The organism is Tritonibacter multivorans, from assembly GCF_001458415.1.
Taxonomy (GTDB): Bacteria; Pseudomonadota; Alphaproteobacteria; order Rhodobacterales; family Rhodobacteraceae; genus Epibacterium; species Epibacterium multivorans.
Genome location: NZ_CYSD01000031.1, coordinates 1 through 57671 on the forward strand (window position 1 = coordinate 1; position 57671 = coordinate 57671).

A 57671-nucleotide genomic window follows, 5' to 3' on the forward strand; every position below is an offset into this window, starting at 1 on the left:
ATCTTATTGTCATGGGCGTCGGATTTCGCCCAGATCACAAACACATCGGCAATCGGGCTGTTGGTGATCCAGTTCTTGGCCCCGGAAACCAAATACCCCCCGTCCACTTTCTTGGCGCGGGTGATCATCGACCCGGGGTCTGATCCGTGATCGGGTTCGGTCAGGCCAAAGCAGCCCACCCATGCGCCGCTTGCCAGTTTGGGTAGGTATTTTTGCCGTTGGTCTTCGGAGCCATAGGCAAAGATCGGGTGCATCACCAGCGAGCTTTGCACCGACATGGCAGACCGGTAGCCGCTGTCGACACGTTCGACCTCGCGGGCAACAAGCCCGTAAGACACATAGTTGGCGCCGACGCAGCCATACGCTTCGGGGAGGGTCGGCCCCAGAAGGCCCAGCTCGCCCATTTCGCTCATGATGTCGCGGTGAAACACCTCGTGGCGGTTGGCCTCGATCGCGCGGGGTTTCAGCTTGTCCTGGCAGTAGGCATGCGCGGTGTCGCGGATCATGCGCTCTTCCTCAGAGAGAAGGTCTTCAATCAGAAAGGGATCTTCCCAAACAAGCGCCGCAGGTTTCGCGCGCGCGTCTTCGGGGGTGGCAGGGCTGAAGCTGAGGTGTTCACTTGCGTGCATTTTCCGGGTCTCCCTATTTTGGAACCAGCGCTTCGAAACGGTCCGGTTCCTGAAGTCATGGTTCAATGTGAGTGCATCAATCCATTTCACCAGTTCTAGGGGGCACAGTTCACCAGTTGGCGCGATACGGCAAGATGCCTTTGCGTTGGCAGGAAAAATGAGCGGCGGGCGAATTTTCTGCGACGGAACCTTAAGAAAGCTGCGTTTAACTTTAAGCGCCCAATTCTTGCCGTGAAAAACAAGTAGCACGGCAGGTGCGGGCTGAGCGGCCATTGCGCCGTCTTCTGCAGAACGGATCAAACCTCGGGTCGCCCGACGGCAAACTCAAAAGGGTGCTTGCATGTTGAAATCGAAACTTGCCCCAAAGGACAAGGTTTTGCGCAACGCGTATGGCATGGTTAAGTCACTCTCTGTCTGGGGTGTTAAATGAACACGCAGTGTATCGGACTGTCGGAAGACCCCGGTATTTCACCCACCCTGCCGTCAAGGTTCCGGCGTCTTTCGGACGGCGTTCTGGAGCAACGTCCGCGCTCTGACATTGGGGCGGCGGGGCGGCATCTGCTGCGCAATGAAGCAATGACTTTGGCGCGTTTGGCGGGGTGGCTTGCGCCAAAGCTTGTTGAATTTGTGGACGGCCAGAACATGGTGTTGCGGCGCCAGTTTGTTGCGGGCCCGACGCTGAGCGATGTTGACCGGTCCCTCTGGTCGCCTTTGCTGGCAGATTTCGCAGGAAACCTGGCGGGGGTGCATGAACGTGGGCTGGTCCATGGCGACCTGCGGCCAGAGAACCTCATTGTGACAGGGGATGGCCTGATTGCGATCGATTGGGAACATGCTTTGACCATCGGGGCTGACATTGCATCGCGTTCCGCGCGGGCGGCGACGCCGGGCTATTCGCATCCTCGGCTGATCTGGGGGCGCGGGCAGGTGGATGAGGATTTGGATAGGTTTTCGATTTATCAAATGCTGGGTGGGGAAAATCCGCTCTTGGAGGATGCAGAGCCCGTTATGTTCTGAGCATGTAAAAGAAATTGAAATAAGCTGTCTTTTACGTTCAACGGAAACCAGTCATATTTGGCGCAAAATAAGAATCGATGGCACGATTCACGAGAGGCAAAGCAGAAGATGAGTGACGCAGCGGCAGATCTGATCAAACTTAGCGTAGACGGTTCGCTGGAGCTGGAAGTGATCGACTTCTCGCTGCGCGAGGGGCTGTCCGAAGTGCCCGTCTATAACCTGACCGTTCTGGATCAGACGCAGACGTTGGATGCTTTGGTCGGGCAGCCTTGCACCTTGGCGTTTCCCGAAGACCTTTTCGAGGTCGCGCCGCGTGATTTTGCAGGTCTTGTAATGGCGGCAGAGCGCGTGCTGGACGCGACCGGGTCGCCTATGCTGCGCCTCAAGGTGCAACCGGTTCTCGCGGTGCTGGGGCTGAGCGTGCATAGCGCAATGTATCAAAACAAAGATGCTGTCGATATCGTCAAAGAGGTTCTGGCGCGCAACGGCCTTTCCCGGCTCAAGATTTCTGGGTCCAAAGGCAAAGCCAAACGCGAGACAGTGATCCAATATAATGAAAACGACCTCGAATTCTGTCGCAGAATTCTGGCCGAAGAGGGGCTGGCGTTTTACTTCCATGACGGCAGCGCTGCTGACACGCTGGTCATTCATGATGTGCAAAACCCTTTTCCCAAAGGGGCGGGGGGTATTGAGCTGACGGACGCGGAAATGTCGGACGTCGAACGCATGGAGGCCTCGCAGCTTAGCCTGCGCCGCGCGCTGCGCCCCGATAAGGTCGAGCTGACGCATTATGATGCGGAAAAGGCCGATATGGCCACGGCCGGACCTGCCGTATCAAGCGCTGCCAAGACAACAGAAACCCCAAGCGTGGTAGAGTATCGCCATGTCACCATTGGCGATCTGAAAACCAATGAGCTGAAGGTATTGGCTGCCGCAGAACAGGCGCCGGAACTGGGGCTTAGCGGCACGTGCGAGCATCCCGGTATGTTCATTGGCCAAGAACTTGACATTGCCAGCGCCAATCAACCGGATCTGGCCGGGCGTTATGTGGTGATCGGGCTGACCTATACCCCCAAGCGCGGCAATGCCGTGTCCTGCCAGTTCGAAGCGGTCTCTGCTGACAATCTTCCCGCCCCCGAGCGTCTACCAAAGCCGCTGATCGCAGGCGTCCACAATGCCATTGTTGTGGGGGGCAGCAGCGCGAAAGCTGGTGAGGTGGCCTGTGACGCGGAAGGGCGCGTTCAGGTGCGGTTTTTCTGGGACAAAACCAGCAGCGCCAGTGGCTACTTACGGGTTGCAGAACCCTATGCCGGCAATGGCTATGGCAGCCAGTTCCTGCCGCGTGTGGGACACGAGGTTCTGGTGTCTTTCCTGCACGGCGATCCAGATGCGCCCGTAATCACTGGCCAGATTTACACTGACAAACACAAACCGCCCTTTGCCGAGAAGAATTCTACCAAGTCGGGCATTCGCACCAAGCTGGAGGGCGATCCCAATGAGCTGGAGTTCGACGATAAAAAAGGCGCAGAGCTGATTGGCCTGCGCGCTGCAAAGGACTTTGAACTGCTGGTGACCGAAAACGTCACCCGGGACGTCAAAAAGCTCGACACCACCAAGATTGGCGAAACAAGCAAGCTGGACATTGGTAAGAACTGGGAAATCGCTGTCACTGAAGCGCAGACCAACAGTGCCAAAAGCCGAACCTCGACCATCACCGAAGGCGAAACGGTTGAGGCCAAGGAAATCACCTTGGAAGGGTCGTCCAAGATCACGCTCAAGGTTGGGTCCTCGAAAATCGAGCTGAGCTCGAGCGGGATCAAAATTGACGCGCCAAAAGTGGAAATCTCCGGCTCCAGCAAGGTGGATGTAAAAAGCGATGCGACACTGTCGCTGTCTGGCCTCTCCAGCAAGCTGGAAGCAAAGACAACGCTTGATCTGAAAGGTTTGAATATCGCGGCCAAAGGCAGCGCCATGGTCAAGGTCGAAGGACCAATGGCCGAAGTCTCGGCCTCGGGCGTGCTGACGCTCAAAGGCTCAATGGCAATGATCAACTAAGGGGCAGCAGCACAGTGCGGAAAATGCCGTTTGAAACCAGCGCTCCGATCCTAGAGCGTTTCGCCCCAACCGAAGAGGCACAGGAGGTCATTTCAGCTGAAATGACCCCGGCAGAGACGGTGGCGGCTTTGTTGAAAGAAGAATTGTTGTCAGATCTGGCGAACTTTTTTGCGCATGGCATGCCACCGCGTGAAGGGGTCTGCTGGGCCGTGGCGGTGCACCGTGATGTGGCCAAAGCGCTGGGGCGCAAGATTGTGCCCGATGTGGCCGCCATTTTGGCGTTGGCTGAAAACTGGGTGCGTGATCCCCAAGAGGGGCGCCGTGTCCAATTGATGCAGGCCGGTGAAACCCGCAACAGCTCTGATCCTGTCAGTTGGCTGTGTAATGCAGTGGCCTGGAACGGGTCGGGCAGTATGGGGCCGGTGGATGGCCCTGTGGTGCTTCCGCCCAAAGGGCTGCATGCCTCGGCTTTGCTGGGGGCTGTGGCGCTTTTGGTGGGCGATACAAAAGACGGTTTTCAGGTGGTTCTGAACAGTGCCTATCAACGCGGGTTGGAGGTGGCCGAAGGCGGCTGGCCGCTTGCCGACCTTGCACAGAGCGACGGGGTGTAAGGCCATGCCAGGGATGCCAGCAGCCCGCGTGGGCGACACCCATGTCTGCCCGATGGTCACGGGCGTTGTTCCCCATGTCGGCGGACCGATTTCAACCCCGTCAGCCCCCACTGTTCTGATCGGCAAAATGCCTGCTGCAGGCCTTGGCAGCGTGGCGGTCTGCGTGGGGCCACCGGACACTGTGGTCAAAGGAAGCAGTACCGTTCTGGTTGGAAAGAAGCCACAGGCAAGGCTGGGCGATACCTGTGCCCATGGGGGCACAATTGTGATGGGCTGCGTAACCGTTTTGGTCGGCGGGTAGTCTTTTTAATCTGCTGTTAGTCAGTGTCTTTTTAAAAAATGAATATTGTTTGCGTCTTTCGCATCGCGGCGGTGAAACTCTCACAATTTCGCCGCAATGGGGTTTTACGCAGCAAGTCAAAGTTGTTCTGACAGGTCGGGCAAGGGCCCTGTTTGGAGCATTGGATGCGGCCCAGTAGGGCCTTAGGTTGGGAAAAGGTTGTCTTTGAAATGACACCGGGCGGATGGCGCGTATTTCGCGAAATTTATCTGAGGATCATTCTGTCGGTCCTCACTGTGACTGCGGCGATGTTGATGCTGCAAAACTCGTTGAACCAGCTCAAGCTCCGCTCTCTGGCGGCAGAAGCGACGTCATCGCGTTTGCAGATATCCGCAGCGACCATCGAATCCGCCATTGTGCGGGCTGAGGCGCTTGGCCTTGCGATGGACGAAATGGCTGGCCTGCAGGATCTGTTGGACCGAGAACGCGCAAGAGATGCCAGCCTGGCGCAAATCGCAATTGTGTCCCCTATTGGCGTGCCAATTCTGGCGTCTGGCGATGCGCTTGCCGATATGGAGCCGATTTTGCGGCGTGTCCTCTCTGGCCGCGAGAAAACCGCATTGGTTGATGCAGGTGAGGCGCTGTTTACCGGTCGCGTGGTGTTTGATTCCAGCAATGCGGTGATGGGCGCTGTGATCCTGACCACCCCAACAGAGCTTTACCTCGGCCGCGCTTACAGCGCTTTTGGTGAAATGAACCGCAGCTATCTGATCATTTTTGGATTGGTCGCAGCCGTTCTCATTCCCTTTATCCTGTTCCAGTTCAGGGGCGTCAGTACTGCCTTTCGGGCGCTGGATCCGGCTTGCATTGGCGCTGCCCCCCCTGCGGGGGCCGGTGCGGCTGATGCAGATGTCAGCGCAGCAATTGCCGAAGGCGATAGGCAGGTTGCCGCAGCCGTAGCTGAACTGGCGCAGATGCTGCGCGACAGCAGCCCAGAAAATCCTGCGACGGAACCACAGGTCAACGGCGTGAAAACAAATAACGATCCGCAGACAAGCGGGCATGTGGGGAGAGACATCGCATGAGTGATGCGAGCACGTCGACAGCAGACAAACCGGAAACCAAAGGCGGGATCTCTTTGATCTCGGGCTTTTCGCGCCGCCTGTTCCTAAGCACCACGCTGGCCATGATCGTGGCCGCGGTGCTGAGCCTGATGGCAACCGTGGTGCTGTTCAACACATCGCTGCGCCCCTATCTTCTGGAGAAGGCGCGTGCGGTTGCGGAATCGGTGCAGCATGACATTGCCTATGCGATGGAAATTGGCATTCCGTTCGACAAAATTCGCGGCTTGGATGCGCATATTGCAACCCTTGTTGCAGAACATCCCGAGGTCGCAGATCTGCGTGTGGTGATCGGCAATGGCACAGACGATCCAGCATCCCAGCCCGCTGCAGAGCAGGCTGCGCAGGGATTGGGCATCGTTGGTGCCATTCACGATGTGGCCACCATTCTGTTGCAGGTGGAAAGCGACGCAGAAGTTGTCGCGGTTGACGTCCTGCACGAGGGGCAGGTGCTCGCCAAAGTCGAAGCGCGCCTGGATGAAAGCTACCTGAATGGCAAAATGACTTCGGTGTTCTTCGACACGCTGGTCATCTTGATCGCAGTATCTCTGGTGGCCCTCGAAGTGGTTGTGGTACTGTCGACCTCGCAATTGACCGAGCCGTTCCGCCGTGTTGAGCGCGCCGTGAATGGCCGCGCGGCGGGGGATCTGCGCCAATACACCGTGGGTGCAGAAAAGGGTCGCCTGAACGCGTTTATTACCCGGATTAACGCCCAGAACGCGGCTCTACGTGACCGTCTTGCGGCGGCAATGCAGGGTCTGCGCGAGGGGGACTTGCTGTCCAGTCTTAGGCATTTTGGCGATCGCACCGGCCTGTTTGCGCAGGATAAGGGCCAGAAAGCCTCCATCATCGATGCGCGGATCCCGCTCTTTGTGTTCTGCTTTGCCGAAGAACTGCAGAAATCCTTCTTGCCCCTGTTCGTCGCAGAGTTTCACCGCGAAAGTGACCTTTTTTCGCGCGATATTATGATGGGGCTGCCGATTTCGGCCTTTATGTTCGTGATTGCCGCCTTCACGCCTTTTGCGGGCAAGTTGGTCGACAAATTCGGGAATAAAACCCTGTTTCTGGCGGGGCTTGTGCCGGCTGTTGGCGGCTATCTCGTTTGCTATCTGGCGCAAAGCGGCAATGAAATCTTGGCAGGCCGCGCGCTGACCGCGGTGGGGTATGCGATCATCACAATCAGCTGCCAAAGCTATATCGCGACAGTGGTTCCGGCAGAAAAGCGCGCCCGTGGCATGGCGATCTTTGTGGGCGTGCTGATGGCCGCAACCATGTGTGGCACGGCAATTGGCGCAATTCTGGCTGATTGGCTGGGCTATAAGCCTGTGTTCCTGGTCGCAACGATCTTTGCATTGATTGCGGGCCTTCTGGGCTGGCAAATGCTGAGCACCGATCTGCCGAAACCGGAAAAGAAAAAGGCCGCACCCGGTGCAAGTCGTAGTCCGGTGGCCACGTTGATGCGCAACAGCCAGTTCGTTCTGATCGTCCTGTTCTGCGCCATTCCGGCCAAGGTTATTCTGACCGGGTTCCTGTATCTCTTTGTGCCGATCTATCTGGCGAGCCTGGATGCAACCCAGACCGAAATTGGCCGCGTCATGATGCTCTATTCGCTGATTATCATCCCGACGAGCCCGCTGGCTTCTGGTTTTGCGGACCGTCTGGGCAAGAACCTGTGGATGGTGATCTTTGCGACCATTGCGTCCGGCATCGTATTGGTGGGTCTGTACCAAAGCACAAGTGCTGCGATGGTTCTGGCGGTGGTCGCGGCACTGGGGGTTGTGCATGGCTTCCTGAAAGCCCCGCTGATTGTGGCGGCGATGGAGGCGGCGGAACGCAGCGCGGATATCACGCGCACCGGCGCGCTGAGCTTGCTACGCACTTCTGAACGGATCGGTTCCGTGATCGGGCCGGTGATTGTCGCGACCATGTTGGTCTACCTCGACTATGGCGAGGTGGCAGCGATCCTTGGGGCGTCCGTTGCGGTCTTGGGTGTGATCATGGCGCTTCTTTCGATCAAGGGAGGCGCGTCTGCTCATGTCACGTCTTAATCTGAAAACAGCACTTGTCGCGGCGCTAACCGCGCTGAGCCCGGCGGCCCATGCAGCAGATCACAAAGTGCACATGGTTGTCTGGCGTGGCTGCGAAGAGGCCTGCCGGGCATTCACCCGCTATTTTGAGGATCGGGATCTGCCGGTGGAGGTTCAGGTCACCGATGTGGCCCGGAACAAAGAGCTGCTGGCCGATCTGCAAACGCAGCTGAAATCAGAGCGCCCGGATCTGGTGGTCACCTGGGGAACCAGCGTGTCGCGCGGCATCCTTGGAACACAGGCGAATTACGGCACGGGATCTGCGTTGGGTGATATTCCGGCAATCTTCATGATTGTTGCGGATCCCGTCGGCTCTGATCTGGTTGCAAGCTATGCTTCGACAGAGCGGCCAATGATCTCCGGCGTGCGAAACCGGGTGCCAGAAGATGTCCAACTGCGCCTGTTGTTTGAATATCACCACCCCGCGCGTTTGGGGGTCTTGAATGACCCCGGAGAGCTCAACTCGTCCCTGAATACCCAGAAACTGCGCGCCATTGCCGATGATCTGGAATTTGAGCTGATCGAGGAACTGTACGAGGCTGATGCCGAAGGCGCGGTCGATCCTGCGCAGATCCCCGCCGCCATGGTCCGGCTGAAAGATCGTGGGGCTGAAGCCATTTATGTTGGCTCAAGTTCATTCAATCTCGAACATCAGGATGCCTTTGTGGCAGCGGCGACAGAACTGGGTCTGCCAGTGTTCTCGGCCTACACAAAAATGGTCCGCAAGGGGGGTGCTTTGATGGCCGTCGGTACCAGCTACGCCAATGTGGGGCGCCTGGCCGCGACGCAGGCCGAAGAGGTTCTGCTGAAGGGACAAAAACCTGGCGATCTGCCGGTTAAGTCGCTCAACCGCTATTCCGTGATTGTGAATATGACCCAAGCCCAGCAGCTGGAGTTGTATCCGCCGCTGTCGCTTCTGTCTGTCGCCGAGGTTGTCAAATGAGGGGGGAAATGCAGGCGGAAACTTTTTTTGTTTTTTTCTGTATTTTCCGCGACGGAAAGATCCCAGCCGTTCGTGGTACTCACATTGAACACGACGACGTGATCCAAGGGTTAAGGCATTCTTAAGTAATGAAAAAACAATCTTTTTCGCGCTTGATAACGCAACGTCACATCGTAGTGTCCATCCCAATGGCTGGCTTCAATGCTCCGGCAAAAAAGGAAACTGAATGACCAGCTTGACCGCTCCAATCTCCGGTGATCAGCCATTTGGTGTTTTCCTCAAAGGGGAGCGTCAGATCTATCGCGGGTTGCGCAATGCGTTCAATGCGGCGCAGACCTCGTGGCGGAAAATGACGGAAACGCCCGACGCGATTGAGGATTCTGAAAACATCGCGGCAAATACCGCGGCTTGGGCCGCGCTGTCTGAGCAATGCGCCACCTGCCTGACCGAGACGTCAAAGGATCTTGAAATCCTGTCTTGGTATCTGGCCGCACAGCTGCATGGTGCGAAGCCGGTCGAAAACTTTCGCGACGCAATGGCCGCCATGGTTGAATTGGTCGAGCAGAGCCTTGACCAGATGCAGCCGATTTTGCCAGAGGCAAAATTGCGCGGTGACACTGAAAAGGCCCGCGCGGCGGAGATTGCGGAACTGCGCTTGCGTCCCTTTGTGCAGCTGTTTGGCGAGGTTGAAGGCTCTGGTCTGATCCACGGTCCGCTGACGCATATGGCGCTGATTGGTGAAGTCACGCTCGGCAAATATGTTCTGGCGGACAAGGATGGCTCGCTGGACAGTCTGCAAGCGGAAGCTGCGGCACGGATCGGTTCAGAAGGCCCTGCGCTGACGGCCAAAATTGAGGCTTTTCAGGAGCTTTCCGATCTGACTTCGCGTCTGGACAAGGCCGTGAAATCCTATGCCAGAACGCACGGCCAAACCCCGCCGTCGATTGGCTATGGCAGCCGTCTGGTCACTGATCTGCTGCACGCGATCGAAAAACTTGTCGACGGGCTTGGTTTTCCGTGGCCGGGTCGTGAGGCGGATGCTGAAACCGTTGAAGCAGCCTCTGCGGATGACAGTGGCACTCCTGTGACCCCATCCGTTGCGCATTCTGCCGCAACTGCGCCGGTCTCAGGTGGCTTTAATCTCGGCACCAATGTCACCAACCGTCAGGATGCGCTGCGCGCGATTGCCCAGCTGGCCACATATTTCCGGACAACGGAACCACATTCACCGATCTGCCTGTTGCTGGACCGCGCCGTGCGCTGGGGCAACCTGAGTGCCGGCGAACTCTACCGAGAAATTCTGAGCGAAGGCAGCACTGGCATGGCGCAGATGGCGTTGATGACGGGGCTCGAAAGCCAAGGGTTTGCCGATAAATATGGCCGACCCGGTGCAGGCGCAGCCGGTGGTGTGGAGCATCCCGCTTTGGACAACTATGCCGCAGCTGTTCCGGTGCCCGCCGCCGCGCAATCTGTTCCCGCTCAGACCCCGAATGCAGTGCCAGCGTCGTCCCCGGCGCCCGCACCCGCCCCGAGTGCAGCACCCGCAAGCGCCCCTGTTGCGCCTGCACCTGCGCCCTCCAAACCAGCAAGCCCTGTGCCTGCTGTGGAAACCACTGAATCCCCTTCGCAAACCCCCGGTGAAGAGCCGGCCGTGGAGAGTTTCCAGTGGTAATGACCCTATCGAACACAACCCAACCAAAGAGGTATTAACATGGCCGGCGTATTTATGCGTATCGATGGAATCGACAGCTTCAACGGCATGGCGAGCATCCAGGAAATTGCAGGCAAAAAGGGCTTTTTCCCGGTTGCCGATTACAAGCTGGGTTACTCCCGCTCGATCTATATCGCGGTCGGTTCGTCCGGCGATGCGGAAACCGGTGTTCCCACACTGAGCGACGTCGATGTGACCCGCGAACCCGATGCGGCCTCTGCAATTCTGGAAACCCTGTTCTTTGCTCCGGGCGACAAAGGTAAAACCTTTGAAATCCTGGAAACCAAAACCAAGAACGACGGCGCAGGCATGATCCCGACCCGCGTGATCACCCTGGAAGAAGCGCGTCTGTCTTCCTACAACTGTGAGCCGGGCAAATCCAAAATGTCGCTCTCTTACACCACCATTTCTGTCACCCACTACTACGAGACCACCGCTGGTGCCGTCGAAAAAGGTGACGTGGTGAAATTCGACCTGCGCACCGGCCAGCTGGTTTCCGGTAACCAGGCCGCCAAAAAATAAGCCTGATCAGGAGGTACCCTCATGGCATTGAACGCACAGCAGAAGCGCGTCAGCAAGAACCGGGTCAGCATTACGTTTGACGTCGAGGACGGCGGCGCAGTTCAGAAGAAAGAACTGCCGTTTGTGACGGCAATGATTGGCGGTTACTCCGGTGACCGCCAAGATAAAGAGCCGATCGAGGATCGGACTTTTTATCAAGTCGACAAAGACAACTTCAATGATGTGATGACCCGCGTCGGGCCGTCGCTGACCTATACGGTGGAGAACAAGGTTCAAAACGACGGGTCCGAGTTCGAGGTCAATCTCGATTTCAAGACCATGAAAGATTTTGAACCTGATGCCATCGTCGACAAGGTGGAACCCCTGCGCAAGCTGGCCGAGACCCGCGAAAAGCTAATGACCCTGGTGGCAAAGGCAGACCGTTCACGTGATCTCGAAAAAGTTCTGAAGGAAATCCTTCAAGACGCAGACATGATCAAAGCGCTTGGCGAAGAGCTGGGTGTCGAAGCAGATAAAGGGGACGCATAATGTCGGAAGCAGAAGCACAAGGCGCAGGCGCCGCCGCTGGTGAGGCCACAGAAGTCAGCCTTCTGGACCGCGCGCTGCAGGCAACGGTTCAAACGCCCGAAGACACCACCAAGGAACTGCTGTCGGTTCTGACCTCTCAGGCGATGGAAGGCTCCATCACTTGGGACCAGAATGTCGGCGCGACCATCCGCAATGCGGTGGCCGAGATCGACAAGCTGATGTCCAAGCAGATGTCCGAAATCATGCAGAACGAAAAGTTCCGCACGCTGGAAGGGTCGTGGCGCGGTGTTCAGAAGCTGGTGCGCGAAACCGAAGTGGGCACCCAGCAGAAGATCCGCCTGGTGGACTACAGCAAAGAAGAGCTGCTGGAACAGTTCGAAGATGCGCCCGCCGTGGACCGTTCGCCGCTGTTTGACGCGCTTTATCAGGACGAATTTGGCACCGCAGGCGGTGAACCCTATGGCGTGCTGCTGGGCGATTACTACTTTGGCTATGGCGACGAAGATGTTGCCCTGCTGACCTATATGGCGGAAACTGCAGCCGCCTGTCACGCCCCCTTCATCGCCGCCGCTGGCGCGGAGATGTTTGAATACAATACCTATGAATCCTTTGCCGAAGGGCGCCCGGTTGCTGCTGGCTTTGACAGCCCGGCCTATGCGTCCTGGAACGGGTTCCGTGACAGCGACGAAAGCCGCTATGTCACCCTGACCCTGCCGTCCACTCTGGCGCGTCTGCCTTATGGCGCAAACGGTGGCAAGGCAAAGACCTTTGACTACCACGAGCTGGCCACGGATGCCGAAGGCAACCAGCGTCCCGCCGACAACAGCGAACTGGTCTGGTCCAATGCGGCCTATCAGCTGGTTCAGAAGATGAACGACGCCTTCACTGCCTTTGGCTGGTGTACTGCGATCCGTGGCATTGAGAACGGCGGCAAGGTCGAGCAGCTGCCGAACCTGACCTTCAAAACCGACGCGGGCGATATCAAGCAGGCCTGCCCGGTTGAGGTCAACCTGACGGATGAGCGCGAAAAAGAACTGTCTGACTTGGGCTTCCTGCCGCTGGTGCACTACAAGAACACCAGCCATGCGGTGTTCATCGGCGGCCAGACCGCGCAGCGCCCGAAGGTCTATGTGGATCCGGATGCGACCGAAAACGCGGCTATCTCTGCCCGTCTGCCCTATATCATGGCCGCGAGCCGGATCGCGCATTACCTCAAGGTTATGGGCCGCGATATGCTGGGCTCCAACCTCGAAGCAGGCGACATCAAAGCGCAGCTTCAGGCCTGGATCGACCTTTACACCAACGGCGGCGCAATGGGCAACGCAGAGCGGTCCAAGACCCCGCTGGCGGAAAGCACCATTGACGTGATCGAGCAACCGGGCCGCCCGGGCGCTTACTCCGCTGTGGCGCATCTGCGTCCGTGGCTGCAGCTCGAAGAGCTGACAACCTCGGTGCGTATGGTCACCAAGATCCCGGGCTAAGGAACGTCTCTTGACGTCTTTGGACCCTGGCTTGAACCCAGAAGAAGACCTGTCTCCCGCGGTGCCCGGCGCACCGGGGGAGGCCCCGTTGAAGGGCACATCGGCTGAGGCCCTTCTCCTCGCGCGTCTGCGCGAGCGTTTTGGCACGTGTGAAGACCTGACCACGCATCTACGCCGCTTGGTTCTGGACATCGACGACGTGTTGAATGATCAGCTGAACGACGTGATAGAAGCGCCCAGCTTTCGTGAGCTGGAAGCGCGGTGGCGCGGCTTGGCCTCTGTGGTCTGGACCAAAGGTGTCGCCGCCGGCGCGGGCCCCAGCGCGGGACAGATCAAGATCAAGCTCTTGGACCTGAGCTGGGAAGAGCTGTCGCGCGATCTGCATTACACGGCTGATATCCGTCGCTCGGTTCTGTTTACCAAACTTGGCCGTCAAGAACTCGATACGCTGGGGGGCGAACCCTTTGGTGTGGCGATGATCGACCATGATCTGTCGATGAGCCTGGATACGGAATTTGACGATCTTTATACCGCGCAGCTGATCTGTTCTCTGGGCGAGGCTTGCATGTGCCCCATCCTCATGGGGGCAGGGCAAGACTTTTTCGGCGAAGGCGATGCCGCCTGGTTCACTGATGTGCGCCGTATTGGCAATATTCTGAACGGCGAAGACTACCGCGGCTGGCAGGCGCTGCGGGCTTTGCCAAACGCGCGGTTTCTGGGGCTGGTGGTCAATCGCACCCAGCTGCGTGGACCCTATCAGGATCTTGACCTTGGGTTTCGGTTCCACCAATGGCCCAGCCAGAGCGATGGGGTCTGGGGCTGTGCGGCCTATGATCTGTTGCGCAGCATCCTTGCAGAATACCGCCGCTGTGCGTGGTTTGGCTTTCTGAAACTGGTGAGCAATGAGCCCGGCGTCGGAGCTGTGTTGGAACCCACACAAAACCCGCTGCCCAAGGGATGCGCGCGCAAGTCACGGACAACGGTGCGCATGACCCGCCCGCTGGCCTTGGCCTATTCCGAACTGGGTTTTATCGCTTTGGCGGAAAGCACCAAAAACAATCTGCTGTATTTCGTCGGCAACCGCACAGTGGTGGACTGCAAAGGTTCTGCCAATCAGGCGGTTGTTACGCAGCTGCAGTCGGTGATGAACGCCTGCCGGATCGTCCACTTTGTGAAAGTGCAGATCCGATCGCTGATCGGCCAAGTGAAATCTGCCTCTGAATGCGAGGCGATCCTGAATAACTGGTTTGACCCCTATGTTTCGCCCTCGTCCTCTTCGACGGAATTGCAGGCGCGCTATCCACTGCAGGGGGCGCGCATTCGCGTGACAGAAAGCCCCAATGACGCGGCGCGCTTCCTCTGCGAGGTCGTGGTGCGGCCGCAATATCAAATTGATGAGGTCATGGGCGATATTCAGCTGCAGACCGACTTTGGGGCGCGCAGCCTCGGCGAGGTGGCCTAGATGAGTTTTGCTTCAGCCTTTCTGTCGCCCTTGGATGATGATCTGGAAACACGTGTCGAAGACAATGTACAGGCGCTGTTGCAGGCGGTTGTCCCTGAACCCGCCACGAGCCCGGCGCTGCCCAATGTGCGCCAGTCCAATCTTTGCTTTGGTGTGCCAATGACTTGGGCTCTGGCCGAAGGGCGCGAAAGTCGTCAAACGCGCACCGCATTGAAAACACGCCTGTCTGCCTTCGAGCCGCGCCTGACCGCGATCTCGGACATTGAGCTGAGCGAAGATGAAGACCAAAACACCGTGACCTTTCAGGTTGCCGGCCGCATTGAAGGCGGTGAACCGGTCGAAATAGAAACGCGCATGTCCCGTCTGGACCAGCACGTGGAGGAGGGGCGCTAATGGACCGCATTGTTCAGTATTTCGAGACCGAGCTCGACTATATGCGCCGCGCGTTCGAAGGGTTCGAGCAAAGCCACCCCCAGAAGGCCAAGGCGCTGGGAATTTCGGCCGGTCGCAGCAGTGATCCGGATGTGCAGCGTTTGTCGGATTCTCTGGCGCTTCATGCGGCGCGTCTGTCCAAGCGTATGGACGACACCCTGCCGGAAACCGCGCTGGATCTGATGCGCATTCTGGCCCCGACATTCCTTCTTGGTGCCCCAAGTTACGCTGCAGTGAAGCTTGCAGGTGATGCCGGTCAGTTTGCCGATGCGATGACTTTGAAGGCAGGCACCGACCTGCCGATCTACATGGGCGATGACAGCCCACATTGCCGCTTTTCTGCCGCGCGCGATGTCAGATTGAACCCCATCTCGGTCACCAATGTTCGGTTGGAACGCGCGCCTTTGGCGTTTGATGTGCCGTCTGCGGTGCGCGGCTGCGAGGCGGCGTTGTGCGTGACCTTAGCGCCCTTGGATGCGGGACAGAGCTTTGCGGATCTTGGCCTCGAGGCGCTGGAACTTTATGTTGCGGCCCAAGGGGGGCGCAAACAGCGCCTCATCGAGGTTCTGAGCAGCGAAGTCCTTGGATTTGCCTATGCCGCGACCGAGGGGCGCGCGGCTTTTGACAGCTGGCCACTGGAGCAGAGCCGCTTTGACCTTGTTATGCATGGCGATGCGCGCACGTTCTTGCCGCGTCCCGGCACCCAAGCGCCAGCCCTGTCGCGGCTGCGCGATTTTCTGGCCTATCCCGACAAAGCGGCGTTCTTCCGGCTGGACGGGACAGACGCTGGTTTCGCGAAGGTCACGGGCCCGGTTGAACTGCGGTTCTTCCTGACGGGGGAGGGCGGCAAGCTTCTGGGCGAAGTGGCAAACGGCGATATTGAGACCAATGTGGTGCCGGTGGTGAACCTTTTTGTCGATCAGTCGCGGCCGGTGCGATACGACTATGCCCGAGCGCAAGTTCCGGTGCTGCCGATGTCCAGCGCGCATATGACCGTAGAAACCCTGCAGATCCGCGACCTGCGGCATCTATCGCCCGAAGGCGAACATGTTCTGCCAGAAATCACCTCACCGCAGCGCCGCCGTGGCGATGGCCTGCCCGCCTGGCAGGAACGGTTCGAGGTCGGCAGTTTTGAACCTGCCCGCCGCGAGGTGAGCTTTGCCACCACAGCCGACACGCCGCAAACGCTGGATTTTGTTGCCAGCCTTTACTGTTCCAATGGCTCAGCCGCCTGTGCGCCCCGTCCAGGATCAACGGTGTTCTTTGACGAAGATGCATTGGCGGAATGTCCTTTTGGCCTGCTTGGCGAACCAACTGTGCCTGTGTCGCCTGATATGTCGCCTGCGCGGCTTTGGGATGTGATGTCGATGATCAACGGCAATTTTGCCACCGTGTTTGATGCTGAAAACCCGGCGGAAGCCCTGAAAGAAATGCTGCATCTCTGTGCGCCGACAGGCTATGCGGACGCCGCCAATGCGATCTGGGACGTGAAAGTGACCCAATCGATCGCACCGGTCCATGTTGGCCGGAATGTCCTGCTGGCCGCTGGCAGCCAGATCGAAGTGGTCTTGGACAGCGAAGCGCTGCCGTTTGCCCGCAATGTCTTTGCCACCGCCTTGCATTTCGTATTCGCCGCCATGATCAGCTATGACCGTTTTTTCCAACTGAAACTGCGCGAACGCGGGCGGGCTGAACCGTTCAAGGTCTTCGACCGGCAGCACGGGAGCCAGACATGCGGCTGAGTGCGAAGAAAGACCCCCAACTGGTCGATCTGCCGCTGGTGCAGGCGATGCGCTTGCGCAATCCCGAGATCCTGCGCGCCCTGAACGAGGGGGCATTTGACCCCTTTCCCGATGGCACCACAGCGCCAGAGGACAGCAGTCTGGCCAAGAACAGTGGCCTGTCGGATGTGGCACTGGTGGGGGGCGCATTAAACAGTTTTGACAGTGCTCTGCCGGATCATATCCAAGATGCTTTGCAGCAAGGATTGCACGCTGATGACGACGGGATGCAGGCATTTTTTGCCTTATTTGATCGACGGCTGATGCAGCTGCGTGTCCGCGCAGAACAGGCTGCTGTGCTGGTTGCCACGCAGGACCATGCCGGACAGCAAGCGGCCAGCGTGCTGGATCGTCTGGCCCGTCTGGTGAAACAGGACGGAAGTGATCCACGTTTCATTCAGGTGCTTGCTCCGCTGTTGTCGCGGGCGCGCACGTTGGAAGGTCTGCGAGAAATGGTGTCTTGGTGGTGCGGGCGTCCCGTCGAAGTCACCGCCGACTTTAGCCACAAGCTGCCAATTGATCCCGACTGCCGCACCCGTCTGTCCGCGCAGCCGCACCCAAGCGCGGCGCTGGGACGCGGCGCACTTTTAGGCGCGTCGGGGCATACGCCAATGGGGCGGGTGTCGGTTGAAATCACCTGTATGGACCGCGCGGACCTGGATGCGCTGACGCAGGACAGCGCGCTTTTGCTGGAATTGCAGGCGGTGATTGCGCAATACATGCGCGATCCCGTTCCTGTCACCTTGTTTGCCGATGTGGCCCGCGCCCATCTGGACGCGCCGCGCCTGTCGGCCAGCGCCGGGGCTGCGCGCCTTGGCACCTATTCGATTTTGCAACCCGAGCGCCGCACTGACGCGCGCTCGGCCATCAAACTTGCCGGAATTCTTTCATAAGGGATCACCACATTGGCCAGCCTGACCAAACTTGTCGCACGACTGTCGCCTGAACTTCGCAACGCGCTGGAAAGCGGCGTGGGCGAGGCGATCAAACGCAAAGCCGCCGCGGTTGAGACCGCCCATTGGCTGTTCCACATCATCTTTGGGTCGGACAGTGATCTTCAGGCCTTTCTTGAAGGGCAGGGCGTACAGATGAGCGATCTGCAGGCCGAGCTGGAGCGCGCCATGCCCATGGGCGCGGGCGAGGGCGGCAAGCAGCCAACTATTTCTGGGTCGGTGACCAAACTGATCGAGCAGGCCTGGCTTTTGGCCTCTGTTGAACTGAACCTTGGCCAGATTACGCCCGAAGTGTTCCTGCTGGCCACGCAACAACCCAATGCGCTTGGTGTTCGCGCCGAAGCACTGGCAGCGCTGAAACCTATGTCCACCGATGCGCTGCAGGCCTTCTGCACCGAGCGTGGCAAATCTGTCCCCGCGGCGGCCAGCGGTGGCGCGGCAGCGGCCGCGCCTGTGGATGGCACAGCGCTTGAGAAATATACTGTGAACCTGACCGAACTGGCCCGCAAAGGCGAGCTGGACACGGTTCTGGGCCGCACCAACGAGGTCGCCAAGGCCATCGATGTGCTGCTGCGCAAGCGCCAGAACAACCCGATCCTGCTGGGCGCGCCGGGCGTGGGTAAAACCGCTGTGGTCGAAGGGCTGGCGCAGAAGATCGCCGCTGGCGAAGTGCCGGATCAGCTGAAAGGCGCGGATCTGGTCAGCCTCGATATGGGTCTGCTGCAGGCGGGCGCGAGCGTGAAGGGCGAATTCGAAGAGCGCCTGAAAAACGTGATCAAAGAGGTTCAGGCCTCCGACACGCCGATCATTGTTTTCATCGATGAGGCTCACACCATGATTGGCGCAGGCGGCACCGAAGGGCAGAACGATGCGGCCAATCTGCTGAAGCCCGCGCTCGCACGCGGCGAGTTCCGCACCGTGGCGGCGACCACCTTTGCCGAATACAAAAAATATTTTGAAAAAGACCCGGCACTGTCGCGTCGCTTCCAGCCGATCACCATTGATGAGCCGGGCCGCGATGCCGCTGTCAACATCCTGCGCGCGGTGTCCGAAGGGTTGAGCAAGCACCATGATGTGTTTGTCCGCGAAGAGGCGATCAAGGCGGCCGTTGATCTGTCGATCCGCTTCATGCCCTCGCGCCGCCTGCCGGACAAGGCGATCAGCCTGATGGACACCGCCTGCGCCCGCGTGGCCCTGTCGCAGCACGCCCGCCCCGCCCAGATCGAAGGGCTGGAGGAAGAGCTGCGGTTTGTGGAGGCCGAGCTGGAGAAATCCACCTCGGACGCGCGTATGTTTGGCGATCCGGAATTCGATGCCTCGACCCTGAATGAGGACATCGACAATCTGAAAACCACGCTCGCGGACCGGATTTCCATGTGGGAAGACCAGAAGGAAAAGGTTTCACTGCGCCTTGAGGCCGCGCGCACCGCGCTAGAAGCGGGCGAACAGGCCGAAGTTGCCGCGGAGGAAGACGAAGACATCATCGTGCACCCCTGGGTGACCGGCGCGACCGTGGCCGAGGTTGTGGCCGACTGGACCGGCGTGCCGATCGCCAATCTGGGCGCCAGCGAGGCAGAGCGTCTGCTCGCGCTGGAAGACACCTTGAAGCAGCGGGTCATTGGTCAGGATGCGGCGATTGAATCCATCGCCAAATCACTGAAAATCTCGCGCGCCGGTCTGACCGATACGCGCAAGCCCATTGGCGTGTTCATGATGTGTGGCCCCTCTGGTGTGGGCAAGACAGAAACCGCGCTGGCCATTGCCGATCAGTTCTTTGGCGGCGAAGATGCGGTGACCACGATCAATATGACCGAGTTCAAAGAGGCGCATAAAGTGTCCATGCTGCTGGGGGCGGCTGCGGGTTATGTGGGCTATGGCAAAGGCGGGGTTCTGACCGAAGCCGTGCGCCGCCGCCCCTATAGCGTGCTGCTTCTTGATGAGATGGAGAAGGCGCACCGCGAAATTCAGGACGTGTTTTTCCAGATTTTCGACAAGGGCCACATCAGTGACAGCGAAGGCAACGACGTAGATTTCCGAAATACAATCATCATCATGACTTCGAACGCCGGGGGCGAAGAGATCCGTGATTTTGTTGATGCCGCTGGCCGTGACCCAAGTCCGGAAGAGCTGAATGACCACCTGCGTCCGCTGCTGCTGGATCATTTCAGCCCGGCTTTCATCGGCCGTACCGAGCTGATCGCCTATCGACCGCTGACGCCTGAAGTGGGGGCAAAACTGACCGAGATCCACCTCAACCGCATTAAAAAGCGCATCAAAGCCCAATATGGCGCAAGCTTTAACTGGGAAGCGAGCTTTGTCGACTATGTTGTAAGTGCGAATTCCGACCCGTTGTCGGGCGGGCGTGCTCTGGAAGCAATCATAAATAAAAACTTCCTGCCGCGGCTCGCCGAAGAGTGTATCAACAGGGTAATTGAGGATAAACCGCTTGAAGCTATTACCGTGTCACACGATGGCGCGGACGTGGTTTTGAAAATGGAATAAGACGTCAGAAAAAAGACGCTGGAGACGAGCAATGCGCATCAGAAGATGCCTAGGATATATCGCTGCATTTGCGATTGGATGGACAGGAACAGCCCAGGCGCAAAGCGCGCCTGTGTTGCGTCTGGCGACACAATCTTTGCCGCCCTACCAAATGCTGGACGGTGGCGATATGACCGGCGTCGCGGTCGAGCGCGTGAAATGTGCGCTCGACAAGATGAACATTCCTTACGAATTCCATATGACCAGCTGGTCACGGGCGCAATTGGGCACGGAAACGGGCCGGTTTGATGGGTTCTTCGTGGGCTCGTCCAACAAAAACCGGGCGCGATATGCGGTGCCGTCTTCGCCGGTGGTGTCAGAAGATCTGGCATGGTACCTGCCGCTGAATTCCGACATCGACCCCAATGAACCAGCAGATGCGCTCAGCGCGCGCTACAGTGCAAAATTTGCCACCTCCAAATGGCGGTACCTGCACCGCAATGGCTACAATGTGGTCATGCGCCCACGCGATGCGGCGTCGCTGTTGAACATGTTGGTCACTGGCGACATTGATGCGGCGCTGGAGTATGAGTTGATCTTTGCTCACTTCATGGAGGAACGCGGCCTGACCGAGGCGCAGTTCCGGAAAATTCCCTTTCGCAGACAGGACATGCGGGTGCATTTTTCAAAAACTTACGTGAACGCAAACCCGCTCTTTCTGGGGCGGTTTGATGATATGATGAAGCTGTGCCGGACGTTGGTGAAATGAGCCTGAGCCTGCAACTGATCCAGATCCCCGACACCGAAACGGTCACCAAGCGGGAATATTACCCCGAGGGCGATCTGTTTGAGATTGGCCGCGATTTCGATGCGGATATTTGCCTGCCAGACATGAGCGGGAAAATGTCGCGTCGTCACCTTCGCCTGACCCGTCAGGGTGTGGTTTACAGCGTGATCGATATCTCCTCCAATGGCGCAGAGCTGAACAATACGTCCATGCCGCGCAACGAGCCGCAGGTTCTGCGCGATGGCGATGTGCTGAGCTTCGCGGGCTACAAGATCCTTCTTGGGATTTTCAAAGACCTCGCCCCAGAACCGCAGCCCGCCATGAACAGTGAACGCCCGAAACCACAAGCGGTTTTCTCGGCCATTCGACGCGCCAATGGCGAAGCGGAGATGGAGCCGATGTTGGCCAATGAAGACGTCGAAGAAATGTCTGCCGAACCCGAACGTGGGTTTTCAGAAACCGTGGTGGATTTGGACGAAGACCTGATGTTCGACCCCTTTGCCGATGGCCCAGAGCTGCGTGAAAACAACGAAGCCCAACGCCAGTTCAAAAAAACCACAAGCGGGTATTTTGAGGACTACGAAGAACACGAAGCCGAAACAATCGAAGCCACCCCGACCAGCGGGCGCACGGCATTGCCGCGTCCCTATCGGGGCACAAGCGAGCTCGATGCCCGCCTGCGGGGGTTCACCTATCAAGAGCATGCATTGAAAGCGGTTGAAAAAGCGCTGGATCGCTTCCTGGATGAGGTGGACCCGAACCTTCTTGAAGACGACTACAAAGAATTCATCCCGCGCCTCTTGCAGCGTAAGAAGCGCTATTGGGGCATTCACCGTCGTCAGTTCTCGAAGAAGAAAACAAGCGGCGAATACCGGCGCATGTTCCTGGCGCTCTTTGCAGAGGAAATGCGCAAACAATGACCGTTTTGTCCCGATCCCTGATCCCGGCCGTAGCTGTTTTGGCGGCCTGCGCGGCGGAACCCGAAGCCCCCATGCCCGTCAACAAGACGCTGAGCGTGCAGGCAGGCCCCAATGTGAACCAATACAACAATGCGGCAAACCCCGTGGTGCTGCGGCTTTATCAACTCAGCAGCCGCACTGAATTTGAGGACGCGGATTTCTGGCAGATCTTCAACAATTCCTCACCGGATCTGGCGGGTGTGGTGTTGGACCAACGCAGCCTTTCGCCGCTCTATCCCGGTGAAACGCGACTGGTGGCGTTCGATCTGGAACCGGATGTGTTCTACCTCGGTGCATTTGCCGAATTCGCAGATTATGAAACCCAGCGCTATGCTCATGCGGTGCCCATCGATGCCGAAACCCTGGACGAAGGCGTGACCGTTTCTGTCACCTCATCAGGTGTGGCCGTGCAATACCGCGCGTCAAACCAACCCGAAGACGAGGCACGCGCAACCGGCGCGCCTGATGTTGGTGTTGTCAAATCTCTTTGGGGCAAGCTTTTCGGAGGTGGCGAATGACCACAGGTTCTGTCGTCTGGAGCGAAGGCATGTTCATCGCGCCGCAGCATTTCCAGCATGCGGATACAGCCGCGCGTCGCTATGTGGACGAGATTGCGCAGCTTGACCTGACGGCCGGTGACTTTGGCGTCAGCGAGCTCGAGCTCAATGCAGACGCACTCAAAATCGGCAAAGTGGCCGTGCGCGCCGCGGCGGGTGTTTTTCCCGACAGGTTGTTCTTCCGCCTGGCGCAGGAACTGGTGTTGGACATTCCGGATGGGCTGGTTGACGAAACAGTGCATCTTGCCGTGCCATTGGCCGTCGCGGGCACAGCCTTGTTTGGCCAGGAAGGGGGCGTTTCGCGGATGTTGAAACGCCAGTCAGAGCTGCGTGATGTGAACGATCCGGACAATACCCCCGTCGCGGCAGAGCTCGCGGATGTCGGGGCCTGCCTGCTGCTGGGCAAGATGGATTTTTCCGGTTATGCCACCATTCCGATCGCGCGGATTTTGGAAAAAACCTCGGAAGGACAAGTGGTTCTGGACCGTTCCTTTGTGCCGCATGCGCTGCGGATTGCGGCCGCGCCGGTGATGATGGAACGTCTCGCCGAAGTTGTGTCGCTGGCGCGCGTGCGGGCGGCAAATGCTGCGGGACGCGTGGCCAGTCAGGCGGGCACCCGCAGTGACGCCAGCCTGATGACCGAACGGATGGAATTGCAGATCCTGAACAAATGGCTGTTGGTGCTGCAAAATGACCAACGCAGCGGTGCCATCAACCCGCGCCGTCTGTTTCTGAACCTGGCGTCCTTGTCGGTGGAATTGGATGTCATTCTTGGCAAAGCCACCTCCGAGACGCTGGTCTATGACGCCAACCGCATGGGCGCGTGTTTTGAGGCGCTCTGGTCCGATTTGCGCCGCAAGCTGACGCTTGAAAAACCGGCCAGCGTGGAAGCGCTCAGCTGGAACACGGAGCTGTTTGAAAAACGCCGTGTTCTGCGCCTCGTGATCCCGCAGCGTCTGCTGCAAGAAGGTCGACGCCCGGTTCTGGCGCTCAGCGCGCCGGATGCAGGCACCCCGCTGTCCGAGCTTGCGCCGCTGGCCTGTAAGCTCGCGGGGTTGTCGGCAATGCCCGATCTTGTGTCGCGCGGCTTGCCGGGGGTGGAACTGACCCCGTTGCAGGTGGCGCCTGCAGAATTGCGCGCGCGTGCCGATGCCGCGTTTTTTGCAATCAACACCAATAGCGAACACTGGCAGAGCTATATTGGCAAACGCGAGGCACTGGCCCTGCATGTGGACGACCGCATCCGGCGGGTTGAGGCCACGCTCTATATGATCGACTGAGGCCCTTGGCGAGATGACGCAGCACGCATCAAAAATCACGCAGCTTCCGACGCTGACGCTGACACCACAAGGTGTGGCGGGCGAGGCGCATACGCTGCGGCGATTGGCGACTGTTTCCAGCAGTGATCTGCAGGTTCTTGACCGGGCGCTGGCGAACTACAAGGGCTCGCGCAATCAGCTGGTCAATGCCTCGGCGGATCTGCTGGCGGTCTGCGGCACACTGGCACGGGTCGAACCAACAGGGGACATGAACCCCACCCGGATGGAGCTGTCCCGCGCCATTATCGACCTGAAATATAAGGTCGCGCAGCTGGACTACCCCCCGGCGGTGGCAGAAAACCTGTGCCTGCTGTTTGCCATTGCCTTGGATGAATTCATCCTTGTCAGCGATTGGGGCGAAGACTGTGGTTGGGAAAATCGCACCCTTGTCGCGGACCTGTTTGGATTTCGCGATGGCGGCGACCGGTTTTATCAGATCGCGGACCGCGCTTTGATGCAGCCCCGCGCGTTGCGGGAATTTCTGGAGATTGTCTATATCTTCCTGAAGCTTGGCTATCGCGGGAAATACACCAGAGGCAGTGAACACGAACGTGACCGACTTGTGGCACGGCTCGAGACAGCGATGAAGCTGCTGCCGGTCGACCAAGAGGTCAAGCCGATGGGGCGGGCCATCAAACAGACGCGGGCGCCTGCCCGACAGATCAGCCTGCGCCGCAAACTGGGTGCTGCGGGCCTTTGCCTTGTGATGATCACGGTCGTGGTCTGGGGGTTGCGCTGGCAGCAGGAAGCCGCGTTTTATTCCGAATTCCAAAAACAACGCGCAACGGCGCAAAATGAGGCCGCGACCGATTTCGTCTTCTCCAGCGAAACCGGCTCCGTCGCAGAAATACCCCGCGAATGACCAAAACTGCTTACATCAAACTCGGCCTTGCACTTCTGGCTGTGGCTCTGCTCGCGCAGCTGGGCTGGCTTTTCTATGTCTGGCTGGCAGGGGGCGCTTTTGGGCTAGGGAAGCTCATTTGGCTGGGGCTGGTTCTGCTGGTTTCCATCGCGGCAACTGTGCTGACAGTGCTGTATCGCAAGGCGATCTGGCAGCGTGATCCGCAGGCGGACCGACTGCGCGCGCTTAACTTGGCGGCGCGGCAACAGTTCAAACAGATCCGTGCGCGCGCGCGCAGTATTGACCGCAACCTGAATAACACGCCCTGGCATCTCTTCCTAGCCATGCAAAAGCAGGACAGCGCCACTGTAATGGCCGAATTGGGCTATGTGGCTTTTGGCGATCCTGTGGTGGACAAGGGCTTGGTGTTCACAACTTGGACCTCGCCCACCGCGGTTGCTTACCGGGTCGAGATCGAGGGCGGGACCGATCTGTCTTTTGATCTCCTGGACGCGGTTCTCCGCCAGTTGTTCCGCCTGCGCCCCAATCTGGCACTGAATGCCGCCTTCGTCGAGTACGAGCTGGCCAGCCTGATGCAGACCACCGCCACAGAAACCGCAAACCTCGCCACGATGAACCGCATCCTCAATGTGGCTGCGGAGCGGTTTGGCTTGGATCTGCCAGTGCATGTCGCCCTGAGCGGTCTGAACCAATTGCCTGATCTGGCGCGCGCCGCGCTGTTGACGGGGCACTTGGGCGATGGGGTGATTTTTGGCGGCTTTCTGTCCGACGACGAACCCGACATTGCGGTTCGGGTCGATAAGCTGTTTGACGAACTGGTCCAAAGCCTGAGCGCAGCACAGTTCAATGCGCTTCAGAAGCAGATGCTGCCGGAGTTCTCAACGGCTTTGGTCAATGCGCCATTCCAGTTGTCGATGCTGCAAACCCAACTCAAGACCCGAATGGCAGCCTTGGCCCGTGCCCTGCCACCGCGGCAGAAGGTCCTGAACCTGCAGAGCATTGTTTTCATTGGCGCGCGGGACACTATGGATGCCGTTGATCCATTGACCCAGGTGACCGGTCCGCGGTTCTTCACGGCGACGCCGCAGTCTGCAAGCGCGCCCTCTACCGGCGACAGTGTCACCACAGAAAACGCAGGGCTTTTGGCCGCGGCCTATCACCGCGAAGGGTTTTTGGTGCCGCCAAACAAGCGTCAAACCCTGCGACAGTCCATGAATGCTGGGGTGTGGACCTTGGGGCTCTGCGCGCTTGTAGGGGGCTTCGGATTTGCGGTCTGGCAGAACTACCGGGCCTATTCGGCAGTGAATGCGCAGATGGAGGCCGTCTTTGATGGGTATTTCGCGTCGCTCAGCGGTGTGACAACGGATTCCGATTTCCTTGTCGAACGCGTTCTGAAGCTGCAACCGGTTCGCGATGGTCTGATGGCCTATGCGCCCCTTGATGCGCAGCGGTTCCGCCGGTTCTTGCCCAACCCCTCGCATGAGGATCTTTATCGCGGCCTTTATGAAGAAGAGCTGACGCAAGGCCTGCAGGAAGCGCTGATCAGTTTCCTAGAAAAAGATATCTTTGCCTATAATTCCGTGGCGGACGGGGTGGAGCTGGTCCAGCTTGCCTCGGTCGAGGCGCAGCTGTTTACGGACCAACGCCGTTTTTCGGAAGAGCTGACAGATTATTTTGCCGATGGGCTTGCTGAAGAAGGCGAAGTGTCCGGTGCGTTCCAAACGCAGTTTCGGTCCACATTGGGGGATCTTTTTGCCTTGAACCGACCGCCGGCTGCGCGCAATGAAGATCTGCGCGCGGTTGTGGGCAAGACGCTGGCGGGGCTCGATACGGCGGATCTGCTGTATCAGGCTTTGATGCGCCGCAGCGATTACGCAGAGCGTCAGGATCTTCGGCAATTGATCGGGCCGCGCTTTTTCGAAGTGTTTGACCCGATGCGCGATGCCGAAGTGTATCTGGTACCGCGCGGGTTTACCCGCGCAGGGTTTGACCAGCTGTTTGAAGACGGTGAAATGCCGGATCTTGCGCAGATGGTGAACCGCTATGAAACGGTGATCGGGGAATTGGACTCTGCCAAGGAAAACGCGATCCTGCGCAGTGTGGCCCAACGGTATACGGCCGATTACATCGCCAAATGGAGCGCCTTCATCGATCAGCTGGAGTTGCGCACGGCCAAGGATTGGGGGGATGCCCAGATCCTTATGCAGGCCCTGACCAATCCATCTGAGAACCCGATTGATCGCCTTGTTGCCGCGGTGGGCGAAAACACCGACATAGCTGTTTTTCTGCCGACCGTTCCAACCGGCGAAGAGGGCGAAGAAACCGTGCCGCAGCTTGCGCCGGCCTCCACCAGTGCAGAGGCCGCAACCGCCTATAATATCCGCTCTGCGTTCCGCACCTATCTGGAGGCACTGCGCAAAGAGCCCGGCGCTCAGAACCAATTTGACCTGTTCCTTGGCTATGCCCGCGATGTGACCCTTTGGCTGGACGAGGCGGCAACCGCATCCAATGGCGCGGGCAGTTTCCTGTTTGAACAGTTTAAGGCCGCAGAGGCGGCAAACCCGCTGGCGGTGCTCAATGGGTTTGTGCTGCGATCCGAACTCGACATTATTCGGAACTTTGGTCGCGAGATCGTCGCAACCCTTGATGCGCGCGCGATGCAATATGTCTATGATCACATCGACAGCCAATGGCAGCGCGAGATCCTGACGCCGCATGGCGCGAACCTGACACAGGCCTATCCGTTCAATCCCGAAAGCAGCCGTGACTTCCCGCTGTCTGAGTTTGTCGAACTCTTTGGGGCCGAAGGCAAACTGGCGGTTTTTGAAGCAACCTATCTGTCCCCTTTCCAAAGCCAGTCTGGCAGTTACCAACCGCGGGCAAGCTTTGTCCTGACCGGAAATGCGGATCTGGCGCAGCGGGCAAAACGCACGTTTGAACGGTTCCGTCAAATGTCCGAAACCCTGTTTGTGGACGGCAATTCGCATTTGGAGTTCGAGCTGCGCACCGGGTATATGTCCAGTGATTTCAGCCGTATGGAAGTGACCTCGGGCATTACGCTCTATCAATTCCGGCATGGACCGGTGGTCTGGAGCGAACAGGCCTGGCCGGTCACAGGGCTGCAGGACAGCGACCTGACCTTGCGGATTTTCAACCGTTCGCGTGCGGTTATGAACCGGACGTTTACCGGTCCGTGGTCGTGGTTCAGATTGGTGCAATCCGGGTCTGTTGGCCTGAACCCGTCGCTGGGGCTGGCCGAGACGGTCTTTGACCTCGACAGTGGCACCGCGGGGCTGCAGCTGAATGTTGCAGAACGATATAACCCCTTCGCGCAAGGGTTCTTTTCCGACATTGCGCTGCCGACATCCCTGTTTGATGTGGATGCGGCGGATTTCTGGACCGAACCCGTTGCCGCAGCGCCTGTACCAGAAGCGCCGTCCGAGGCGCTTTTGAAGGCTTGGTTGCGGGGCGATCGGGAGGCCGAGACTATCCTTACGATTGAGTCTGGGCGGTCCCTGACAGCCGAAACCCGGCGTGCCATTCAGCTTCGGCTTCAGGCCACTGGATACTATCAAGGCCCCATAGATGGGATCATTGGCTATGCCACCCAACAGGCGCTTTTTGACTGGAGAGAGGCCCAGCCGGATCGTATCTGAGGTCCTGACCAACGCGCCTCAGCGGTCTATGTCCGCTGCATTGCCGGTGCTTTTGGGAGGGCTTTTTTTGATTTATCCGTCCGAATTGCCACGTCGGGCGGGTTTTTTCGCGCCCTAAGCTGCGGAAAAAGAACGCGTTTCCGAAGTTGAATTCAAATAAACTACAGACATGAAAATTTTACAATTGAAGTAATTTGGACGTGATGTACCCTTTTCCTGTGGCGACCTGTCGTCACCCAAGGGATCGAGGGTCAGGAATGAACGCCGCACATGCTGCCAAAGGTCTGCAAGATCGCCGGGACAGTGAGACGTCCAAAACCCGGCTGCGTGTTTGGCTGCGCCTGCTGAAGGCAAGCCGCTACATCGAAGACGAGCTGCGCCGCAAACTGCGCGAGGACTGCAATTGGACCTTAAGCCGATTTGATGTGATGGCGGCCCTTGCGCGCACCCCCGACGGACTGAAAATGACCGAGATTTCGCAGCGCTTGCGGGTCTCCAACGGCAATGTGACCAGCATTGTCGACAAACTCACCGAAGACGCGCTTGCCCGGCGGGTGCCCGCACCCGGTGACCGACGCGCGCATTTGGTGCAGCTGACGGCGGAAGGCGAAACCCGCTTTGCCGAGGTCGCCGCCCGCCACGAGGCTTGGGTGAACACGCTTCTCAGCGGCTTGTCGGCGGAGGACGCGCAGGCGCTTGCGCTTCATCTTGGCCAGTTGCCAACACGGCCGGAAGCGGAGCAGGGATCCTGACTCCCCCTTTCGGCGGAAACGACGTGCTGTGGCCATTTAGGCCGCCGCCAAAAAACGCCAAAAACGCCGAAAAGGCGCAGAATGAAAGCGAACAAGGAGGACAAAATGAAGACAAGTTTCAAAGTGATTTCTACCGTTCTGGCAACGGCGCTATCTGCGTCTGTTGCCATGGCTGAAACCAAGGTTGGCATGATCACCACACTGTCCGGGGGCGGCGCTGGCCTTGGGATTGATGTGCGCGACGGCTTTATGCTGGCAATCAGCCAGTCCGGCCGCGATGACATCGAAGTTGTGATCGAAGACGACCAGCGCAAACCAGACGTTGCCGTGCAATTGGCGGACAAAATGGTGCAATCTGAAAAAGTCGACGTGCTGACCGGGATTATCTGGTCAAACCTCGCGATGGCTGTGGTGCCTTCGGTGACCGCACAGGGCAAGTTCTATCTGTCCCCAAACGCAGGGCCGTCGCAGCTGGCCGGTCGGGGCTGCAATCAGAACTACTTCAACGTGGCGTGGCAGAACGATAATCTGCACGAAGGCGCGGGCGCTTATGCGAACGGAGCAGGGTACCAGAAGACATTTATCCTCGCCCCGAATTACCCGGCCGGCAAGGATGCGCTCACCGGTTACAAACGGTTTTTCAAAGGTGATCTGGCGGGCGAGCTTTACACCAAACTTGGCCAGACCGACTACGCGGCTGAAATTGCGCAGATCCGGGCCTCCGGCGCTGACAGCGTGTTCTTCTTCCTACCCGGCGGCATGGGAATTGCCTTCCTGAAGCAATATGCCGACAGCGGTGTGGATCTGCCGGTTGTCGGGCCTGCGTTCTCCTTTGATCAGGGCATTCTTCAGGCGGTTGGCGATGCGGCACTCGGTGTTGTGAACACCTCTCAGTGGAACAAAGACATTGAGAACCCGACCAATGCGGCCTTTGTTGAAAGCTTCGCTGCGGAATATGGCCGTCTGCCGTCGCTCTATGCGAGCCAGGGGTTCGATACAGCCAACCTGTTGATCTCCGCCTTGGAAAAAGCCGACGTATCTGACGCGGATGCCTTCCGGGCAGCGCTCAAAGCGGCAGAGTTCGACAGCACCCGTGGGGACTTTGCCTTTGGCAACAACCACCACCCGGTGCAGACGATCTACGCGCGCGAAGTGATCAAAGAAGGTGATGTCTTCACCAACAAGGTGATCGGTGTCGCGCTTGAAAACCACGCCGATGCTTACGCTGCTGAGTGCAAAATGTAACTGACTCTCCGGGGGCCTCTAGGCCCCCGGTCTGCGGCGGATAGACCCTCATGACATTTATTCTCTTTGCGGAGCAGGTCCTGAACGGCCTGCAGTTCGGGATCATGTTGTTCCTGATGGCGGCCGGTCTCACGCTGATCTTTGGCGTGATGGGGCTGATCAACCTCGCACATGGCTCCCTTTATATGATCGGCGCCTTTGCGGCGGCGGCGGTGGCTGGGCTCACCGGTTCGTTTGTGCTCGCTTTGATTGCTGCCCTCATGGCCGCAGCCATTGCGGGGGCCTTGGTGGAAATCCTTGTGATCCGCAGGCTCTATGACAAGGATCACCTCGATCAGGTGCTGGCGACCTTTGCCTTGATCCTGATCTTCTCGGAAGGCACGCGCTGGATTTTTGGATCCTTCCCGCTGTTCTTGAATATTCCCGACTATCTGTCTGGGCCTGTCACCCTTCCGGGCGGCATCCAATATCCGCTTTATCGTATTTCCCTGATTGTGGTCGGGCTGTTGGTGGCAGCCGGTCTGGGGCTGATGATCAGCCGCACCCGCATTGGTATCCAAATCCGAGCCGGTGAAAACGATCGTGAAATGATCGCAGCCCTCGGCGTTGATATCTCCCGCCTCTACACGCTTGTCTTTGCACTTGGTGCCGCACTTGCGGGCCTTGCCGGGGCGTTGGTGGGGGCCATTCAATCCGTTCAGGTTGGGATGGGCGAACCTGTTCTGATCCTTGCGTTTGTGGTGATCGTGATCGGGGGTATCGGCTCGATCAAAGGGGCGCTTATTGGCAGTCTGCTGGTCGGGCTGACGGATACCTTGGGAGGAATTTTCCTGCCGCAGCTTTTCAAACTGGTGATGGAGCCTTCGGCGGCAACCAATCTGGGGTCGGCGCTGGCGTCGATGGCGATTTACATTCTGATGGGCGCGGTGCTGATCTGGCGTCCCACTGGCCTGTTCGGAGCGCGCGCATGATCCGGGAACGCTACTTCAACATGGGTATCCTCGCGCTGTTGCTGGCCGTCCCGGCCTGGGCGCTGCTGGCGGATGAACCCTTTACCATTACGCTGATGACACGCGCGGTGGTGTTTGCACTTGCCGCCGTGGGGTTGAATATCGCGCTTGGGCTTGGCGGTTTGGTGAGCTTGGGCCATGCGGTGTTTTTCGGGCTTGGGGGCTATGCGATGGGCATTCTTGCCCATCACGCCCAAAGCTATACGCCCCTGATGGAGGCCCCTTTTCTGATCGAGGGCACAAAATCCATGCCTGTGATCTGGCTTGTCGCCGTGGTCATTTCGGCGCTGGCGGCTTTGGGAATTGGGCTTCTGAGCCTGCGCACGGCTGGCGCTTATTTTATTATGATCACTTTGGCCTTTGGGCAGATGTTCTATTTCTTTGCAATCAGTTGGCCGACCTATGGCGGCGAGGACGGCCTGGCGATCTATGTGCGCAATGGCTTTCCCGGGATCAATACGCTGGTCCCGGTGCAGTACTACGGCTTGTGTTTGGCGGTGCTGATCCTGGCCTTGATCCTCAGCGCGAAACTGGCGGCATCGCCCTTTGGCCTTGCGTTGAACGCCGCCCGCCAGGTGCCCCAGCGTCTGGAGACTGTGGGTCTTGACCCGCAACGGCTGAAGCTGATCGCCTTTGTCATTTCCGGCACTTTGACCGGCCTTGCCGGAGCTCTGTTTGCGGACCTCAACCGCTTTGTCAGCCCAACCATGTTCAGTTGGCAGCTGAGCGGCGAGATCATGATTTTTGTCATTATCGGCGGGGTTGGGCGGTTGTTTGGACCAGTGGTCGGGGCCCTTGTCTTTGTCGCTCTGGAACATGTCCTTGGCGGGCTCAGCGATTATTGGCACGTCTATTTGGGCTTTTTGTTGTTGGGAATTGTCCTGTTCAGTCGGGGTGGGTTGATCGGGTTGATCTGTGGGCCGGAAAAATTCGAGGAGCAGCGCAATGGGTGAAGCCATCCTCAAAACTCACAATCTGACCAAGGATTTCGGCGCGCTTCGGGCCAGCGACGCGGTTTCGATCGACCTGCGACCGGGCGAAATTCACGCTATTATCGGTCCAAATGGCGCTGGGAAATCAACGTTGATTGCTCAGATCTGTGGCAGCCTGACGCCGAGCGCGGGCAGTGTGGAATTCCTTGGCCAAGATGTGACACGCAAAACCACACGCGCCCGCGCCGGCATGGGGCTGGCGCGGACCTTTCAGATCTCGGCCTTGGCGATGGAAGACAGTGTCCTGCAAAACGCGCTGCTGGGTGCGCTTGGGGCGCATGGATCCCCTTGGCGGTTCTGGCGTGCCGCGATGGGCGACCGGGATCTGCGGGACCGTGCAGAGGCCGCATTGGCGCGCGTGGGTTTGCAGGATGCAATGTATCAACGCACTGGCGCGCTCAGCCATGGGCAAAGGCGCCAGCTTGAGGTGGCGGTTGCCCTGACGCTGGAGCCGCGCGCCTTTGTCATGGATGAACCCATGGCCGGGCTGGGCGCGCAGGGGTCCAAAACCCTGACCGGTTTCCTGGATAGCCTGCGCGAGCAAGCGCCGATCTTATTGGTAGAACATGACATGGATGCGGTCTTTGCCCTGGCCGATCGCATCAGTGTTCTGGTCTATGGCAAGATCATTGCGACGGGAACTGTTGACGAAATCCGCCGCGACCCGGCGGTGCAGGAAGCCTATTTGGGAGCGGAGGCATGAGCTTATTGTCAATTAGCAACCTCGAGGCCTCTTATGGCACAAGCCAAGCCCTGTTTGGGGTCAATCTGCACATCGACGAAGGCGAAGTTCTGGCCCTTATGGGCCGCAACGGCATGGGGAAATCGACAACCGTTAAGGCCATTTGCCGCATGATCGCGGCGACGGGAGGGCTGGCGTTTGCAGGTCAGGACCTCTCGCGTTTGCCAAGCCATCGTGCCGCGCAGCTTGGGATTGGTTTGGTGCCCGAAGGGCGGCGGTGCTTTGCTGACCTTACGGTCTATGAAAACCTAATCGCCGCTGCACGACCCGGCGCATGGGATTTTGCCAAAGTGACAGAGCTGTTCCCCCGGCTCGACGAACGGCGCGATCAGCGCGCCAAAACCCTGTCGGGAGGGGAACAGCAGATGCTGGCCATTGGGCGGGCCCTGATGACGAACCCCAAATTGTTGATCCTGGACGAAGCAACCGAGGGTCTGGCCCCAATCATTCGTCAGGAAATCTGGGCGGCGATTGCGCGCCTGAAGACCGAAACGGGGCTGTCCATCCTCGTCATCGACAAATCCCTGCGCGAATTGGGGACGGTCAGTGACCGGGCCGTGATCTTGGAGCGGGGCCGCGATGTTTGGTCGGGGGCTTTCCCGGACCTCAGCGCCGATATTGCAGGGCAGTATCTTGGTGTCTAACGGCCCTCAAAGGCCGCCAAGGCGGCGGCCTTTGTCGTGACCTGACATCGGTTTAGGCGGAAACGGCTTAGGCGGCAACGTCTTCGCTGAAGGTCGCCGCAAAGGATTTGAAAAACTTAGCGGCCAGTTTTTTGGCAGTGCTTTGGATCAGCCGGCTCCCCAGTTGCGCCAGCTTGCCGCCGATTTCGGCTTTGGCCGCGTAGCGCAAAATGGTGGTGTCCCCCTCTGGTGTCAGGGTCACCTCTGCGCCGCCTTTGGCGTGACCTGCCGTGCCCCCATTGCCCTGTCCGGTCAGCGAAAACGCCTCGGGTGCGCCGCTGGTGTCCAGCACAACATCACCGCCAAAGCGGGCTTTGACCGGTCCGACTTTCAAAACAACTTTGGCCTCCAGCTCTGTATCGCTGTGCTTGATCAACTCTTCACAGCCGGGGATACATTTCTGAAGCACCTCCGGGTCATTCAACGCGGCATAGACGCGGTCGAGCGGGGCTTCGATGACAATTTCGTCCGAGAGTTCCATGCTTAATCCTCTTAGCAACAGGGAAATTTGATTGTGGCGAGCAGCTCAGCCTGATCAGGTTTCAGCGCAATCTTGTCCCGCAGACGACGGAGCAGTGTATGAAGATGTGGCATGTGGCGTCCTTCCGATACGGCTATGTCTGTTCTGCGGGTGTCTGCTGGTCCGGGCGGCGGCGATGGCGCACAAGCTCGGCCAGTATGGACAGCGCGATTTCTTCCGGGGTGATTGCGCCAAGATCAAGCCCAGCCGGGGCTTTCACGCGTGCGATCACCTGTGCGGGCACACCATCCGCTGCAAGCTTGTCCGCAAGGGCCGCGAATTTTCGCGCGCTGCCGACAAAGGCGACATAGCTTGGGTCACCTGCAAGCACGGCCTTCAGCGCATCCAGATCACCTTGGCCCTGTGTTGCGATGACACAGGCCGGTTGCGCCTGAACTGTTGGGGTGCCCTGTGCCTTGGCCGTGACTTTCCAGTGAAAGGACGGGGCCAGGGCCGCCAAAGCCTGCGCAACCGGAGAGGCCCCCAGAATGACCAATTCCGGCATCGGCAGGCAGGGTTCTATAAAGATGTCGACCGTCCCACGTGAAGGGCATCCATTGCGCACAAACTTTTTACCTTCGACTTCTTCGCCGGGGCTGACACCCAATTGGGTCAGCAATTCTTCCGGCGCTACAGAAATCAACTGAGGCACGCCGGATTGGATTGCGTCCAATGCTGCGCGTTTGACCGCACCCCGTGTACAGCCACCACCCAGCCACCCATGCAGAATTGCGCCATCCGCCCCAAGCAGTGCTTTGGCGCCGGGTTTGGCTGACGTGGCCCCGGCCGTGCGCACAATGGTTGCAAATGCAAAGGGTTCCTGGCGGTTGCGCAGTTCTTGCGCCGCATCGGCGAGGTCAACATCAAGGACTTCGGCAGGGGTCATAGGGCAACAAGCTCCGGTTCCAGATCGGCAAGATCGGCCAATGTGTTTGCGGGCCGAAACAGATCGAGGTGCGGCAGTGCAGCCGCCATGCCACCGGCGATCGGGGCGTAATCGCGCCAGCCTTTCAACGGGTTGAGCCAGATGATTTTGCAGCCCCGTTTCTTCAGCGTGGCAAGGGCGGCGTCCATCTCTGCGGGTGGGCAGCTGTCATAGCCATCCGACAGGATCAGCACCACGCTGCGCCCATCGACAAAGCGTTTGGCATAGGTATCGGCAAACCGCTGCAGTGAAACTGCGATTTTGGAGCCTCCACCAAACCCGTCGGCCATCAATGACATGCGGCCTATGGCGCGCAGTGTGTCCTTGTCGCGCAGGGCTTCGGTGATGCGGACAAGACGGGTGTGAAACAGATACGCATCGGCGTCTTTGTCGGCCCGCATGAGCCCCGCGAGAAACGCCAGAAACACCCGTGAATAAAGACTCATGGAGCCGGACACATCACAAAGCGCCACAATCTTGCGGCTGCGTTCAGGACGCTTTTTGCGCAACAGCCGCAGGGGTTCGCCCCCGGTTGCAAGGCTGCGTCGGATCGTCTTACGAAAGTGCAGGCGATCCCCTTTGCGGGCAGCAATGCGACGGCGGGAGCGGCGATCACGCAGCGCTGCGCCGATTTGACGGGCGACTTTTTCAGCCTCTGCAACCTCTTCGGGGCGGACCAGATCGCGCAGGTCCTTGCGCGACAGGTTGCGCTGCTGGGTGGCGATCAGTTTGCCGGTGCCGTCGCTGTCTGCGTCATTGTCTCCGTCCTCCGGGGCGGTGGCCTGACCTGCGGCGGTGGTGTCAGCCCCTTTTCCATCCCGGCTTGACTGCACACTGTCATGCAGCGCGCTTTGGTTGTTGGCGATCACTTTCTGTTTGACCCGCCCTGCATCCAGCCAAAAGCTGTCAAACAGATCGTCAAACCGCTTGGCTTCGTCCCTGCAGCCGGTGCACACGGCTTTCAAGGCGCGTCGGCAGTCTTCGGCCTGCACGGCTTTGATCTCGGCAATTGCGGAGAGCGCCAGCTCAGCCTCAGAAACCCCAAGTCGCAAGCCGTTTTGCCGCAAATGCGCAAGGAAACCGGCGATCCGCGCAGCAGGGCCCGGGTCGCGGGCGGCAAAGCGGGTCACGCGGCTCATGCGACTTTCCCTGCAAGACGCGCTGTGACTTCTGGGGTGATCTGGGCCTGATCGCTCTGGGTTTTCAACAGGGTTGTCAGGGTCGACTGCAACACCGCTGGCGAAGTTGTCAGATCCGCAATACCAAGCCCCATAAGGGCCGCAGCGAAATCCAGCATTTCAGCAATGCCGGGGGTCTTTTCCAGATCTTCGCGGCGCAGGGTTTGCACAAAGCCGATGATTTGTTCCGCCAATCGGGCTTCGACCTCGGGGCATCGCGCCTTCAGAATTGCGAGCTCTGTTCCGTGATCCGGGTATTCCACATAGGTATAAAGGCAGCGCCGCCGCAGCGCATCGGAGAGATCGCGGGTGCCGTTGGACGTCAGGATCACAATCGGTCGGCTGGTGGCGGTGATGGTCCCCAGTTCCGGGATCGAGACCTGAAATTCCGAGAGAACCTCCAGCAGGTAGGCCTCGAATTCTTCGTCGGCGCGGTCGATTTCGTCGATCAGCAGAACTGGCGCCTGATCCTGCGTGATTGCAGCGAGCAGGGGGCGTTCCAGAAGGAAATCGCGTGAGAATAACCGGTCTTCAATCTCTTTGCCGGTTACGCCATCCTCTGCCGCAGCGCGAATGGTCAAAAGTTGACGTTGATAGTTCCACTCATAGATCGCTTGCGCGGCATCCAAACCCTCGTAGCACTGAAGCCGGATGAGTTGTGTGTCTAGCGCACCGGACAAGGCCCGCGCCACTTCGGTTTTGCCAACACCAGCCGCCCCTTCCAGCAACAGGGGACGCCCCAGCGACAACGCAAGTTGAAGGGCCACAGACAGATCGTCGGATGCAACATATCCATCGCGCCGCAGCACGGTTTGAAGATCATTCCAGTTCATCAGCAGATGCGCAGGGCGGCCAATGGACACGCCCCGCGTCCTTTCTTAGTCGTGCAAGCCAAGCGCGTTTGCGGTTCTCCAAATGCGCCAGTGATCATGCGGCATATTGGTATGCCGGTTGCCAAAGGCGCGGAACGCGTCCTGTACCGCGTTGGAAAAACAGGGCACACCGCCGACATGCGGGCTTTCGCCGACCCCTTTGGCCCCGATCGGGTGATGCGGCGAGGGGGTCACGGTATAGTCGGTTTCGTAATTCGGGACCTCCCAAGCGGTGGGCAGGAAGAAATCCATCAGCGTGCCCGTCTTCACATTGCCCATGTCGTCATAGGCGATCTCCTGTCCCAGTGCGACAGCGAGCGCTTCGGTCAAACCGCCATGCACCTGGCCTTCAATGATCATCGGGTTGATCCGCGTGCCGCAGTCATCCAGCGCGTAGAAGCGGCGGATGTCCGGCACGCCGGTATCCACATCAATATCCATCACGCAGACATAGGCGCCAAACGGGTAGGTCATATTGGGCGGGTCATAGTAGCTGACCGCCTCAAGCCCCGGTTCGATCCCCGGAATGGCCTGATTATAGGCAGCAAAGGCGATGTCCTTCATCGTTTTGAACTTTTCAGGCGCGCCTTTGACCACGAAACGATCCACGTCGAATTCGACGTCATCATCGTGCACCTCGAGCAGATAGGCCGCGATCATCTGCGCCTTGGCGCGGATCTTGCGACCGGCCATGGCCGTTGCCGCGCCCGCCACAGGCGTTGACCGCGACCCGTAGGTACCAAGCCCATAAGGCGCGGTGTCGGTGTCGCCTTCCTCTATCGTGATGCTGTCGGCGGGCAAGCCAATTTCCGATGCGAGGATCTGCGCGAAGGTCGTGGCGTGGCCCTGACCTTGGGAAATCGTCCCCAGCCGCGCAATCGCAGACCCTGTGGGGTGAATGCGGATTTCACAGCTGTCAAACATGCCCAGCCCCAGAATATCGCAGTTCTTCACCGGGCCAGCGCCCACAATTTCGGTAAAGAAGCTAAGGCCGATGCCCATCAGCTTGCGGGTTTTGCCGGCCTTGAAATCCTCGACCCGCCGGGCCTGTTCGGCGCGCAAGCCCTCATAGTCCACGGTTTTCAGCGCCTTATCCCAAGCGGTGTGATAGTCGCCACTGTCATATTCCCAGCCCAAGGCGGCGGTGTAGGGGAACTGTTCCTTCTTGATAAAGTTGATCCGCCGCAGCTCTGCCGCGTCCATGTTCAGCTCAATCGCCAGGACTTCGATCATCCGTTCGATGAAATAGACCGCTTCGGTCACACGGAAGGAACAGCGATAGCTGACCCCACCAGGCGCCTTGTTGGTATAGACCCCATCGACCTCAAGAAACGCGGTCGGGATGTCATAAGAGCCGGTGCAGATGTTCATGAAACCAGCGGGAAACTTTGTTGGGTCCGCGCAGGCGTCAAAACCGCCGTGGTCTGCGGTTACGTGACAGTGCAGACCGGTGATCTTGCCCTCTTTCGTGGCGCTGATCCGTCCCTTCATCCAGTAGTCGCGGGCAAAGGCGGTGGTCATCAGATTGTCCATCCGGTCTTCGATCCATTTGACCGGCTTGGCCGTCACGATGGAAGCTACGACCGAACACACATAGCCCGGATAAGCGCCAACCTTATTGCCAAAGCCGCCTCCAATGTCCGGCGAGATCACGCGGATATTGTGTTCCTCAATTCCTGAAATCAGGCTGACGACGGTGCGGATCGCATGGGGCGCTTGGAACGTCCCCCAAAGCGTCAGCTTGCCATTGACCTTATCCATCGACGCCACGCAGCCGCAGGTTTCAAGCGGGCAGGGGTGGGTGCGGTGGTAGTACATGGTCTCTTCCGCGACCACATCGGCATTGGCGATCACCTCTTCGGTGGGATCTTTGTCGCCCGCTTCCCAGGTGAAGATGTGGTTGTGGTGTTTGCGCGGGCCATGGGCACCATCGACAGGTTTGCCGTCCTGAACCGTGTCTTCGCGCAGAACCACATCGGTTTTCAGCGCCTCGAACGGGTCAACGATAACTGGCAGCTCTTCGTATTCGACCACAACGGCCTCAATCCCGTCGGCGGCGGCATAGCGGTCTTCGGCCACCACAAAGGCCACTTCTTGCCCCTGAAACAGCACCTTGCCATCGGCCAGAACCATCTGTTTGTCGCCCGCAAGGGTCGGCATCCAATGCAAGCCAAGGGGCTCCAGATCCGCCGCCGTCAGCACCGCCAGAACACCGGGGACTTCCATCGCGGCAGAGGCGTCGATGTTCTTGATCCGGGCGTGCGCATAGGGCGAGCGTACAAAGTCGCCAAACAGCATCCCGTCCAGTTTGATGTCATCGACATAGTTGCCCTTGCCTTGAGTGAAACGGGCGTCCTCGACCCGCTTGCGCGAGCAGCCCATGCCTTTGAGGTTGGCGACCCGTTCGTCGCGTGTGACGTCATCCTTCATTCTGCCGCCTCCTTGGCTGCATTCATCTCAGCGGCTGCTGCCTGAATGGATTTCACAATGTTCTGATACCCGGTGCAGCGGCAGATATTGCCGGCCATGCCAAAGCGGATCTCTTCTTCGGTTGGGTTTGGGTTCTCTTCGAGCAGTTTGGTCGCCCGCGTAATCATCCCCGGCGTGCAGTATCCACACTGAAGCCCGTGGTGTTCCTTGAACGCCTCTTGCAATGGATGCAGCGCATCCGGCGTACCGATCCCTTCGATTGTGGTGATCTCTGCGCCATCCGCCTGGGCCGCAAACATGGTGCAGGATTTGACCGATTTGCCATTGATCGTCACCGTGCAGGCGCCGCAATGGGATGTTTCGCAGCCGATGTGGGGACCGGTGATATTCAGCCGCTCGCGCAGGGTGTAGATCAGCAGCTCACGCGGTTCGGCCAGGAACTCTTCGTCTTTGCCGTTCACGTTAAGTTTGATGTGCATCTTTTTCGACATATCTCGCGGCCTCCCTTAAGCGCGTGACCAGGCGCGTTCGATTGCGCGGCGCAGGATCACACCTGCCACATGTTTCTTGAACGCGACGGGGCCGCGGTTGTCCTCGGACGGGTCAATGTCGCCAAGCATGGCTGTGACGGCGGCTTTCACGGCGGCATCGTCCAGTGCGGTTCCCAACAGCGCCGCACAGGCATCTTCCGAGAACACTGGCGTATCGCTGAGATTGGTCATCGCAATAGACGCCGCCTTGCAAACGCCGTCCTCTTTGACGATCTGCACCGCTGCGGCCGCTGTGGCATAGTCACCGATTTTCCGCTTTTGTTTTTCATAAGCATAGCCACCGTCGGGGACCGGAAGCGTGACTGCTGTCAGAACCTCTTCGTCTTCGCGGGCTGTCATATAGGCCGCCTCGTAAAACGCGCGGGCCGGCACGCTGCGTTCGCCTTCGGGGCCGATCAGGTGAAAGGTCGCGTTCACGCACTGCATCAATCCCGGCATGTCATTGCCCGGATCGCCATTGGCGACATTGCCGCCGATGGTGCCCATATAGCGCACCTGCGGGTCGGCGATCTGAAGCGCTGCTTCGCGTAGGATCGGGGCGACGGCTGCCAGCCCTTCGTGGTCGATGATCTCGGCTTGGGTGACCATAGCGCCAAGGCGAATTTGGCCGTTGCTGATGTCGATGCCGTGCAGGCCGTCGACGTCTTGCAGGTCAATCAGATGGGGCACTTCTGCCATGCGCAGTTTCATCATGGGGATCAGGCTGTGACCCCCTGCCATGACGCGCGCATCGTCTCCATGTTCTTCCAAAATGGACAGGACCCCGGCAAGATCCTTGGGTCGATAATACTCAAATGCCGCTGGAATCATTGGCTCTCCTCCCTTGAAGCGAATGTTCTGGCTTGTGGAAAAGAGTGCACAGGCACCGGGGCTGCGGCTTTATCCAATCAATGAAAAACAGGGGTTTTGCACGAAATGCGCCTCATCCCGCACGAGTTGCGCCCTCCTGCGCAACCAGCGCCCCTTGGACGATCTTGAGCTTGGATCGACTCACAGGGGCAGGCGGCACCGCGTCCTGTCCAAAGACACACCGGCCCTTGTCCTTGGCCCGTTCAAACCGCACCACATGAGATGGGTTGACCAGATAACTGCGGTGCGTTTGCAGGAACCCTTCGGGCATCAGCCGTTTGAAAGCTTCGGTCACAGGCCAGGCGCAGAACAGTCTTTCCTGTTCTGTGTAGACCTGCGTGTAATGGCCATCGGCGCGGACAAACATCACATCAGACGGCGAAACAAAGACCTTCCCGCCGTCCCGTTCGCAAGGAATTTGGCACAGCGGGCGATGGGCGGCGGGGTCTTCTGGCGCGGCGGGCGTTAGGGGCGGGGTATCATTGGCCTGGGCACTGTCGCCCACCAGATAGGTGACGCTGACCCAGAGGCAGGTGCCGAAGATAATGAAACTGAAAAAGATCACACCAAGCGCAAGCGTTTCGTTGTTCATTCTTGGGCCGAATTCAGAGGCGCCTTCCAAGGTGACAAACCGTGTGCCCGCCATGGCAAGGAAATGAACAGAACACACCGCCGCCGCGAAACACAGCGTGCCCAGAAAAATATTCCGGTTTGTCCGCCGCCCATAGGCCACCCAGATCGCCAAGATACACAAGCCAATGGCCAGTACCGACGACACCAGCACGCCAAGCGGTGTGTAGACCGCGCGGCAAAGCTCCAGCCCGGCCATGCCGATATAGTGCATGACCAGAATGCCCACGCCCAGAATACTGCCAGCCAGTGTCAGCACGGCAGGTGTTCTGTGACGAAAATGCAGAAGGATCAGTGCGGCGCCGACAATCAAAATCGCCGTCAGTGCCGAAATGAGCGTAATGGCCGCATCATAGTAGAACAGGATTGGCAGCTGCACGCCAAGCATGCCGATAAAATGCATCGCCCAAATGCCGCCGCCAAGCGCCACCGAAGACAGGGCAATGGACAGTTTTTTGTCAAAGACCGATTTTGCCGACAAGTCGCGGGTCAGCGACAAGCCGGTAAAACCGGACACAACAGCGACAAGACACGCCATCGCGACCACGGTCGCGTCGTGTGAAAACGTTAGCTCCTCCATGCCGCTACGATGGCGAAGCTTTGGTTTTATTGCAAACCACAGTTGCAGGAAATCGTTAGAAATTGTGGTCGACAAATACCCCTTTGGGATAACGGGCCCAAGGTCCGGATGGCTTCCGCAAGGGCAATGATGGTGGATCTATAGGCAAGCGGCAGGGGAATTTTCGGAATTTAGTCATTTATTCTTGACAAAAAGACTAAGATTCGCGATTTCAACTTTCGAAAACGCCGCGCCCGCCGATTGCTAGCCGTCACAGTCAAGCTTGTTTGATTGTGTCTATGGCATGTGATCAGGGACGACATGACAAACCAAACATCACTCCTCGCGATCTGCGCGAGCCTCTGTGCCTCGGGTCTTTGGGCGCAAGACGTTTTGGACACATCAGACATTGATGTGATTGGCACGGTTATCATCGGCGAAAGTCGACGCGGTGTGCAAACCGGCACAGCGGCCTCGCGCACTGAAATTGATCAGGACGAAATCGAAGCGCGTCAGGCCACAACCCTGGGCCAGTTGATGGACTCGATCCCTAATGTATCGCTGATCAACGGGATTCTGCCGCAGGGGGCGGGCATCACGATCCGCGGGGTGGGCGCGCAGGCTGGGGTCTATGGCACCGACGGCAAGATCAATGTGGTGATCGACGGCGTACAAAGTGGCGCAGAAGAGATCTATCGCAACGGATCCTTCCTGTCCTTGGAACCAGAGCTGTTCAAAGAGCTGGATGTCACCCGCGGCCCGGCAGATGGCTTTCGATATTCCGGCGGCGCCGTTGGCGGGACCGTCGAAGCCACGACCAAGGATGCGCGTGATTTCCTAGAACAAGGCGACACCTTCTCGTTCCGTCAAAAACTGGGCTACGAGAGCAATGGCGATGGTCTTCTCAGCACCTCTATTCTGTCGTTTGCGCCGAACGACCGGTTCGATCTGCTGGCCTTCTATGGCTATCGCACCGCCAATGACCGCGACGACGGGGCTGGCAATACTCTGCCCGGAACAGAGTTCCGCCAGACCAGCGCGATGCTGAAGGGCAACTATGCCCTGACGCCAGCCAGTAAACTGAGCTTTGCGTTGATCCGGAACGAAATCCCGGAGCGGGATGTGTTCTATAGCGCATTTGATCCCGACTTCTCGAGCGAGAAGGTCGACCGCGACACCGAAGACACCACCGCCTATGTGGAATACAATTTCGACTCCGTCGACAGTGACCTGATCAACGTAACTGCGCGCCTGCAGTACAAAAAGGAAGAGATTGATATTCTTTCGCTTTCTGGGGCGACCGGAATTTATGATGCGGATCACCAGACCACGACAACCTCGCTGCGCGTGACAAACCAGGCGCGTTTCAACACCGGCGCGCTGTCACATGACCTGTTGGCAGGGATCGAGTTCGGCCAGCGCGTGCGTACCTCTTTCGCGGCAGGGACAACCGTCAATGATGTCTCTGCGCCCGGCGGCACCGATGACTATGTGGCCCTGTTCCTGAGCGATGAGATCGAGATCGGCGATCGCCTGACGATGACACCGCAGGCGCGATATGAACAGCAAACGCTCACCTCGCAGGACAATGACGCCGGTTTCTCCTTTGGTCGCCCAGTGCCAGCCATTGCGGATGGGACCGCGTTCAAATCCGAAGCTTTGACCGGGGCGTTGTCGGCCCATTATGAGCTCACAGACGCCGTGGCCGTCTTTGGAACCGTGGCCTACAACGAAAACCTGCCCATTCTCGACGACATTCGCGGCAGCTTTGCGACCCAGTCTGAAAAAGCGCGCAGCTACGAGATCGGCATGTCCTACGACGGTTTTGATGTCTTCGCCGATGGCGACGTGCTCAAAACAAAACTGACGGGCTTCCATACTCATATCTGGGACGTGACGACCTATTCAGGGGTCAGCGATGTTGATCTTTGGGGGGGCGAGCTCGAGGTGTCCTATGCGCACCCGCTGTTCTATGTCGATGCAAATGCTGCGATTTCGCGTGGCAGCCAAAACGAAGGATCTGATTTCTTCAGCCGGGCGACCGGCGAAGCAGCACAGCTTACCCTCGGCAAGCGCTTCATGGACGATCAACTGGACGTCAATATCGAAGCGAAACATGCCTGGGGCAATGATCGCACCACTTCGACCTCGGGTGCGCTGGCGCCAACTGATGCTTACACTGTGTACACCGTGTCCAGCACCTACAAACCAAACAGCGGCCCACTGGACGGTGTCGAACTCAGCGCCAGTGTCGAGAACCTCTTCGATAGAGAGTATCGCGCTTATGGCAATACGCGTAACGGCATTGGCCGGACCTTCAAACTCAGCGTCGCCAAAACCTTCTGAGCCTTATGGACCATGCCCCCGCAGCGGGGGGCGGACCGACAGAGAATGGATCTGAAAATGACAGTATTGTCCTCCCTCCGACCCGAAGACATCCGTGCCGCCAAGCGGGACATGCCCAAAAAACGCAACCGCGATCTGGCTCAGTCTTTGGGGATTTCCGAAGCACAGCTGCTTGCTGCTCATCTGGGCGAGGGGGTCACGGCCATTGCCCCCAATCCCGATGGGCTGATGCCAGCGGTTTCTGAACTGGGCGAGGTCATGGCCCTGACCCGCAACGAAAGCGCGGTACACGAACGGGTTGGCACCTATGGCGAATACCGGTCTGGCCCGCATGCGTCGATGGTTTTGGGCAAAGACATCGACCTGCGGATCTTTGCCAAACATTGGGTTCACGGTTATGCCGTCGAAGTGGAAACGGACCAAGGCGTGCAAAGGTCCCTGCAGGTGTTTGACGCCGCAGGCGACGCCGTACACAAAATCTTTCTTCGCGACACCTCTGAGATCGACAAATGGGATGCGGTCCGACGGCGCCTCGAGATCACCGACAGCCCCGTATCGTTGGAGGTTTCGCCCCGAAACCCGATCGAGGGGGCCAAGGTAAACCCCGAAAAACGGGATCTGCTGCTGCAGGAATGGGGTCGGATGACCGACACCCATCAGTTTATGCGGCTGACGGCAAAACTTGGGATCAACCGCCTAGGTGCGTATCGGATGGTGGATGGTACACCCTGGGTGCGCAGGCTGGATCCGCTTGCTGTGGATGGCTTGCTTCAGGCGACCAGTGCTGCCGAACAGGATGTCATTCTGTTTGTCGGAAACCCGGGAAATATTCAGATCCACTGGGGCGGGCTACACACTGTCAAGCCCATGGGGCCATGGCTCAATGTACTGGATGAGCGGTTCAATCTACACCTGCGTGGCGATCACATCGCCGAGGTCTATGCCGTTGAAAAACCGACCAAACGCGGCGCGGCGCTGTCGTTGGAAGCCTTTGACAAAGACGGGATGCTGATCGCGCAGGTGTTTGGCCAGCGCCACCCAAAAACCAACGACCTGAGCAATTGGATAGATATAATCGGCGATCTGCCAAACCCTGCACAGACCGAGGCGGCGTCATGATCCGCGCATCTCTGTTTGGCGTTTGGGGTCTTTTGGTGGCGACGGGCACAATGGCGGACAGCTATCCGGACGCGCGCGCCATTGTGTCGGTCGGTGGACCGGTGACGGAAACCATCTATGCATTGGGGGAACAGGGGCGTCTTGTAGGGCGGGATACCACATCAATCTATCCGCCAGAGGCAGTTGATCTTCCGGATGTCGGCTACATGCGAGCGCTTTCTGCGGAAGGTGTCTTGTCATTGGCCCCGGATTTGATCCTCGCGCGTTCCACGTCGGGACCGCCCGAAGCGCTGGAGCAGCTGGCCGCGTCCAGCGTCCCGGTTGTGCTGGTCGAAGACAGGTTTTCAGCCGCGGCGGTGGTGGACTCCGTTGCCACAATCGGTGCGGCCTTGGGGGTGCCGGCAAAGGCCGAAACTTTGGCGGCACAGATTGCGGATGAGTTCGCAGCACTCGCGGGTGATCTGGGGCAACATAACCGGCAAAAGCGTGTTTTGTTCGTCCTTTCCCTGGATGGCGGGCGCATGAATGCAGCCGGGGCAAACACGGGCGCGAACGGGATTATTGAGTTGGCAGGCGGCGTGAATGTCTTTGCCGATGCCTTTGACAGCTACAAGCCAGTCAATGCCGAAGCGGTGATCGAAGCGGCCCCGGACGTCATTGTGATGATGGAAGCCCGCGGCGACCACAGAACGCGCAAGGCCGAGGTTATGGGCCTGCCAGCCGTGGCGCTGACACCGGCCGGGCGGGCAGAGGCCTTTGTGACCATCCCCGGCGCGGCGCTTGGTTTTGGCCCCCGAACCGCGACCTTTGCGCGTCAGCTTCATCAGGCGCTTTACCCGGCCAAGGAAGGATAAAGCGCGATGGGTGCGATGCTTCAGGCACAGATGCAAGGGCGGCACAAACGCGACGTGGCCGGCGACCGTCGGCACCGGGCCCGGGTGGTGACGATATGTTTGAGCCTTGGCCTGATGAGTGTTTTCCTCCTTAGTCTGGGCTGGGGGGCGGCAGGGCAGACACACGTCATTGAGGCCCTTTTGGCAAGCATCGGCATCGGGCAGGCCGAATTGCGAGATACTGTGATCCTGTTTGACATTCGCATGCCGCGCACGCTGCTTGCGGCGGCGGTTGGCGCGGCGCTGGCCGTGTCAGGGGCAATCCTGCAGGGGCTTTTCCGCAACCCTCTGGCGGACCCCGGCCTGATTGGCGTCAGCGCCGGAGCGGGCTTTGGCGCGGTCGCGGCAATTGTTCTGGGTGGGCTGCTTCCCCTTTGGCTACAAGGCCTTGTCGGGTTCTACCTTGTCCCGCTTGCCGCCTTTGCGGGGGGCTGGGTCAGCACCATTCTTCTGTATCTCGTGGCAACGCGAAACGGGCGTACATCGGTTGCGACCATGTTGCTTGCAGGCATCGCGCTTGGCGCGCTGAGCGGTGCGGTGACGGGGGTGATCGTTTTCTCTGCCGATGATGACCAGCTGCGCGACCTGACGTTCTGGGGCATGGGATCCGTGGCGGGGGCAACCTGGCCCAAGGTCTGGACTGCTGGTCCGCTGATCATTCTGAGCCTTGTTGCAGCCCCGTTTCTTGCCCGGTCTCTGAACGCACTTGCGCTTGGCGAAGCTTCGGCGCGCCATCTTGGCATTCCCGTTCAGCGCATGAAAAATGTGGCGATCCTGACCGTAGCCTGCAGCGTTGGCGCATCGGTCGCGGTGACCGGGGGCATTGGTTTTGTCGGGATCGTGGTGCCGCATCTTCTGCGGTTGGTTCAAGGGCCTGACCATCGCGGTCTGCTGATAAACGCAGGGCTTCTGGGGGCTGTGATGCTGCTGCTTGCAGATGGTGTTTCGCGCATCGTCATCGCGCCGGCTGAACTGCCTATTGGGATTGTAACGGCCTTGATTGGTGGACCGTTTTTCCTGTGGATCCTTCTGAAAAACCGCAAGCTGGTGGATGTATAATGGCCCTTACGGCAGAAAACCTCTCTGTGCGATTGGGGCGAACCCGCATTTTGCGGGATATTGAGCTGTCGGCGAAAGCGGGTGAAATCACGGTTGTGGTCGGCCCGAATGGATCCGGCAAGACCACCCTGTTGCGCGCGTTGACCGGGGATGTGCCCTATGAAGGCAGGGTCGCCTTAAACGGTGTGAACACGCGGGGTCTATCTGCGGCGGATCTGGCGCAGCTGCGGGCGGTGTTGCCGCAGGCCTCGGCACTGTCTTTTCCGTTCACCGTGCTGGAAGTTGTCCGCCTTGGGCTGACCACCGGGCAGGCGGTGGCGGGCTTTGACACGTCAGATCGGCTGCCGCTTGCGGCCCTGCGGCGGGTCGGCCTTGGCGGGTTCGAGGGGCGCATGTTCGAAAACCTCTCGGGCGGCGAACAACAGCGGGTGCAGCTGGCGCGGGTTCTGGTGCAGATCTGGGATCCTGTTTTGAAGGGCACCCCGCGCTGGTTGTTTCTGGATGAGCCGGTTTCGGCCCTGGATATTGGCCATCAGCTACTGGTGATGGAAATTGCAAAGGATTTTGCCCGTGCAGGCGGGGGCGTTTTGGCGGTTCTGCATGATTTGAACCTGACTTCGATGATCGCGGATCAGGTCATTCTGATGCACCACGGGCAGGTGCTTGGGCGCGGTGCGGCCGAAGACGTGCTGCGCAATGACACGCTCAGCACCGCCTATGGGTGTGACCTCAAAATCAACACAGCGCCGTCTTCAACAAAGCCATGGTTGCTGCCGCAAAGTGCCGCTTTGCCAGTGCTGGCTGTGGCCGAATAACCGTTTTATTTCTGAAAGGACCTCGTTCGATGATCTCCTTCAAACCTGTCGCAGCGGCGCTGCTTTGTGCGGTGTTTTCTGCGACCACCGCCGCCACCGAGGAGCAGTTTGCGCATATCTCCCTGAACTCAACAGAGCCGCAAGCCGAAGCCTGCCGTCTGGTTCTGACGGCCAAAGCGCCAGAGGACATCAAGAGCCTCGTGGTCGAGACGGTTCTGTTTGACCGGTCCGACCGGGTGATGCTGCTGACCTTGTTTGATTTTGCGGCCTTACCTGCAGGTAAGCTGCGCGTGCGCCAGTTTGACATTCCCAACACCCGATGCGGCGATGTTTCGCGGGTTTTGTTCAACGGCATAGACAGCTGTGAGGGGCCGGGGTGCGACGCCCCCTTGCGCGCCACCAGCGCGGTTGCGGATCTCGAGGTTCTGGGATGATGGAACAGGGGTTTACCGCATTGACAGACCTGGTCGATTTGGGCGGTCCAGTGATTGCCGTCCTGATGGCCATGTCGGTTCTTGGGCTTGCCGTCGCAGTGTGGAAACTGCTGATTTTTGAACTGGAATCCGTTGGCCGCACTGCAGCCCGCGGTGCGGTCGGTGCGACCTTGGACCATGTTCGTGGCGCCGCGCAGCCGCCCGAGGTCCTTCGGGCCCGGCTGAGTGCACAGCTGGAAGCGGACTTTGGCAAATTGGGCTATGGCCTCCGAGTGCTGGAGCTGATCGCGCAGATCGCTCCGTTGCTTGGGCTGTTCGGCACGGTATTGGGCATGATCGACGCGTTTCGGACGCTGCAGGAGGCCGACAGTTCAGCTGACCCTTCGCTTTTGGCCGGAGGCATCTGGGTGGCGCTGATGACAACCGCTGCGGGGCTTGTGGTGGCAATCCCGGCCTCGGTTCTGGTGGGCTGGTTTGACAGCCGGCTTGACGCCCATGAACGGCTCGCCCGCAATGCGCTGGAGGCGGCATTGGCACCAGACGTCATAACCGCAAAGCCGTGCGACCAGCGGAACCTTCGGGTGGCTCATGCGACGTAGAAAACAGCGCGCGCCATTGTCGATGACGTCCCTGATTGACGTGATCTTTTTGCTTTTGCTGTTCTTCATGCTGTCGTCGACGTTTTCAAAATTTGGCGAAATGCCTCTGGTGACACGCGGGCAGGGTCAGGCTGTGCCGCAGAACAAATCTGCGCAGCCGATCTTTGTGCGTTTGGCCGGCGCGGGTATGACCATCAACGGGCGTGAAACGGTTCTGGAAGACCTGCCGGACAAGGCGCGCCTTCTGATTTCACCCTCCGCAGCGCAAAGCCCATTTGTTGTGAGCGTTGCTGGCGATGTGTCTTCCGAGCTGCTGGTGCAGGCGATGTTCCAATTGCGGCAACTGCCCAAGGCTCAGATCATGGTGGTCCAGTGATGGCCGCGCGGCGTTTCGGTACGGGGCGGCCCAAGGGCGAACCAACCCTGCCTCTCATCAATATCGTGTTCTTGATGCTCATCTTCTTTCTGGCGGCGGCGCAATTGGCGCGCCCCTTGGATCCGGATCTGAAGCTTGTGGACACTTCGGACCAATCGGTCATTCCACCGCCAGATGCAGTGGTGCTGCGCGCGGATGGAGAGGTTCTGTTTCGGGGCAGGCCCGCAACGCCCACAGAGATTTTGTCCGTGTTGCACGAAGAGACCGACGGTCCCGAGCCGAACGTAAAAATCCTGCCGGATCACCGCAGCAGCGCCACGGATCTTCTGACCTTGGCGGGGGCTTTGAAGGAAGCCGGTGCTGGGGCCATTCATGTTGTGACGGAGCAAGCCCTGTGATGAAGCTGTCTCAGGTTCTTTTTGTCGTGGGCCTTTGCGCGTCGACCTGTGTGCATCTCGGGGTATTGCGTTTTGCTGAGCCCGCACCGGTCGAAACCGCAGGTGGCGCGATTTCTGGGTCAGTTGCCATTGGCAGCAGTTTTGCAAATTTGGTTGCCGGTCAGATTGAGGCCACAACCGGGGACCAGTCATTTGCGACGCGGCTAAAACCACTTGTCACGCATTCGCCAATGTCTGCCCCTGCTGTTGTGCCCGATATTTCCAAGCTTGTGGAGCCGGCAAAGATCGATGCGGTCAAGTCCGCCCCGCTGGTGAAGACGGTCGCCACTGTGGCGGCGTCGAAGGTCCTGAAACCGGTTCCGGAGCAGCCTCAAAAACAGGTTCAACCCGCAGAAACGGTTCGCAAGGCAGCACGCGGAAATGCACAACAAAGCGCGGCAGCCGGGCAGACCTCGGGCGTGGCAAAAGGCACAAAAGCCAGCACAAATGCGGCGCAAAAGACCACCGCGCAGGATGTGGGCCAAAAAGCCATTTCCTCGTATCAGGGCAAAGTGCTGAAGAAAATTCGGCGCGCGGCGCAACGCACGCGCTCTGATGGCGTCGAGGGCACAGCCGTCGTCGGGCTGCATATTGCGGCGAACGGATCCATTGCCGGCCTGCGTCTGGTAAGGCCGTCTGGTGACCCGGGCCTGGATAAAACGGCGCAAAAAGCCGTCCGCAAGGCCGCGCCCTTTGATCCAACGCCAAACCGCGCGCCCATGAAGGTCAATGTTTTGGTGAAGATTTCAGGCTAGCGGCGCAGAAAGCGCCCCTTCGATAAGAAAAGGCGCTTTTTTGTTGTTTACCTGAACCGCAAGTTCTGCGCGGTCAGCTGGTCAATGGAGGTCACCCCCATAAGCTTCATGGCGCGTTCCACTTCGGCCTGCATAAGCCCTAGGGCCCGCTCGACACCTGGTTGACCCGCTGCGGCCAGCGGGAACAGGTAATACCGCCCCAGCCCCACTGCCTTGGCGCCCAGTGACAGGGCTTTTACCACATGGGTTCCGCGCTGTACGCCGCTGTCCATAATGACGTCGATCTCTTCGCCGACGGCATCGACGATTTCCTTCAACTGGTCAAAAGGCGTGCGCGACCCATCGAGTTGCCGCCCGCCGTGGTTCGACAGAATGATCCCGGTGCAGCCAATATCGACAGCGCGGCGGGCATCTTCAGCGGTCATAATGCCCTTGAGACAGAACTGCCCATCCCATTCCTGCACCATTTCGGCGATGTCATCCCAGTTCATCGACGGATCGAGCATATTGGTGAAATAGCCGCCGATCGAGCTGGCGCCGCCGCCCATATCCACATGGGCATCAAGCTGCGGCAGGCTGAACTTTTCATGGGTGACATAGTTGATCCCCCATTGCGGCTTCAGCGCAAACTGCATCATGCCGCCAAGGGTGAGACGGAAGGGGATAGAGAACCCGGTGCGCAGGTCACGTTCGCGGTTGCCGCCGGTGATGCTGTCGACCGTCAGCATCATCACCTCGACGCCTGCCTCCTTTGCGCGCTGCATCATCGCACGGTTCAGGCCCCGGTCCTTGTGGAAATAGAACTGATAGACCTGCGGGGTTTTGTGTTTCTGGCGCAGCTCTTCGAGGCTGACGGTGCCCAGCGACGACACGCCAAACATGGTGCCGTATTTCTCGGCCGCCGCCGCCACGGCGCGTTCGCCCTGATGGTGGAACAACCGCTGCAACGCCGTGGGCGAGCAGTAGAACGGCGTCGCCAGTTTCTGCCCCATGACCGTGACCGACATGTCGACATCCTGCACGCCGGTCAGCACCGACGGCAGCAGATCGCAGCGATCAAAGGCATTGGTGTTTTCGCGATACGTCACCTCATCATCGGCAGCACCGTCGATGTAGTTGAAGATCGGACCCGGCAGCCGGCGTTGCGCCAGCGCGCGGAAATCGTGGAAGTTATGACAAGATTTCAGTCCCATAGGTCATTTCCCATATGCAAGGGCGGGCAGCCAGGTGGTGAGTTCAGGCCAGGCAAAAACCACAGCCAGTGCAAGAAGTTGCAGCAGAACAAAGGGGATCACGCCGCGGTAGATATGGCCAAGTGTTACGCCGTCGGGGCACACGCCTTTCAGGTAGAACAGCGCAAATCCCACCGGTGGCGTCAGGAAGGACGTCTGTAGCGTGATTGCCGCAAGGATGGCGAACCAGACAACGGCGGGCTCATCAACGACGCCAAAGTCATTCACCGGCAAGCCCAGCGACACCACAACCGGCAGGATCAGCGGCATGACGATCAGCGTGATCTCGATCCAATCGAGCAGAAAGCCCAGAAGGAAGATGATGAACAGGATAAACGCGATCACCAGATAGGGGTTCTCAAACGTGCCAAGAACCATGTTCTCAATGATCTCATCGCCGCCAAAGCGGCGCAGCACAAAGGCAAAGAAATTGGCGGCAATGAAGATCCCGACGATATAGCCAGAGGTATTCAGGGTCTGGCGGATCGCCTCTCGGAAGGTCGCCCAGCTGAGGGTGCGGTTTGCAAGCGCCAGCGCGGTGGCCCCCAGCGCGCCCAGGCCAGAGGCTTCGGTCGGCGTGGCCAGACCAAAGAAAATCGACCCCAGCACCAGCAGGATCAGCAGCATCGGCGGGATCACGGACAGCGCGACCTCGCCGATGATCTTCAGGCTGATGGGTTCACGGTTTTCCGGCAGCGGCATGTCCTGCGGCCGCAGCAGCCCCCAGATGATCAGGAACAGAATATAGAAAACGCCCAGCATGACACCGGGGATCAGCGCCCCCATGAACAGATCGCCCAGTGAAATCGCCAACTGATCAGACATGATCACCAGCATGATCGACGGCGGGATCAAGATGCCCAGGGTGCCAGAGGCCGCAATGGTGCCGGTGGCAATGGGTTTGGAATAGTTTTGCGCCATCATCGCAGGCAGGCCCATCACACCCAGCAGAACAACAGAAGCGCCGATCACCCCGGTCGATGCCGCGAGGATAATGCCGATCAGCATGACCGACAGCGCAAGCCCACCTTTGAGCGAGCCAAACAGAACCTGCATGGCCTTCATCATCCGCTGCGCCACGCCGGATTGATCCAGCATCAGCCCCATAAAGATGAACATCGGCAGGGCAACCAGCACCGGGTTCTTGATGATGCCGCCAAAGAAACGCCCGGCATTGGCAGACAGTTTCTTGTAGGTGATCCTGGGCGCATCAAAGGCGATGACCTCGCGGATCGCGTCTTTGAACGGATCCAGCACAACCATGGCCAGCAGGGTGAAGATCAGCGACACACCAACCAGCCCATAGGCCACAGGTACACCGCGAAACAGCATGACGATAAAGCTGATGAACATCAGCAGGACAAGCCACTGGTTCAAGTCCAGCAGCTGCCCGGCAAAGGCGAGAAGTTCCATGGGTCAGTGGTCCTTATTGGCGCGGGTCCGGCGGTCCCAGAACAGGGTCAACACCAGCAAAATTACGAACAGAACGAGGCCAATCCACGCGCTGTGTTCAAACATCGGTTCTTTCAGAATGCGGCGGGGCTTCATCTCCGCATCAGAGAGACGGACACCCCACCACATCCCGTAAACAGCCACTCGTTCACATACAAACCAGACAAAGGGCAGGGCGCCGATCAGGCAGGCCGCGAACCCTTTGAATTCAAGTGTTTTCAGATGGTTGCGCATGCCCGACCATGTGGCCACGATGGCCGCAATAAACAAAAGAGGCACAGCAGATTTCAAAAGATACAGGTGATGCAGGCCGTTGGGGCTGTCTGATCCTTCCTGCGCGGCAATCGAGGCAAAGGCATAGTGCAGGGTCAGATCCGTCATCACCGCAAGGAAGGGCAGCAGCAGCCAGCCAAGCGCAAAGACTTCGATCCTGGCTTTCTTTTCCGGGCTGTAGCCTGCGTGCAGAATGTCGACGCGCACATGGCTTTCGGTGGCAATGGCATAGGCAAAGCCGACCATCATCGCGGCGCCGTAAAGCCACCATTGCAGGTCATCGAGCCAGGCCTGGTTCATGCCTGCCTTGCGGAGAATGACCTGGGCCACAATGGCGACCATGAGGATTGGAAACACCCAGGCAAAGGCCCCGGACAGACGCTTGATCGCGCGTTGTCCGGGCAGATCGGTCGGGGATGGAGTGAGTGGGTTGTCGGAAGCGGACATGGCGCATCCTTCTTTGGTCGTGCGAAAGCGGGCTTTCGGGTCTCTAAAAGAGGGCGGCCCTGGAAGGAGAGGACCGGGCCGCCCAGTGTGGCGTCAGCTGTTTGGGGTTACTGACGCGGGAGGTAGATGTTGGTCGACCACAGGCGGTAGCCTTCGCGGTACTCCTGCAAATCCGCCCAGACGGTGGCGAAGAATTCATCTTCGCTTGCCATCTCGGTTGCGACCTCGGCCCAGGTGCTGCGGAACAGATCCAGCATTTCGGGATCCCACTGGCGCAGCTCAACACCGTTGTTTTCGACGTTGTCGACCATGGCGGCATAGTTGCTGGCTTCGCCCTCGGCGAAGTTTGTGGTCAGGTTCGCGAGGCAGGCCACTTCGATCTGGTTTTTCGCGGTGTCCGAAAGATCTTCGTAGACCTCTGCGTTGATGAGCAGTTCAAAGATGGTTGCGGGCTGGTGCCAGCCGGGGAAGTAGTTGAAAGGCGCGATTTTGTGGAAGCCAAGGCGCGCGTCGATGCGCGGCATGGAAAACTCTGTCGCGTCAATCGCGCCGCGCTCCAGAGCCGGGAAGATGTCAGACGCCCCCAGCAGCGAGGTCGACACGCCCAGACGCTGCATCACCTGCGCGCCAAGGCCAAAGAAGCGCATGTTCAGACCCTGCAGATCCTCGGCCGAGGTGATTTCCTTCTTGAACCAACCCGAGGTTTCGGGCGCGATGATGCCGCAGGGCAGCGTTTTTACGTCATAGCCATTGTCGTCATACATCTGCTGCCACAGATCGCCGCCGTCATCATAGAGGATCCAGCCAAGGAATTCGCCCGCTTCGGGGCCAAAGGGCACAGCGGCAAACAGTGAAGCGGCCGACATTTTACCCTGCCAGTACCCCGAAGTGGCAAAGGCCGCATCGACGGACCCGTTGGATACGGCATCCAGCGCTTCGAGGGTCGGAACCAGCTTGCCGGGGTCAAAATGTTCGAACTGCACATCGGAAGAAATGCCGTTGATTTTCTCGACAAAATCGACGGCTGCGGTGCCGAGAATGGGCAGGTTCTGACCAAAGGCAGAGGTCATCTCGAGCGTTTCTTCGGCCTGCGCAAAAGACGCGGTTGCAAGCGCTGCAGTGGCAGCGAGGGTCAGTGTTTTGGATGTCATTTTGTCCTCCCAGGGTGTTGGACGGAATGTCCGAAATAGAAGCCCGCTCCACCGGGCATAACCGGTAAACTAAATTTACCATTGCTATGTGGTCAAGTAACTTTACCGGATGTGTTGATCGCAAACCGCTGGGGCACAGGCGGGAAGGTTCTGAAAGGAAAGCCTTTTGTTGCGACGAAAGGCCGGTTAATATTGTGAACCAGATGTTGGGAGACGTGCTAAAATGAAACGACAACCGACCCCGAAGGCCCTGTTCGACCCGATTGCGAACGAATCATTGGCGGATGTTGCCGTGCGCCAAATCGAGGAGTTGATCCTGGGCGGTGTGCTGACCGAAGGCATGGTTCTGCCCGGCGAGCGGGATCTGGCAGAGCAGCTGGGGATTTCGCGCCCCAAGGTCCGCGAAGCGCTGAAATATCTGGCTGACTGCAAGCTGCTGAAGATCGTTCCAAACGAAGGGATCTATGTGGACAAGCTGGGCGGCGATGCCATGTCGCCTGCCCTGATCGAATTGTATAAACGGCACCCAGAGGCCATTCAGGACAATCTGGAATACCGCCGCGAGCAGGAGGGATTTGCAGCCCGGCTTGCGGCACAGCGGGCAACGCCCGAAGATCATCTGGCGCTGAACCAGATCATTGCAGCAATGTCAGAACCGGACCCTCAGCAGGATCTGGCGCTTGCGTCCGAGCTTGATTTGAAGCTGCATCTGACCATTGCCTTTGCCAGCCACAATCGAACGCTCATCCATATGATGTCATCGCTCTACCGGATGAACCGCAGTGCGTTGTTTTACAATCGCGGGGAGTTGATGAACCTCGATCAGGCGTCGGAAAACCTGCTTCAGCAGCACAAGGACATCGTGGATGCCATTTGTGCCGGGCAGCCCACGCAAGCAGAAGAGGCCGCCAAGGCCCATATCGACTATGTGATTGATCTGGTCGACAGTTCCCTCAAACAGCGCGACCGCCAGGCGTTGTCGCGCAAACGCAAAGGATTAAGCTGAAGCAGGCCGCGCGCGGTTGAACCTTTGAACGGTACGGTTGTTTTTTGCCGATGGGTGATGATTTTCGTTTCATTCCTGCCGAGGCCCACTAACCTTAGGGACCAATCCAGACCCAGAAAGGTTTTGCCTTGGATTACAGGGAGATCTACTCAACTGCACCGGATCGTCTTTTGGCCTGCCAAAAGTGCGATACCCTGTCTGTTGTGGATGACCTGCCCCCCGGCAACGCACTGCGGTGCAGATGCTGCGGACATACAATTGTAGTGCGTAAGAAACAGCCCTTCGTCCGCACAGCGGCTTTTGCGATCACCTCTTTGATCTTGGCGGGGTCGTTACTGGCGTTTCCGTTTCTGTCGATGGCGCGGTTTGGGTTTGGGCACGAGACCTCGGTGCCGGGTCTGGTCGAGTCCGTGGCCCAAAATTGGTATGTTCTGCTGTCCTTACTGATCGCCTTGTTCGTGCTGGCCATCCCTGTGTTGCGCGCCGGGCTTATGTTGTATCTCGTGGCCTTGCTTCAGGCGGGGCGCGGGGGGGACCGTCTTAAGCGCGTGTTTCGCTTCACCGAAAAACTGACACCCTGGGCCATGACCGAGATTTTTGTGGTCGGAACGGGTGTGGGGCTGGTCAAAGTGGTGGATCTGGCGCAGGTGACCTTTGATGTGTCCTTCTGGCTCTATTGCGGGCTGGTGATTGCCTTTGCGCTGTTCAATGCCTCGGTCTGTCGATGGTCGATCTGGCGGCATATCAATCGGGAGGGCCCGGATGCGCGCAATTGATCTGGGACTGGTGGGCTGCCATGTGTGCGGCACCGTTCACGACGCATCCGAGGTGCAGTGCCGCACCTGCGGTGCCATGGTCCAGGCGCGGCGCGCAGGCAGTCTGCAGGCCGCATGGGCCTGGGTGGTTGCAAGCATTTTGTGCCTGATCCCCGGCAATCTCTTTCCCCTATTGGTCAACAACATCCTTGGCACATCGTCGGCACATACGATCTTTGAGGGGGTCATCTTGTTCGTGGAGTCTGGCAATTACGCTGTGGCCTTCGTCATTTTTGCGGCCAGCATGTGCCTGCCCATTGCCAAGATCGCGATCATTCTGTTTCTTTTGC

The 57671-nt window shown here is 58.8% G+C and carries 54 protein-coding genes (1 of these 54 running past the window's edge); 41 read left to right on the forward strand and 13 right to left on the reverse strand.

The features are described 5' to 3' along the window. The coding region (locus TRM7557_RS09085) for an acyl-CoA dehydrogenase family protein (protein WP_207382649.1) at positions 1-629 on the reverse strand (629 nt) is incomplete at its 3' end. Positions 630-1055: 426 nt separating this feature from the next. Here TRM7557_RS09085 and TRM7557_RS09090 point away from each other — a divergent pair. The 28 genes from TRM7557_RS09090 to TRM7557_RS09225 all read left to right on the forward strand — a co-directional run bounded on the left by TRM7557_RS09090 (position 1056) and on the right by TRM7557_RS09225 (position 33619). Then, on the forward strand, positions 1056-1646 hold the full coding sequence (locus TRM7557_RS09090; RefSeq protein WP_058289907.1) for a phosphotransferase: 591 nt from the start codon (positions 1056-1058) through the stop codon (positions 1644-1646). A 108-nt stretch (positions 1647-1754) separates the two neighbouring features. Beyond that, the gene (locus TRM7557_RS09095; RefSeq protein ID WP_058289908.1) at positions 1755-3701 is read left to right on the forward strand and encodes a type VI secretion system Vgr family protein; all 1947 of its coding nucleotides are present in this window, start codon (positions 1755-1757) and stop codon (positions 3699-3701) included. A gap of 23 nt (positions 3702-3724) precedes the next feature. After that, complete coding sequence (locus tag TRM7557_RS09100) at positions 3725-4312, forward strand: DUF6931 family protein (protein ID WP_058289909.1); 588 nt, start codon at positions 3725-3727, stop codon at positions 4310-4312. A 13-nt stretch (positions 4313-4325) separates the two neighbouring features. After that, on the forward strand, positions 4326-4613 hold the full coding sequence (locus TRM7557_RS09105; RefSeq protein ID WP_328586543.1) for a PAAR domain-containing protein: 288 nt from the start codon (positions 4326-4328) through the stop codon (positions 4611-4613). Positions 4614-4822: 209 nt separating this feature from the next. Then, the gene (locus TRM7557_RS09110; RefSeq protein ID WP_058289911.1) at positions 4823-5677 is read left to right on the forward strand and encodes a hypothetical protein; all 855 of its coding nucleotides are present in this window, start codon (positions 4823-4825) and stop codon (positions 5675-5677) included. After that, the gene (locus TRM7557_RS09115) at positions 5674-7761 is read left to right on the forward strand and encodes an MFS transporter (RefSeq protein ID WP_074942001.1); all 2088 of its coding nucleotides are present in this window, start codon (positions 5674-5676) and stop codon (positions 7759-7761) included. Before TRM7557_RS09110 ends, TRM7557_RS09115 begins: the two co-directional genes overlap by 4 nt. Further along, on the forward strand, positions 7748-8743 hold the full coding sequence (locus tag TRM7557_RS09120) for an ABC transporter substrate-binding protein (protein WP_058289912.1): 996 nt from the start codon (positions 7748-7750) through the stop codon (positions 8741-8743). The genes TRM7557_RS09115 and TRM7557_RS09120 overlap by 14 nt, the downstream gene beginning before the upstream one ends. A 226-nt stretch (positions 8744-8969) precedes the next feature. Beyond that, positions 8970-10415 carry a type VI secretion system protein TssA gene (locus TRM7557_RS09125; protein ID WP_058289913.1) on the forward strand — a complete coding sequence of 482 codons (1446 nt, stop codon included), beginning with the start codon at positions 8970-8972 and terminating at the stop codon, positions 10413-10415. Between the two features lie 39 nt (positions 10416-10454). Beyond that, positions 10455-10976: a type VI secretion system tube protein Hcp gene (locus TRM7557_RS09130; RefSeq protein ID WP_058289914.1), complete on the forward strand. Its 522-nt coding sequence runs from the start codon at positions 10455-10457 to the stop codon at positions 10974-10976. Positions 10977-10997: 21 nt separating this feature from the next. Further along, positions 10998-11504: a type VI secretion system contractile sheath small subunit gene (gene tssB, locus TRM7557_RS09135; protein ID WP_058289915.1), complete on the forward strand. Its 507-nt coding sequence runs from the start codon at positions 10998-11000 to the stop codon at positions 11502-11504. Next, positions 11504-12985, forward strand: coding sequence for a type VI secretion system contractile sheath large subunit (gene tssC, locus TRM7557_RS09140; RefSeq protein WP_110590833.1), 1482 nt, complete (start codon positions 11504-11506; stop codon positions 12983-12985). Before tssB ends, tssC begins: the two co-directional genes overlap by 1 nt. Before the next feature lie 10 nt (positions 12986-12995). Continuing rightward, positions 12996-14447: a type VI secretion system contractile sheath domain-containing protein gene (locus TRM7557_RS09145; protein WP_058289917.1), complete on the forward strand. Its 1452-nt coding sequence runs from the start codon at positions 12996-12998 to the stop codon at positions 14445-14447. Further along, positions 14448-14840 (forward strand): GPW/gp25 family protein, encoded by a 393-nt coding sequence (locus tag TRM7557_RS09150; RefSeq protein WP_058289918.1) that lies wholly within the window; start codon positions 14448-14450, stop codon positions 14838-14840. It begins immediately after the preceding gene. Next, the gene (gene tssF / locus TRM7557_RS09155; protein WP_058289919.1) at positions 14840-16621 is read left to right on the forward strand and encodes a type VI secretion system baseplate subunit TssF; all 1782 of its coding nucleotides are present in this window, start codon (positions 14840-14842) and stop codon (positions 16619-16621) included. The genes TRM7557_RS09150 and tssF overlap by 1 nt, the downstream gene beginning before the upstream one ends. After that, positions 16612-17553, forward strand: a complete 942-nt coding sequence (locus tag TRM7557_RS09160; RefSeq protein WP_058289920.1) for a type VI secretion system baseplate subunit TssG — start codon at positions 16612-16614, stop codon at positions 17551-17553. The genes tssF and TRM7557_RS09160 overlap by 10 nt, the downstream gene beginning before the upstream one ends. A gap of 12 nt (positions 17554-17565) precedes the next feature. Beyond that, positions 17566-20115 (forward strand): type VI secretion system ATPase TssH, encoded by a 2550-nt coding sequence (gene tssH, locus TRM7557_RS09165; protein WP_058289921.1) that lies wholly within the window; start codon positions 17566-17568, stop codon positions 20113-20115. Between the two features lie 151 nt (positions 20116-20266). Then, positions 20267-20863, forward strand: coding sequence for a substrate-binding periplasmic protein (locus TRM7557_RS09170; RefSeq protein ID WP_165592443.1), 597 nt, complete (start codon positions 20267-20269; stop codon positions 20861-20863). Beyond that, the gene (locus TRM7557_RS09175; RefSeq protein ID WP_131727543.1) at positions 20842-21801 is read left to right on the forward strand and encodes an FHA domain-containing protein; all 960 of its coding nucleotides are present in this window, start codon (positions 20842-20844) and stop codon (positions 21799-21801) included. Before TRM7557_RS09170 ends, TRM7557_RS09175 begins: the two co-directional genes overlap by 22 nt. Next, complete coding sequence (tssJ, locus tag TRM7557_RS09180; RefSeq protein ID WP_058289924.1) at positions 21798-22358, forward strand: type VI secretion system lipoprotein TssJ; 561 nt, start codon at positions 21798-21800, stop codon at positions 22356-22358. Before TRM7557_RS09175 ends, tssJ begins: the two co-directional genes overlap by 4 nt. Continuing rightward, on the forward strand, positions 22355-23677 hold the full coding sequence (gene tssK, locus TRM7557_RS09185; protein WP_058289925.1) for a type VI secretion system baseplate subunit TssK: 1323 nt from the start codon (positions 22355-22357) through the stop codon (positions 23675-23677). The genes tssJ and tssK overlap by 4 nt, the downstream gene beginning before the upstream one ends. Positions 23678-23690: 13 nt before the next feature. Next, entirely contained in the window at positions 23691-24578 is an 888-nt protein-coding gene (icmH, locus tag TRM7557_RS09190; protein ID WP_058289926.1) for a type IVB secretion system protein IcmH/DotU, read from the forward strand. Next, positions 24575-28234 carry an ImcF-related family protein gene (locus tag TRM7557_RS09195; RefSeq protein ID WP_058289927.1) on the forward strand — a complete coding sequence of 1220 codons (3660 nt, stop codon included), beginning with the start codon at positions 24575-24577 and terminating at the stop codon, positions 28232-28234. Before icmH ends, TRM7557_RS09195 begins: the two co-directional genes overlap by 4 nt. Positions 28235-28491: 257 nt before the next feature. After that, entirely contained in the window at positions 28492-28986 is a 495-nt protein-coding gene (locus TRM7557_RS09200) for a MarR family winged helix-turn-helix transcriptional regulator (protein ID WP_058289928.1), read from the forward strand. A 105-nt stretch (positions 28987-29091) separates the two neighbouring features. Beyond that, complete coding sequence (locus TRM7557_RS09205; protein ID WP_058290018.1) at positions 29092-30231, forward strand: ABC transporter substrate-binding protein; 1140 nt, start codon at positions 29092-29094, stop codon at positions 30229-30231. A gap of 50 nt (positions 30232-30281) precedes the next feature. Further along, positions 30282-31202 (forward strand): branched-chain amino acid ABC transporter permease, encoded by a 921-nt coding sequence (locus TRM7557_RS09210; protein WP_058289929.1) that lies wholly within the window; start codon positions 30282-30284, stop codon positions 31200-31202. Then, positions 31199-32194 (forward strand): branched-chain amino acid ABC transporter permease, encoded by a 996-nt coding sequence (locus TRM7557_RS09215; RefSeq protein WP_058289930.1) that lies wholly within the window; start codon positions 31199-31201, stop codon positions 32192-32194. Before TRM7557_RS09210 ends, TRM7557_RS09215 begins: the two co-directional genes overlap by 4 nt. Then, the gene (locus tag TRM7557_RS09220) at positions 32187-32936 is read left to right on the forward strand and encodes an ABC transporter ATP-binding protein (RefSeq protein WP_058289931.1); all 750 of its coding nucleotides are present in this window, start codon (positions 32187-32189) and stop codon (positions 32934-32936) included. Before TRM7557_RS09215 ends, TRM7557_RS09220 begins: the two co-directional genes overlap by 8 nt. Then, entirely contained in the window at positions 32933-33619 is a 687-nt protein-coding gene (locus TRM7557_RS09225) for an ABC transporter ATP-binding protein (protein WP_058289932.1), read from the forward strand. Before TRM7557_RS09220 ends, TRM7557_RS09225 begins: the two co-directional genes overlap by 4 nt. 67 nt (positions 33620-33686) lie before the next feature. Here the strand turns inward: TRM7557_RS09225 and TRM7557_RS09230 are convergent, their stop codons facing one another. The 8 genes from TRM7557_RS09230 to TRM7557_RS09265 form a co-directional block, all read right to left on the reverse strand. Continuing rightward, positions 33687-34139 (reverse strand): CoxG family protein, encoded by a 453-nt coding sequence (locus TRM7557_RS09230; RefSeq protein ID WP_058289933.1) that lies wholly within the window; start codon positions 34137-34139, stop codon positions 33687-33689. 133 nt (positions 34140-34272) lie between these two features. Then, the gene (locus TRM7557_RS09235; protein WP_058289934.1) at positions 34273-35064 is read right to left on the reverse strand and encodes an XdhC family protein; all 792 of its coding nucleotides are present in this window, start codon (positions 35062-35064) and stop codon (positions 34273-34275) included. Continuing rightward, positions 35061-36242 (reverse strand): vWA domain-containing protein, encoded by a 1182-nt coding sequence (locus tag TRM7557_RS09240; protein ID WP_058289935.1) that lies wholly within the window; start codon positions 36240-36242, stop codon positions 35061-35063. The genes TRM7557_RS09235 and TRM7557_RS09240 overlap by 4 nt, the downstream gene beginning before the upstream one ends. Next, the gene (locus TRM7557_RS09245; protein ID WP_058290019.1) at positions 36239-37114 is read right to left on the reverse strand and encodes an AAA family ATPase; all 876 of its coding nucleotides are present in this window, start codon (positions 37112-37114) and stop codon (positions 36239-36241) included. The genes TRM7557_RS09240 and TRM7557_RS09245 overlap by 4 nt, the downstream gene beginning before the upstream one ends. A gap of 45 nt (positions 37115-37159) precedes the next feature. Beyond that, a complete protein-coding gene (locus TRM7557_RS09250; RefSeq protein ID WP_058289936.1) occupies positions 37160-39583 on the reverse strand; it encodes an aerobic carbon-monoxide dehydrogenase large subunit in 2424 nt (807 codons plus the stop codon). Then, complete coding sequence (locus TRM7557_RS09255) at positions 39580-40074, reverse strand: (2Fe-2S)-binding protein (protein ID WP_058289937.1); 495 nt, start codon at positions 40072-40074, stop codon at positions 39580-39582. Before TRM7557_RS09255 ends, TRM7557_RS09250 begins: the two co-directional genes overlap by 4 nt. A 15-nt stretch (positions 40075-40089) precedes the next feature. After that, positions 40090-40944 (reverse strand): FAD binding domain-containing protein, encoded by an 855-nt coding sequence (locus TRM7557_RS09260; RefSeq protein ID WP_058289938.1) that lies wholly within the window; start codon positions 40942-40944, stop codon positions 40090-40092. Between the two features lie 112 nt (positions 40945-41056). Then, entirely contained in the window at positions 41057-42193 is a 1137-nt protein-coding gene (locus tag TRM7557_RS09265; protein WP_058289939.1) for an MHYT domain-containing protein, read from the reverse strand. A 300-nt stretch (positions 42194-42493) separates the two neighbouring features. Between TRM7557_RS09265 and TRM7557_RS09270 the strand changes: the two genes are divergently transcribed. The 10 genes from TRM7557_RS09270 (at position 42494) to TRM7557_RS09315 (ending at position 51005) form a co-directional block, all read left to right on the forward strand. Continuing rightward, entirely contained in the window at positions 42494-44518 is a 2025-nt protein-coding gene (locus tag TRM7557_RS09270) for a TonB-dependent receptor domain-containing protein (RefSeq protein ID WP_082626572.1), read from the forward strand. 57 nt (positions 44519-44575) lie between these two features. Further along, the gene (locus TRM7557_RS09275) at positions 44576-45637 is read left to right on the forward strand and encodes a hemin-degrading factor (protein ID WP_058290020.1); all 1062 of its coding nucleotides are present in this window, start codon (positions 44576-44578) and stop codon (positions 45635-45637) included. Further along, positions 45634-46491, forward strand: coding sequence for a heme/hemin ABC transporter substrate-binding protein (locus tag TRM7557_RS09280; protein ID WP_058289941.1), 858 nt, complete (start codon positions 45634-45636; stop codon positions 46489-46491). The genes TRM7557_RS09275 and TRM7557_RS09280 overlap by 4 nt, the downstream gene beginning before the upstream one ends. A gap of 114 nt (positions 46492-46605) precedes the next feature. After that, on the forward strand, positions 46606-47589 hold the full coding sequence (locus TRM7557_RS09285) for a FecCD family ABC transporter permease (RefSeq protein WP_235811444.1): 984 nt from the start codon (positions 46606-46608) through the stop codon (positions 47587-47589). Then, positions 47589-48404: a heme ABC transporter ATP-binding protein gene (locus TRM7557_RS09290; RefSeq protein ID WP_058289942.1), complete on the forward strand. Its 816-nt coding sequence runs from the start codon at positions 47589-47591 to the stop codon at positions 48402-48404. Before TRM7557_RS09285 ends, TRM7557_RS09290 begins: the two co-directional genes overlap by 1 nt. 29 nt (positions 48405-48433) lie before the next feature. After that, complete coding sequence (locus TRM7557_RS09295; RefSeq protein WP_058289943.1) at positions 48434-48838, forward strand: hypothetical protein; 405 nt, start codon at positions 48434-48436, stop codon at positions 48836-48838. A 20-nt stretch (positions 48839-48858) separates the two neighbouring features. Continuing rightward, on the forward strand, positions 48859-49437 hold the full coding sequence (locus TRM7557_RS09300; RefSeq protein ID WP_235811445.1) for a MotA/TolQ/ExbB proton channel family protein: 579 nt from the start codon (positions 48859-48861) through the stop codon (positions 49435-49437). Next, entirely contained in the window at positions 49427-49813 is a 387-nt protein-coding gene (locus TRM7557_RS09305; protein ID WP_074942006.1) for an ExbD/TolR family protein, read from the forward strand. The genes TRM7557_RS09300 and TRM7557_RS09305 overlap by 11 nt, the downstream gene beginning before the upstream one ends. Further along, positions 49813-50211 carry an ExbD/TolR family protein gene (locus TRM7557_RS09310; RefSeq protein ID WP_058289946.1) on the forward strand — a complete coding sequence of 133 codons (399 nt, stop codon included), beginning with the start codon at positions 49813-49815 and terminating at the stop codon, positions 50209-50211. The genes TRM7557_RS09305 and TRM7557_RS09310 overlap by 1 nt, the downstream gene beginning before the upstream one ends. Continuing rightward, positions 50211-51005 (forward strand): energy transducer TonB, encoded by a 795-nt coding sequence (locus tag TRM7557_RS09315; protein WP_058289947.1) that lies wholly within the window; start codon positions 50211-50213, stop codon positions 51003-51005. The genes TRM7557_RS09310 and TRM7557_RS09315 overlap by 1 nt, the downstream gene beginning before the upstream one ends. 47 nt (positions 51006-51052) lie before the next feature. On the opposite strand, the gene TRM7557_RS09320 is transcribed toward TRM7557_RS09315, so the two are convergent. The 4 genes from TRM7557_RS09320 to TRM7557_RS09335 form a co-directional block, all read right to left on the reverse strand. Then, entirely contained in the window at positions 51053-52198 is a 1146-nt protein-coding gene (locus TRM7557_RS09320) for an alpha-hydroxy acid oxidase (protein ID WP_058289948.1), read from the reverse strand. Between the two features lie 3 nt (positions 52199-52201). Beyond that, on the reverse strand, positions 52202-53650 hold the full coding sequence (locus TRM7557_RS09325; RefSeq protein ID WP_207382650.1) for a TRAP transporter large permease: 1449 nt from the start codon (positions 53648-53650) through the stop codon (positions 52202-52204). Positions 53651-53653: 3 nt separating this feature from the next. Further along, entirely contained in the window at positions 53654-54409 is a 756-nt protein-coding gene (locus TRM7557_RS09330) for a TRAP transporter small permease subunit (protein ID WP_058289949.1), read from the reverse strand. Positions 54410-54516: 107 nt separating this feature from the next. Beyond that, positions 54517-55560, reverse strand: a complete 1044-nt coding sequence (locus tag TRM7557_RS09335; protein WP_058289950.1) for a TRAP transporter substrate-binding protein — start codon at positions 55558-55560, stop codon at positions 54517-54519. Positions 55561-55783: 223 nt separating this feature from the next. Between TRM7557_RS09335 and TRM7557_RS09340 the strand changes: the two genes are divergently transcribed. From TRM7557_RS09340 to TRM7557_RS09350, 3 genes are all read left to right on the forward strand, one after another. Beyond that, positions 55784-56566, forward strand: a complete 783-nt coding sequence (locus tag TRM7557_RS09340) for a FadR/GntR family transcriptional regulator (protein WP_058289951.1) — start codon at positions 55784-55786, stop codon at positions 56564-56566. A gap of 263 nt (positions 56567-56829) precedes the next feature. Beyond that, positions 56830-57342 (forward strand): paraquat-inducible protein A, encoded by a 513-nt coding sequence (locus TRM7557_RS09345; RefSeq protein WP_058289952.1) that lies wholly within the window; start codon positions 56830-56832, stop codon positions 57340-57342. Next, on the forward strand, positions 57329-57671 hold the 5' portion of the coding sequence (locus TRM7557_RS09350) for a paraquat-inducible protein A (protein WP_058289953.1). 251 nt of this gene lie beyond the right edge of the window; the window shows 343 of its 594 coding nt (coding positions 1-343); the start codon lies at positions 57329-57331; its stop codon lies off the right edge, out of view. Before TRM7557_RS09345 ends, TRM7557_RS09350 begins: the two co-directional genes overlap by 14 nt.

Excerpts from the sequence above, each read along its gene's own strand:
- TRM7557_RS09090 (WP_058289907.1), top strand. The coding sequence starts at position 1,056 with ATGAACACGCAGTGTATCGGACTGTCGGAAGACCCCGGTATTTCACCC.
- TRM7557_RS09095 (WP_058289908.1), top strand. The coding sequence starts at position 1,755 with ATGAGTGACGCAGCGGCAGATCTGATCAAACTTAGCGTAGACGGTTCG.
- TRM7557_RS09100 (WP_058289909.1), top strand. The coding sequence starts at position 3,725 with ATGCCGTTTGAAACCAGCGCTCCGATCCTAGAGCGTTTCGCCCCAACC.
- TRM7557_RS09105 (WP_328586543.1), top strand. The coding sequence starts at position 4,326 with ATGCCAGCAGCCCGCGTGGGCGACACCCATGTCTGCCCGATGGTCACG.
- TRM7557_RS09110 (WP_058289911.1), top strand. The coding sequence starts at position 4,823 with ATGACACCGGGCGGATGGCGCGTATTTCGCGAAATTTATCTGAGGATC.
- TRM7557_RS09115 (WP_074942001.1), top strand. The coding sequence starts at position 5,674 with ATGAGTGATGCGAGCACGTCGACAGCAGACAAACCGGAAACCAAAGGC.
- TRM7557_RS09120 (WP_058289912.1), top strand. The coding sequence starts at position 7,748 with ATGTCACGTCTTAATCTGAAAACAGCACTTGTCGCGGCGCTAACCGCG.
- TRM7557_RS09125 (WP_058289913.1), top strand. The coding sequence starts at position 8,970 with ATGACCAGCTTGACCGCTCCAATCTCCGGTGATCAGCCATTTGGTGTT.
- TRM7557_RS09130 (WP_058289914.1), top strand. The coding sequence starts at position 10,455 with ATGGCCGGCGTATTTATGCGTATCGATGGAATCGACAGCTTCAACGGC.
- tssB (WP_058289915.1), top strand. The coding sequence starts at position 10,998 with ATGGCATTGAACGCACAGCAGAAGCGCGTCAGCAAGAACCGGGTCAGC.
- tssC (WP_110590833.1), top strand. The coding sequence starts at position 11,504 with ATGTCGGAAGCAGAAGCACAAGGCGCAGGCGCCGCCGCTGGTGAGGCC.
- TRM7557_RS09150 (WP_058289918.1), top strand. The coding sequence starts at position 14,448 with ATGAGTTTTGCTTCAGCCTTTCTGTCGCCCTTGGATGATGATCTGGAA.
- tssF (WP_058289919.1), top strand. The coding sequence starts at position 14,840 with ATGGACCGCATTGTTCAGTATTTCGAGACCGAGCTCGACTATATGCGC.
- TRM7557_RS09160 (WP_058289920.1), top strand. The coding sequence starts at position 16,612 with ATGCGGCTGAGTGCGAAGAAAGACCCCCAACTGGTCGATCTGCCGCTG.
- TRM7557_RS09170 (WP_165592443.1), top strand. The coding sequence starts at position 20,267 with ATGCTGGACGGTGGCGATATGACCGGCGTCGCGGTCGAGCGCGTGAAA.
- tssJ (WP_058289924.1), top strand. The coding sequence starts at position 21,798 with ATGACCGTTTTGTCCCGATCCCTGATCCCGGCCGTAGCTGTTTTGGCG.
- tssK (WP_058289925.1), top strand. The coding sequence starts at position 22,355 with ATGACCACAGGTTCTGTCGTCTGGAGCGAAGGCATGTTCATCGCGCCG.
- icmH (WP_058289926.1), top strand. The coding sequence starts at position 23,691 with ATGACGCAGCACGCATCAAAAATCACGCAGCTTCCGACGCTGACGCTG.
- TRM7557_RS09195 (WP_058289927.1), top strand. The coding sequence starts at position 24,575 with ATGACCAAAACTGCTTACATCAAACTCGGCCTTGCACTTCTGGCTGTG.
- TRM7557_RS09200 (WP_058289928.1), top strand. The coding sequence starts at position 28,492 with ATGAACGCCGCACATGCTGCCAAAGGTCTGCAAGATCGCCGGGACAGT.
- TRM7557_RS09205 (WP_058290018.1), top strand. The coding sequence starts at position 29,092 with ATGAAGACAAGTTTCAAAGTGATTTCTACCGTTCTGGCAACGGCGCTA.
- TRM7557_RS09210 (WP_058289929.1), top strand. The coding sequence starts at position 30,282 with ATGACATTTATTCTCTTTGCGGAGCAGGTCCTGAACGGCCTGCAGTTC.
- TRM7557_RS09215 (WP_058289930.1), top strand. The coding sequence starts at position 31,199 with ATGATCCGGGAACGCTACTTCAACATGGGTATCCTCGCGCTGTTGCTG.
- TRM7557_RS09220 (WP_058289931.1), top strand. The coding sequence starts at position 32,187 with ATGGGTGAAGCCATCCTCAAAACTCACAATCTGACCAAGGATTTCGGC.
- TRM7557_RS09225 (WP_058289932.1), top strand. The coding sequence starts at position 32,933 with ATGAGCTTATTGTCAATTAGCAACCTCGAGGCCTCTTATGGCACAAGC.
- TRM7557_RS09230 (WP_058289933.1), bottom strand. The coding sequence starts at position 34,139 with ATGGAACTCTCGGACGAAATTGTCATCGAAGCCCCGCTCGACCGCGTC.
- TRM7557_RS09235 (WP_058289934.1), bottom strand. The coding sequence starts at position 35,064 with ATGACCCCTGCCGAAGTCCTTGATGTTGACCTCGCCGATGCGGCGCAA.
- TRM7557_RS09240 (WP_058289935.1), bottom strand. The coding sequence starts at position 36,242 with ATGAGCCGCGTGACCCGCTTTGCCGCCCGCGACCCGGGCCCTGCTGCG.
- TRM7557_RS09245 (WP_058290019.1), bottom strand. The coding sequence starts at position 37,114 with ATGAACTGGAATGATCTTCAAACCGTGCTGCGGCGCGATGGATATGTT.
- TRM7557_RS09250 (WP_058289936.1), bottom strand. The coding sequence starts at position 39,583 with ATGAAGGATGACGTCACACGCGACGAACGGGTCGCCAACCTCAAAGGC.
- TRM7557_RS09255 (WP_058289937.1), bottom strand. The coding sequence starts at position 40,074 with ATGTCGAAAAAGATGCACATCAAACTTAACGTGAACGGCAAAGACGAA.
- TRM7557_RS09260 (WP_058289938.1), bottom strand. The coding sequence starts at position 40,944 with ATGATTCCAGCGGCATTTGAGTATTATCGACCCAAGGATCTTGCCGGG.
- TRM7557_RS09265 (WP_058289939.1), bottom strand. The coding sequence starts at position 42,193 with ATGGAGGAGCTAACGTTTTCACACGACGCGACCGTGGTCGCGATGGCG.
- TRM7557_RS09270 (WP_082626572.1), top strand. The coding sequence starts at position 42,494 with ATGACAAACCAAACATCACTCCTCGCGATCTGCGCGAGCCTCTGTGCC.
- TRM7557_RS09275 (WP_058290020.1), top strand. The coding sequence starts at position 44,576 with ATGACAGTATTGTCCTCCCTCCGACCCGAAGACATCCGTGCCGCCAAG.
- TRM7557_RS09280 (WP_058289941.1), top strand. The coding sequence starts at position 45,634 with ATGATCCGCGCATCTCTGTTTGGCGTTTGGGGTCTTTTGGTGGCGACG.
- TRM7557_RS09285 (WP_235811444.1), top strand. The coding sequence starts at position 46,606 with ATGAGTGTTTTCCTCCTTAGTCTGGGCTGGGGGGCGGCAGGGCAGACA.
- TRM7557_RS09290 (WP_058289942.1), top strand. The coding sequence starts at position 47,589 with ATGGCCCTTACGGCAGAAAACCTCTCTGTGCGATTGGGGCGAACCCGC.
- TRM7557_RS09295 (WP_058289943.1), top strand. The coding sequence starts at position 48,434 with ATGATCTCCTTCAAACCTGTCGCAGCGGCGCTGCTTTGTGCGGTGTTT.
- TRM7557_RS09305 (WP_074942006.1), top strand. The coding sequence starts at position 49,427 with ATGCGACGTAGAAAACAGCGCGCGCCATTGTCGATGACGTCCCTGATT.
- TRM7557_RS09310 (WP_058289946.1), top strand. The coding sequence starts at position 49,813 with ATGGCCGCGCGGCGTTTCGGTACGGGGCGGCCCAAGGGCGAACCAACC.
- TRM7557_RS09315 (WP_058289947.1), top strand. The coding sequence starts at position 50,211 with ATGAAGCTGTCTCAGGTTCTTTTTGTCGTGGGCCTTTGCGCGTCGACC.
- TRM7557_RS09320 (WP_058289948.1), bottom strand. The coding sequence starts at position 52,198 with ATGGGACTGAAATCTTGTCATAACTTCCACGATTTCCGCGCGCTGGCG.
- TRM7557_RS09325 (WP_207382650.1), bottom strand. The coding sequence starts at position 53,650 with ATGGAACTTCTCGCCTTTGCCGGGCAGCTGCTGGACTTGAACCAGTGG.
- TRM7557_RS09330 (WP_058289949.1), bottom strand. The coding sequence starts at position 54,409 with ATGTCCGCTTCCGACAACCCACTCACTCCATCCCCGACCGATCTGCCC.
- TRM7557_RS09335 (WP_058289950.1), bottom strand. The coding sequence starts at position 55,560 with ATGACATCCAAAACACTGACCCTCGCTGCCACTGCAGCGCTTGCAACC.
- TRM7557_RS09340 (WP_058289951.1), top strand. The coding sequence starts at position 55,784 with ATGAAACGACAACCGACCCCGAAGGCCCTGTTCGACCCGATTGCGAAC.